The 57,671-nt window shown below is 40.3% G+C and carries 42 protein-coding genes (2 of these 42 only partly in view); 23 read left to right on the forward strand and 19 right to left on the reverse strand.

Going from position 1 to position 57,671, the window contains the following annotated elements:
- The 3 genes in view from U735_RS0111155 to U735_RS0111165 are tightly spaced (at most 45 nt apart) and all read right to left on the reverse strand, a layout consistent with a single transcriptional unit that may run on beyond the window.
- Nucleotides 1-1,352, reverse strand: the 5' portion of a protein-coding gene (locus U735_RS0111155; protein ID WP_031443894.1) for a phospho-sugar mutase. It extends 358 nt beyond the left edge of the window; the window shows 1,352 of its 1,710 coding nt (coding positions 1-1,352); it begins with the start codon at nt 1,350-1,352; the stop codon falls past the left edge of the window.
- A 45-nt stretch (nt 1,353-1,397) separates the two neighbouring features.
- The gene (locus tag U735_RS0111160; protein ID WP_031443895.1) at nt 1,398-2,354 is read right to left on the reverse strand and encodes a glycosyltransferase family 2 protein; all 957 of its coding nucleotides are present in this window, start codon (nt 2,352-2,354) and stop codon (nt 1,398-1,400) included.
- 35 nt (nt 2,355-2,389) lie between these two features.
- Entirely contained in the window at nt 2,390-2,914 is a 525-nt protein-coding gene (locus U735_RS0111165) for a DUF4199 domain-containing protein (protein ID WP_031443896.1), read from the reverse strand.
- A gap of 167 nt (nt 2,915-3,081) precedes the next feature.
- On the opposite strand from U735_RS0111165, the gene U735_RS0111170 reads away from it, so the two are divergent.
- From U735_RS0111170 to mtaB, 3 genes are all read left to right on the forward strand, one after another.
- Nucleotides 3,082-3,333 carry a type B 50S ribosomal protein L31 gene (locus tag U735_RS0111170; protein ID WP_031443897.1) on the forward strand — a complete coding sequence of 84 codons (252 nt, stop codon included), beginning with the start codon at nt 3,082-3,084 and terminating at the stop codon, nt 3,331-3,333.
- A gap of 67 nt (nt 3,334-3,400) precedes the next feature.
- Entirely contained in the window at nt 3,401-4,576 is a 1,176-nt protein-coding gene (locus tag U735_RS0111175) for a GlmU family protein (RefSeq protein ID WP_031443898.1), read from the forward strand.
- Nucleotides 4,577-4,702: 126 nt separating this feature from the next.
- The gene (gene mtaB, locus U735_RS0111180; protein ID WP_031443899.1) at nt 4,703-6,031 is read left to right on the forward strand and encodes a tRNA (N(6)-L-threonylcarbamoyladenosine(37)-C(2))-methylthiotransferase MtaB; all 1,329 of its coding nucleotides are present in this window, start codon (nt 4,703-4,705) and stop codon (nt 6,029-6,031) included.
- Between the two features lie 84 nt (nt 6,032-6,115).
- On the opposite strand, the gene U735_RS0111185 is transcribed toward mtaB, so the two are convergent.
- Nucleotides 6,116-6,409: a GNAT family N-acetyltransferase gene (locus tag U735_RS0111185; protein ID WP_031443900.1), complete on the reverse strand. Its 294-nt coding sequence runs from the start codon at nt 6,407-6,409 to the stop codon at nt 6,116-6,118.
- 156 nt (nt 6,410-6,565) lie between these two features.
- On the opposite strand from U735_RS0111185, the gene U735_RS0111190 reads away from it, so the two are divergent.
- From U735_RS0111190 to cls, 3 genes are all read left to right on the forward strand, one after another.
- Nucleotides 6,566-7,243, forward strand: coding sequence for an alpha/beta fold hydrolase (locus U735_RS0111190; RefSeq protein WP_232233248.1), 678 nt, complete (start codon nt 6,566-6,568; stop codon nt 7,241-7,243).
- Nucleotides 7,244-7,368: 125 nt separating this feature from the next.
- Nucleotides 7,369-8,325, forward strand: a complete 957-nt coding sequence (locus U735_RS0111195; RefSeq protein WP_031443902.1) for a lytic transglycosylase domain-containing protein — start codon at nt 7,369-7,371, stop codon at nt 8,323-8,325.
- Complete coding sequence (gene cls, locus U735_RS0111200; RefSeq protein WP_031443903.1) at nt 8,325-9,788, forward strand: cardiolipin synthase; 1,464 nt, start codon at nt 8,325-8,327, stop codon at nt 9,786-9,788. Before U735_RS0111195 ends, cls begins: the two co-directional genes overlap by 1 nt.
- Before the next feature lie 46 nt (nt 9,789-9,834).
- Here cls and U735_RS0111205 read toward each other — a convergent pair whose 3' ends face one another.
- Together U735_RS0111205 and U735_RS0111210 are read right to left on the reverse strand one after the other, a co-directional pair.
- Entirely contained in the window at nt 9,835-10,350 is a 516-nt protein-coding gene (locus U735_RS0111205; protein WP_031443904.1) for a hypothetical protein, read from the reverse strand.
- Between the two features lies 1 nt (nt 10,351).
- On the reverse strand, nt 10,352-11,236 hold the full coding sequence (locus U735_RS0111210; RefSeq protein ID WP_031443905.1) for a DUF6263 family protein: 885 nt from the start codon (nt 11,234-11,236) through the stop codon (nt 10,352-10,354).
- Nucleotides 11,237-11,441: 205 nt separating this feature from the next.
- Between U735_RS0111210 and rpmH the strand changes: the two genes are divergently transcribed.
- Together rpmH and carB are read left to right on the forward strand one after the other, a co-directional pair.
- Complete coding sequence (gene rpmH, locus U735_RS25290) at nt 11,442-11,603, forward strand: 50S ribosomal protein L34 (protein WP_026809253.1); 162 nt, start codon at nt 11,442-11,444, stop codon at nt 11,601-11,603.
- 101 nt (nt 11,604-11,704) lie between these two features.
- The gene (gene carB / locus U735_RS0111220) at nt 11,705-14,557 is read left to right on the forward strand and encodes a carbamoyl-phosphate synthase large subunit (RefSeq protein WP_031443906.1); all 2,853 of its coding nucleotides are present in this window, start codon (nt 11,705-11,707) and stop codon (nt 14,555-14,557) included.
- 420 nt (nt 14,558-14,977) lie between these two features.
- Here the strand turns inward: carB and U735_RS0111225 are convergent, their stop codons facing one another.
- On the reverse strand, nt 14,978-16,828 hold the full coding sequence (locus tag U735_RS0111225; RefSeq protein WP_031443907.1) for a Xaa-Pro dipeptidyl-peptidase: 1,851 nt from the start codon (nt 16,826-16,828) through the stop codon (nt 14,978-14,980).
- A gap of 402 nt (nt 16,829-17,230) precedes the next feature.
- Complete coding sequence (locus U735_RS0111235; protein ID WP_232233249.1) at nt 17,231-17,947, reverse strand: arylesterase; 717 nt, start codon at nt 17,945-17,947, stop codon at nt 17,231-17,233.
- 44 nt (nt 17,948-17,991) lie between these two features.
- Between U735_RS0111235 and U735_RS0111240 the strand changes: the two genes are divergently transcribed.
- Together U735_RS0111240 and U735_RS0111245 are read left to right on the forward strand one after the other, a co-directional pair.
- Nucleotides 17,992-18,681, forward strand: coding sequence for an ABC transporter ATP-binding protein (locus U735_RS0111240; RefSeq protein ID WP_031443909.1), 690 nt, complete (start codon nt 17,992-17,994; stop codon nt 18,679-18,681).
- A 47-nt stretch (nt 18,682-18,728) separates the two neighbouring features.
- Complete coding sequence (locus U735_RS0111245; RefSeq protein WP_051892331.1) at nt 18,729-21,227, forward strand: ABC transporter permease; 2,499 nt, start codon at nt 18,729-18,731, stop codon at nt 21,225-21,227.
- A gap of 22 nt (nt 21,228-21,249) precedes the next feature.
- Here U735_RS0111245 and U735_RS0111250 read toward each other — a convergent pair whose 3' ends face one another.
- From U735_RS0111250 to U735_RS0111270, 5 genes are read right to left on the reverse strand one after another with little or no spacing between them, the layout of a single operon-like run.
- Nucleotides 21,250-21,756 carry a MepB family protein gene (locus U735_RS0111250; protein ID WP_198036648.1) on the reverse strand — a complete coding sequence of 169 codons (507 nt, stop codon included), beginning with the start codon at nt 21,754-21,756 and terminating at the stop codon, nt 21,250-21,252.
- Nucleotides 21,757-21,812: 56 nt separating this feature from the next.
- The gene (locus U735_RS0111255; protein ID WP_031443912.1) at nt 21,813-22,775 is read right to left on the reverse strand and encodes a metallophosphoesterase family protein; all 963 of its coding nucleotides are present in this window, start codon (nt 22,773-22,775) and stop codon (nt 21,813-21,815) included.
- 3 nt (nt 22,776-22,778) lie between these two features.
- A complete protein-coding gene (locus U735_RS0111260) occupies nt 22,779-25,223 on the reverse strand; it encodes an alpha-glucuronidase family glycosyl hydrolase (protein WP_031443913.1) in 2,445 nt (814 codons plus the stop codon).
- A gap of 54 nt (nt 25,224-25,277) precedes the next feature.
- The gene (locus tag U735_RS0111265) at nt 25,278-26,090 is read right to left on the reverse strand and encodes an HpcH/HpaI aldolase family protein (RefSeq protein WP_034248440.1); all 813 of its coding nucleotides are present in this window, start codon (nt 26,088-26,090) and stop codon (nt 25,278-25,280) included.
- Nucleotides 26,091-26,128: 38 nt separating this feature from the next.
- Nucleotides 26,129-27,094 carry a D-2-hydroxyacid dehydrogenase gene (locus tag U735_RS0111270; protein ID WP_031443915.1) on the reverse strand — a complete coding sequence of 322 codons (966 nt, stop codon included), beginning with the start codon at nt 27,092-27,094 and terminating at the stop codon, nt 26,129-26,131.
- Between the two features lie 673 nt (nt 27,095-27,767).
- Here U735_RS0111270 and U735_RS0111280 point away from each other — a divergent pair.
- From U735_RS0111280 to U735_RS0111305, 6 genes are all read left to right on the forward strand, one after another.
- Nucleotides 27,768-28,586, forward strand: a complete 819-nt coding sequence (locus U735_RS0111280) for an alpha/beta hydrolase (protein WP_031443916.1) — start codon at nt 27,768-27,770, stop codon at nt 28,584-28,586.
- 109 nt (nt 28,587-28,695) lie between these two features.
- On the forward strand, nt 28,696-29,838 hold the full coding sequence (locus U735_RS0111285; protein ID WP_031443917.1) for a glycerate kinase: 1,143 nt from the start codon (nt 28,696-28,698) through the stop codon (nt 29,836-29,838).
- A 53-nt stretch (nt 29,839-29,891) separates the two neighbouring features.
- A complete protein-coding gene (locus U735_RS0111290; RefSeq protein WP_031443918.1) occupies nt 29,892-30,752 on the forward strand; it encodes a phosphoenolpyruvate hydrolase family protein in 861 nt (286 codons plus the stop codon).
- 7 nt (nt 30,753-30,759) lie between these two features.
- Nucleotides 30,760-31,173 (forward strand): cupin domain-containing protein, encoded by a 414-nt coding sequence (locus U735_RS24585; protein ID WP_051892089.1) that lies wholly within the window; start codon nt 30,760-30,762, stop codon nt 31,171-31,173.
- A 75-nt stretch (nt 31,174-31,248) separates the two neighbouring features.
- Nucleotides 31,249-34,590 (forward strand): PVC-type heme-binding CxxCH protein, encoded by a 3,342-nt coding sequence (locus U735_RS25010; protein ID WP_051892092.1) that lies wholly within the window; start codon nt 31,249-31,251, stop codon nt 34,588-34,590.
- 175 nt (nt 34,591-34,765) lie between these two features.
- The gene (locus U735_RS0111305) at nt 34,766-36,229 is read left to right on the forward strand and encodes a potassium/proton antiporter (protein WP_031443921.1); all 1,464 of its coding nucleotides are present in this window, start codon (nt 34,766-34,768) and stop codon (nt 36,227-36,229) included.
- Between the two features lie 132 nt (nt 36,230-36,361).
- Here U735_RS0111305 and U735_RS0111310 read toward each other — a convergent pair whose 3' ends face one another.
- The 5 genes from U735_RS0111310 to nirB form a co-directional block, all read right to left on the reverse strand.
- Nucleotides 36,362-36,736 (reverse strand): DUF7009 family protein, encoded by a 375-nt coding sequence (locus U735_RS0111310; protein WP_031443922.1) that lies wholly within the window; start codon nt 36,734-36,736, stop codon nt 36,362-36,364.
- A 104-nt stretch (nt 36,737-36,840) separates the two neighbouring features.
- Nucleotides 36,841-38,688 (reverse strand): sensor histidine kinase, encoded by a 1,848-nt coding sequence (locus tag U735_RS0111315; RefSeq protein WP_031443923.1) that lies wholly within the window; start codon nt 38,686-38,688, stop codon nt 36,841-36,843.
- 29 nt (nt 38,689-38,717) lie between these two features.
- Nucleotides 38,718-39,305 carry a DUF4202 domain-containing protein gene (locus U735_RS0111320; RefSeq protein ID WP_031443924.1) on the reverse strand — a complete coding sequence of 196 codons (588 nt, stop codon included), beginning with the start codon at nt 39,303-39,305 and terminating at the stop codon, nt 38,718-38,720.
- Between the two features lie 24 nt (nt 39,306-39,329).
- Complete coding sequence (gene nirD / locus U735_RS0111325; protein WP_031443925.1) at nt 39,330-39,707, reverse strand: nitrite reductase small subunit NirD; 378 nt, start codon at nt 39,705-39,707, stop codon at nt 39,330-39,332.
- An 89-nt stretch (nt 39,708-39,796) separates the two neighbouring features.
- On the reverse strand, nt 39,797-42,313 hold the full coding sequence (nirB, locus tag U735_RS0111330; protein ID WP_031443926.1) for a nitrite reductase large subunit NirB: 2,517 nt from the start codon (nt 42,311-42,313) through the stop codon (nt 39,797-39,799).
- 126 nt (nt 42,314-42,439) lie between these two features.
- On the opposite strand from nirB, the gene cobA reads away from it, so the two are divergent.
- The 6 genes from cobA to U735_RS0111360 all read left to right on the forward strand — a co-directional run bounded on the left by cobA (nt 42,440) and on the right by U735_RS0111360 (nt 52,423).
- Nucleotides 42,440-43,207: a uroporphyrinogen-III C-methyltransferase gene (gene cobA, locus U735_RS0111335; protein WP_031443927.1), complete on the forward strand. Its 768-nt coding sequence runs from the start codon at nt 42,440-42,442 to the stop codon at nt 43,205-43,207.
- 206 nt (nt 43,208-43,413) lie between these two features.
- Entirely contained in the window at nt 43,414-44,832 is a 1,419-nt protein-coding gene (locus U735_RS0111340; protein ID WP_031443928.1) for an MFS transporter, read from the forward strand.
- Nucleotides 44,833-45,055: 223 nt separating this feature from the next.
- Nucleotides 45,056-46,339, forward strand: coding sequence for an alginate export family protein (locus U735_RS0111345; RefSeq protein WP_031443929.1), 1,284 nt, complete (start codon nt 45,056-45,058; stop codon nt 46,337-46,339).
- 223 nt (nt 46,340-46,562) lie between these two features.
- Nucleotides 46,563-47,234, forward strand: coding sequence for a response regulator transcription factor (locus tag U735_RS0111350; protein ID WP_031443930.1), 672 nt, complete (start codon nt 46,563-46,565; stop codon nt 47,232-47,234).
- Nucleotides 47,235-47,441: 207 nt separating this feature from the next.
- A complete protein-coding gene (locus U735_RS0111355) occupies nt 47,442-50,975 on the forward strand; it encodes a nitrate reductase (RefSeq protein WP_031443931.1) in 3,534 nt (1,177 codons plus the stop codon).
- An 11-nt stretch (nt 50,976-50,986) separates the two neighbouring features.
- Nucleotides 50,987-52,423, forward strand: a complete 1,437-nt coding sequence (locus U735_RS0111360; protein WP_031443932.1) for a rubredoxin — start codon at nt 50,987-50,989, stop codon at nt 52,421-52,423.
- Nucleotides 52,424-52,558: 135 nt separating this feature from the next.
- Here the strand turns inward: U735_RS0111360 and U735_RS0111365 are convergent, their stop codons facing one another.
- Nucleotides 52,559-54,220 carry an ArnT family glycosyltransferase gene (locus U735_RS0111365; RefSeq protein ID WP_232233250.1) on the reverse strand — a complete coding sequence of 554 codons (1,662 nt, stop codon included), beginning with the start codon at nt 54,218-54,220 and terminating at the stop codon, nt 52,559-52,561.
- A gap of 484 nt (nt 54,221-54,704) precedes the next feature.
- On the opposite strand from U735_RS0111365, the gene U735_RS0111370 reads away from it, so the two are divergent.
- On the forward strand, nt 54,705-57,671 hold the 5' end (the start) of the coding sequence (locus U735_RS0111370) for a T9SS type B sorting domain-containing protein (RefSeq protein ID WP_031443934.1). 4,560 nt of this gene lie beyond the right edge of the window; 2,967 of the gene's 7,527 nt are visible here — the first part of the coding sequence; its start codon is at nt 54,705-54,707; its stop codon lies off the right edge, out of view.

Raw genomic sequence — 57,671 nt, forward strand, 5'->3', positions numbered from 1 at the left:
GTAAGGGAAATTAGTTTTTCTTTAAAAAATCCATAGTCCACATAACAGTCTATTAAATCCTTGTAGAACGAACTGCCATTTGCTTTGGCATTGGCACCAATTTCACAGGCCAATAGGGTAGAGGTTACCGCATCCTTATCGCGTACAAAATCCCCGACCATAAAACCAAAACTCTCCTCGCCACCACCAATGAAAGGCTGGTCCGGAAAATCTTTGATCATTTTGGCAATCCATTTAAAACCTGTCAACGCTGTCTTGCATTCCACCCCATAGCCCTTGGCCAGTGAGTCCATCATAGGTGTAGAAACAATGGTGGAAGCTATAAATTCTTTTCCTGTAATTCCTTTTTTCTTCCTTTGGTCCAACAAAAACTTGGTCATCATGATCATGGTCTGGTTACCGTTCAGGATTTCCATTTCTCCCTCAAGGTTACGAACGGCTACCCCAAGACGGTCGCTATCCGGATCGGTACCAATTACCATATCAGCACCAATTTCCTCTGCCTTTTTAATGGCCATGGATAGGGCTTCGGGCTCTTCAGGGTTTGGCGATACCACCGTTGGGAAATTGCCGTCCGGTTTGGCCTGTTCCTCAATAATGGTCACATTTTTATATCCGGCCCTTTTAAGTACTTCAGGGATTGCCGTAATTGAAGTTCCATGAAGGGAGGTAAAGACAATTTTAAAATCGTCCTTGCCCTTGGCATTGAAGTTCCCATTTTTCACGGAAGCTTCAATAAAGGCTTCATCTACCTTTTTGTCTATTAATTCTATTAAACTTTCATCTGCATTGAATTTGATATCTTCAAAGGAAAGGCTATTTATTTCACTAACTATGGCACCGTCCTGTGGTGGTACTATTTGTCCGCCATCGGTCCAGTACACTTTGTAGCCATTGTATTCCGGTGGATTATGCGAAGCCGTTAAAACAATACCGGCGTGACAGTTCAGATATTTTACGGCAAAGGATAGTTCAGGGGTAGTGCGTAATTCCGAAAAAAGGAAGACTTTAATACCATTGGCAGCAAAAACTTCGGCAACGGTCCTGGCCAAAGTATCACTGTTATGTCTACAGTCGTAAGCAATAACTACTTTAACCTGTTCCTTATTATATACCTGCTTTAGGTAGTTACTAAGACCTTGGGTACTTTTGCCCAAGGTATATTTATTTATTCTATTGGTACCGGCACCCATAATTCCGCGCATTCCCCCAGTACCAAATTCAAGGTTCTTGTAAAAGCGGTCTTTTAACTCTTCGGTATTACTATCTATCAACTTTTGAATCTCGTTCTTGGTCTTGTCGTCGAAAAAATCGGTCAACCAATTTTTGGCATTTTTCAGTATGGCTTCCATAGTCATTTGGTGTTATATGTTCTTAAAAATACAAAGAATATTCATTTATTTTTCGGAGAGATTTATTTCTTCTGTGATATTGTAACGGGTTTCGTTCTTGCGAGATCTTACCATTATTTCCCCTAAAAAGCCAGCAAGGAAAAGTTGGGTCCCTATAACCATGGCTATCAGTGCAATATAGAATTGTGGTCGCTCGGTAATTAGGCGCCCAAAAGGGTTGATGAATACTTTATCGATACCTAAATAAAGGGCAAATCCAAAACCAATTGTAAACATTAGGACTCCCAAGGCACCAAAAAGGTGCATAGGCCGTTTTCCAAACTTGGAAACGAACCAGATGGTAATCAGGTCCAAAAAACCATTGATAAAGCGGTCCATGCCAAATTTGGTCTTCCCATATTTTCTGGCCTGGTGCTGTACTACTTTTTCATCTATTTTATGGAATCCGGCACTCTTCGCCAATACTGGAATATATCGATGCATTTCTCCGGAAACTTCAATTGTTTTTACAACTTCCTTTTTATAGGCCTTTAAGCCGCAATTAAAATCATGCAATCTTACCCCAGAGGTTTTACGGGCAGCCCAATTAAACAACTTGGAGGGAAGGTTTTTACTGAGTATGGAGTCGTATCTCTTTTTCTTCCATCCGGAAATAAGATCGAACCCCCCTTTTTGGATCATTTCGTATAATTCAGGAATTTCCTCTGGATTATCCTGTAGGTCTGCATCCATAGTAATTACCACCTCGCCTTGTGCCGCCTTAAATCCTGCATGAAGGGCCTGTGATTTCCCAAAATTCTTCAAGAAGCGTATACCCTTTACGTTGGGATTGGATTTTCCCAATTTGCTGATAATGTCCCAAGAACCATCGGTACTTCCATCATCAATAAAAAGTATTTCATATAAAAAATGATTGGATTGCATTACGCGTACAATACAATCATGCAGTTCTGTCAACGATTCTTCTTCGTTAAGTAAGGGAATTATTATAGATATATTCATTCGGTACTAATGGAAAATCTTTTCAAAAGTACAAATTACTGAATAGTTTCTTTCTTTTTTAATATTAATGCTGGAATAAGTGATAATATAAGGCTTGCCACTATACTATATATGAGTCCAAATATAATTTGCCAAGAGGGTGTCGTGAATTTTTTGCCCATTTCTATTTGGGCGTCAATTTGCTCAGGGGTCATTTTAGTGGTTTCCATAAGCATACCTTTTTGGTATTCCATGGCTTTGTTCATCATTTCAGGGTCAATAACGCCTGCTAGGATCTGATTGAAAATAATTCCAATTATACCAGCGATCAGGCCAATACCGACACCAATTTTTAAACCTTCCCCAAAGGACATAAAACCATTATTGTCCTTTTTAAACTGCATCATGCCAATAACAATCATTGCTATGGTAATAATTAGGCTAATACCCATTACCATAGGACCTCCTTGATAATGCATATCCAAAGAATATAACATAAATATAAATACTACACTGATTGCCCCAAGGATAAGACCATAGGTCAAAGCGTATTTTCCTGTTTTTGGTTTGGTTTCTTCCATGTTGATTATATATTTAATAGTTTTTATGGTTAGTGTTAACAGTCTTAAATTTGTTACAATTAAAGGTAGGTAATTTTTATTTTTCTTTTTTAAGGTTTTAAGTTGTTCTTTTCAGAAAAATATTTAAATTTGCACCTCGAAATTAAGCAGGAACAAACGTTTTTACAATGAAAAAAGATATACATCCAGGGAATTATAGATTGGTAGCCTTTAAGGACATGTCCAATGAAGAGGTTTTTATCACTAAATCCACAGCCGATACCAAAGAAACTTTAGATGTTGATGGAGTTGAATATCCATTGGTTAAATTGGAAATTTCAAGAACTTCACATCCATTCTATACAGGTAAGGCCAAATTTTTGGATACTGCAGGACGTATCGATAAATTTAAGAGCAAATACGAGAAGTTCAAAAAATAATATTTTCTTTACAAAAGAGTTATTAAGTCACGCTGTTGCGTGACTTTTTTTGTTTTAATTTAGTTGTATGAACTATATTCTTTTTGACGGTACGGTAAGAAGGGCCTTGTTGCCTTTTACCTTTACCAGGCCGGTTGCAGATATTAGAATCGGAATCCTCACCATCAGGGAAAAGTGGGAAAATTATTTAGGGAACACCATAACCACTATAACCGAGGACTATCTGTCCGAAAGATTCCCTATGGTTGAAATGGACGAGAATGTACTTATAAATGCGTCCTTTTTGCCCAATACCGAATTGGTAAACCTGGTAGCCAATTTAAATGAAAAAGAGGCTGTGTTTTATGGGGAGGAGGTTATAGCCTTTTATACAAAGGAGACTCAGGAAGAGGTCGATTTTTCAACCTATACCCATATTGAATATGAAGGCCCCTTACTACGCATTGAAAATACCTGGGATATCTTTTCAAAAAACGGGGAGGCTATGCAGGCAGATTTTGAGCTGTTGACCAAAGGAAGAAAAAGTGCTCCCATCTCCAAGACCAATAGTTTGGTAAACCCTGAAAATATATTTTTGGAAGAAGGTGCAAGTGTTGAATACAGTATATTAAATGCTTCCGAAGGACCCATTTATCTTGGTAAAAATTCTGAAGTATGGGAAGGCAACCTTATTAGAGGTGGTTTTGCCCTGTGCGAAAAGGCAGTGGTAAAAATGGGTGCCAGAATCTACGGCCCCACTACCGTTGGCCCCTACAGTAAAGTATGTGGCGAAATTTCCAATTCTGTACTTATAGGATATTCCAGTAAGGGCCATGAGGGTTATCTCGGTAATTCGGTACTCGGGGAATGGTGCAACATAGGTGCCGATTCCAATAATTCCAATTTAAAGAACAATTACGCAAAGGTGCGATTATGGAATTATGATACAGAGAAATTTGAACAGACCGGACTGCAATTCTGTGGACTAATGATGGGCGACCATAGTAAAACTGCCATTAATACCATGTTTAATACCGGAACGGTAATAGGGGTAAACTGTAATATTTACGTCCCCGGATTCCCTAGGAATTTTGTTCCCAGTTTTAGTTGGGGAGGGGCTTCCGGTTTCACCACATACCAACCCCAAAAGGCTTTTGAAGCAGCAAAGGTAATGATGGCACGTAGGGGGGTGGAATTCAATGAAATGGATGCCAAGATATTGAACCACGTTTTTGAGGAAACCAAACGATGGCGTAAGGAGTAACTACTACTTAATAAATTAAGCAAACCCTTGGCAATACCCTATGGGTTCCCAATAATTGGTATATTTGCAAACGTTTTGGATTAATGTATAAGAAACCGAATTCTATTCGGTCTAAGAAGAACAATGATGAAGAAAAAGGTCGCTTTCTATACCTTGGGCTGCAAGCTCAATTTTTCGGAAACTTCAACCATAGCTAGGGATTTGGTAGAGGAGGGCTTTGAGCGCGTGGAATTTTCTGAAAATGCGGATATGTATGTCATCAATACCTGTTCCGTAACTGAAAATGCCGATAAGCGATTTAAATCGATAGTTAAGCAAGCGCAAAAAAGCAATCCAAATGCCTTTGTTGCGGCTATAGGGTGTTATGCACAGCTTAAACCGGAAGAATTGGCCGCGGTAGACGGTGTTGATCTTGTTCTGGGAGCCACTGAAAAATTTAAGATTGCAGATTATGTCAATGATCTTTCCAAAAACGATTTTGGTCAGGTACATTCCTGCGAAATAGAAGAGGCCGATTTTTATGTGGGCAGTTATGCCATTGGCGATCGCACTAGGGCATTTCTAAAGGTACAGGATGGCTGTGACTATAAATGCACCTATTGTACCATTCCATTGGCCAGGGGGATATCCAGAAGTGACACCCTTCAGAATGTTCTAAATAATGCAGCCGAAATATCATCAAAAGGCATCAAGGAAATTGTGCTTACTGGGGTTAACATCGGCGATTATGGAAAGGGAGAATTTGGAAACAAAAAGCATGAGCATACTTTTTTGGATCTGGTAAAGGCACTAGATAGGGTAGAAGGTATACACCGCTTGCGGATTTCATCCATAGAACCCAATTTATTAAAGAATGAAACCATAGATTTTGTGGCGCAAAGCAATTCCTTTGTACCCCACTTCCATATTCCACTACAGAGCGGTAGTGATGCCATTTTAAAATTGATGAGCAGAAGATACCTGACCAATTTATATGTGGATAGGGTTAAAAGAATAAGGGAAGTTATGCCGGACGCCTGTATTGGGGTAGATGTCATAGTAGGATTTCCCGGGGAAACCGAAGAACATTTTTTGGAAACCTATAACTTCCTTAATGAACTCGATATTTCCTATCTGCACGTATTTACTTATTCCGAAAGGGATAATACCAAGGCAACGGAATTAACCGGAGTAGTTCCTAAAAAAGTCAGGAACAAGAGAAGCAAAATGTTGAGGGGGCTCTCTGTTAAAAAAAGAAGGGCATTTTACGAGGGACAGTTGGGTTCTACAAGAACGGTATTGTATGAGGCCGAAAACAAGGAAGGCTATATCCATGGATTTACGGAGAATTATGTAAAAGTTAAAACTCCATGGAACCCCAGCTTGGTGAATACCTTGCACGAAATAAAACTTACGGAAATTGACGATGATGGCATGGTAAGAGGTGTAGAAGTTAGCAGTATGGTATCTGCCTAGCCATACCCTTAATTACGGATTTACCATTTTCTTTAGGATTCAAAAACAAAAAAAACCTCTCGAAATCGAGAGGTTTTTTTATCATTATATTCTTATCCCAACGGGAAGCATTTCTTTGTATTGTCGATTCTTTCTCAAGAAGCCGGCAATTTGAGGGCTAGTAGGCACCACTCTTAAATTTTGTTCTTGGATATGGCTCAAAACACTTTTAATGAAATCTTCTTTAAAACCTTCCTTCGTTATTTCTTCAGGAATTACAAGTTTTGTTAAAAAAACTTTGCGCTCTTGGGAAGAATACTCAATTTTTGCCAAGTGGCCGTCTACCCTGGCTTCAAATTGTCTCAAGAAACCATTGTCCTTAATTTCTACTTCATTCATATAGTTTGATTTTAAATAATGACTAATTTTGAATTGTGATTATAACGTTCTCAAATTACAATCTAGGCTCATAAACTAAATAAACACATAAGCAGGGACGAAAAAGCCAAGAAAACAAAGTTAGTAAAAAAATAGTTATTATCCTATTAAAATAGTATGCTAGAAAACCAAACGGTCCAAAATAAAAAACATGTTTATTTCATGCCCGGCATGGCAGCCAATCCTTCCATTTTTGACAATATAGACTTGCCCGGAGAAACTTTCGAAAAACATTTCTTGGATTGGTCAGTTCCCGATAAGGATATTAGCCTTGAGGATTATGCCCTAAAAATGTCCGAGCGCATAAAACATAAGGATGCAGTCCTAATTGGGGTCTCTTTCGGGGGCATTTTGGTACAGGAGATGGCAAAACATATTAAAGTAGGTAAGGTTATTATTATTTCGAGCGTCAAGAGTAATACAGAACTTCCCAAGAGAATGATTTTCGCCAAATATACCAAAGCCCACAAGCTATTGCCCACTGGTCTAGTAAACAATATGGAACTTTTGGCTAAATATGCCTTTGGCGAAACAATCCCTAAACGTCTGGCTCTTTATGAACAGTATCTGTCCATCCGTGACAAATATTACCTGGACTGGTCCATAGATGCTATAGTAAACTGGAAACAAACCCAATTCACGGAAAATATTATTCATATCCATGGTGAAAAAGACCCGGTCTTTCCCATAGGTCATATAAAAAATTGCATTACGGTTAAAAATGGGACCCATACGATGATAATTCACCGATCAAAATGGTTTAATGAACACTTACCTACAATTATTTTGCAATAAGGCAGTTCTATTTAATATCTTTGAGTTAGAAATAGGTACATGGCAGGTGCTATCTAGGTAGCAGATCTGCCAACCCAATGTAGTAGGACACTAAGAAAATTTAGAAATTTAAAAAAATAGATGAGATGAAGGTTATAAAGAATGTTTTAATGATTTTGGGAGTTTTTTTCGTAGGAAGCACCTTAATATTTGCTGTGCAAAATCAGTATAGTGAAACTGCTATGTTGGTCGAGGAGTCGCAGCCCAAAGCAAATGATGGAGAGGAAACGGGATATCGTATAACGGCAATTGAGATACCCGAAGATTTAAATTTCGCCGGGGAACCCGTCCCTTTTGAGGATCCTGAGATTATGGAGCGTGTAGACCGTGAGTTTCTAGTAAACACCTACTGGCAGTCCAACGCCCTTTTACTTATGAAAAGAGCCAATAAATTCTTCCCAATTATAGAGCCTATCCTGGCGAAAAATGGAATTCCGGACGACTTTAAATATTTGGCCTTGGCAGAAAGTGGGCTTCAAAACGTGGTTTCTCCTGCTGGGGCCACAGGTTTTTGGCAGATAATGAGTGCCACAGGAAAAGAATACGGCCTGGAAATTAACGGCAATGTAGACGAAAGGTATCACGTTGAAAAATCTACCGAAGTAGCCTGTAGATACCTAAAGAGATCCAAAGATAAATTTGGCAGTTGGACCTTGGCTGCAGCGGCATACAATGCCGGGGCAGGAGGTATCCAAAAGTATATGGGAATACAGAAAGCGGATGGCTACTATGATCTTCTCTTAGGCGAAGAAACAGGTCGCTATGTATTTAGAATATTGGCCATTAAGGAAATATTATCCAATCCTGAGAAATACGGATTTCATATTGAAAAAGAGGATATGTATACCGCCGTTCCAACTTTTAATGTTGAAATAAATGAACCGGTGAGCAATTTTGCCGATTTTGCGAACCAGTATGAGATCAACTACAAAATATTAAAGAGACATAACCCTTGGTTAAGAGAGCCACATTTAAATAATTCTTCCAGAAAGACATATACTATAGAAATCCCAAATAAGGGATACTACAAGATTTCCAAATAATGGTTTCTTTCCTAAAAGATAATATTTGGCCAGTACTTTTAGGAATTAATTATTTATTGGTAATCATATTTTCGGTCTTGATCGTTCTTAAAAATAGGAATCCGATCAAGACCTTGTCTTATATCTTTGTTTTGGCAACATTGCCCTTTATTGGGTTGTTGGTCTATTATCTTTTTGGCCAGGATTATAGAAAGGACAAGATTTTTGAAAAAAAATATGTCGATGATAATGAACGGTTAAAAAAATGGCGCAATAGCTTCAGTCTTGACCGCTCTGAAAGGGAAGACTTAAAGGAGTTTCTAGGGGAAGGTATTTTTAAGATATACCGATTAATGCGCAATAACGAAAGAGCTGTGCTCACCTTCGACAATGAGGTTGATATTTTGATAAATGGAGAGGAAAAGTTTAAATATCTTAGGGAAGATCTAGAAAGTGCCAAACACCACATCCATCTGGAGTATTTTGTTTTGTTCGATAAGGGTTTGGGAAGTGAAATTATTGAAATTCTGTGTAAAAAGGCTCAGGAAGGAATTAGTGTAAGGCTTATTTATGATGACGTAGGAAGTGATATTTCCAATACCTACAAAAGGAAACTTTCAGATAGCGGAGTGAAGCATTTTCCATTCATGCCTGTTTTATTCTCCAACTCTACCAGTAAACTTAATTACAGGGACCATAGGAAAATAGTGGTCATAGACGGCAATATTGGATACGTAGGGGGTATTAATTTGGATCAGAAATACGACAACAGCTTTGATAATGAAAGATACTGGAGAGATACGCATTTGCGTATAAGGGGAGGAGCCGTAGGTGCCCTTCAATCCTCTTTTGTTTTAAGTTGGAATTTTGCGGCCAAGGACACGATGGAAATCGATAAAATTCTTCTCCCTGAACAGAAGCCTGCTCCCCAAAAGCCCGTAGCGGTACAAATTGCGGCAAGTGGTCCGGATAGTGATTGGGCCAATATAATGGAAGCCATGTTCTGCGCCATCAATTCGGCACATGAAAGTATATTGATCACCACGCCATATTTTATGCCCAATACCGCAATTCTAACGGCCTTGACCACGGCGGCGAGAAGTGGGGTAGAGGTGAAAATTATAGTACCTTACGAATCGGATTCAACAGTGGCGCAATATGCCACCGATTCCTACATTGAGGAATGTCTACATTCCGGAATTTCCATACATCGCTACAAAAAAGGATTTATACATGCCAAGACCCTGGTAATAGACGATATGTTCTCCAGTATCGGAACAGCCAATATGGACTACCGGAGTTTCTCCATGAATTTTGAAATAAACGCCTTGTTATATAATAAGGATATAAACCAACAAATGCGAAAGCAATTTCATTTAGACCTTCAGGACTGCGAAGAAGTTACCCTGGAACGCTGGGAAAACAGAAATATAGTTAGAAGGCTAAAGGAGTCCTTTAGCCGACTTTTTGCTCCCTTGCTCTAGTTGTCCTTAATTAGGGAAGGACCAAAACAAGAAAATGGGACGTTAGCTAGATTTTTTTCAATTGTTGCTGCATCATCTTGATCTGTTCCGCAAGCATATTTTGTTTGTCCAGCTTTTTAGCTTCATTCAATAGGGTAGTAGCTTCCCTTTTTCTGCGTTTTTGCATAGCAATACCTGCAAGGCTCAATTTGGCCATTGCCACATCATAATCCATATTTAGGCCAAATTTTAATGCTTTTTTAAAATATTTTTCGGCCTGGGTAAGGTTGGTCTGTGAAAAAATAATGCCATTTAGGTAATTATAGTAGCCATTTTGCTTTTTGGTGAGGGCAGCCTCCGGATTTTTAATTTTATCGAGCCATTTTTTTGTGCCGGCCAAATCTTGCTTCCTCATTCTTAAAAATGCCAATAAAATAATTTCATTCCTAAAATATAGAAATACAAAAATAGAGGAAAGAAGAAGCAACGAAATGCCATTACCAATATTACCTTCTACAAATTGAAATACCGCATAAGCTATTATTAGCGCAGCTATAACTAGTTTTAAATTTTTATTGAACATATTACTTATTGATTAATTGGTACGTTATTTTAGATTTAATAGTGGTCGGTATTTCTTGCCCGCCCATTTGTTTCATTGTGGATACCCCAGTACTTAAGCCCTCTACCAGCATATGTTTAATAAAACCGGTATTGGTATCTGCTGTCAATGTTGTGGTTTGTGTACCACTAAGTTTCATTACTGTATTGGCATCCGTAACATCCATCAACACCTTAGCTTTGCCACTAATCTTGGCCTTATTTTCTTCAATACTCTTAAGAGTCCACACATTGGTCGTCTTTAATTTTCCATTATAGACATTCTCCCATTTATCGTTTTCATTAACTTTCTTGTCTGGATAAATGAAGGTCATTTGCTTATAACTATTGGACAAGGCTTCAGAGCCAAACTCATTTTCCAAGGATTTTTTCATCATATTGATAGAGAATTCATCTTCCAGTCCTGAAGCCCTAGCCATTTTGGAAACTAGACTATCGCCCCCTTGAACTTTTAGAATATTCCCATTCTTTGCCAAAACCATTTTCACCGGATTGTTCAATATAGTATTGAATACTTTGGATTGCATATCCTCATCATTAACCTCCTTGGCCTTGACATTCATTAATTCCCCTTGGATACTCGAGGTCATTTTCAGGTTCAAGTCCTTAAATGTCAATGCAACCTCATAACCATTACTCAGCTCCCCGAGCACTTTAAATTCCAATATTCCATCAATATGGTTCGTTATTTCATGGGTAGCACCGTCCAATTCCTGGGTTATAATCTGCTCGGCATCCTGCTTTACCTTAAAAACATCTCCCTTTTTTAATTGATATTGCAATGTGGTTTGTCCGTAAACACCCATATTGCATAGGATGCAAACCATTAAAAAAATAAAGCGCTTCATGTTAAATTATCATACTGGTTAAGCCGTTGCAAAAGTAGTAAAATCCAGTGGGCCTTATAGGGGGCAATAACAAAAAAAATATTTTTTTAATTAGATTTGCCAATGCAAAAACTCTTTGTATATTTGCAGCCGGATTTTGCTGTCGATGAAGCAAAATTAAAGATTGTCAAAAAGAAATTTAAGCATACTATAAAAATACGCTACGATGAGCAAAAGAACATTTCAACCATCAAAAAGAAAGAGAAAAAACAAACATGGTTTTAGGGAACGTATGGCTACTGCCAATGGTAGGAAAGTTCTTGCTAGAAGAAGAGCTAAAGGAAGGAAAAAATTATCTGTATCCTCGGAGCTGAAGCACAAAAAATAATGATAGAATTGTTTTTTTAAAATAACAAGGTGTTACTTTTTCCGAAGTAGCACCTTTTTTTTGTCCAATTCCCTTTTTCATATATATAAATAACTAGTAAAATGCCCAAAAGAAAAGATTTAAACACTATTTTAATTATTGGTTCTGGACCCATCGTTATTGGTCAAGCGTGTGAATTTGATTATTCAGGTACACAGGCATTGAGATCTTTAAGAGAAGATGGTATAGAAACAATCCTCATTAACAGTAACCCAGCAACTATCATGACGGACCCAACCATGGCCGATCATGTATACTTGAAACCATTGACCACAAAATCCATTAGGGAGATTTTGGAAAAACATCCCAATATAGATGCGGTCTTACCTACTATGGGTGGTCAAACAGCATTGAATCTTTGTATAGAAGCGGACACTAAAGGAATTTGGGAAGATTACGGAGTAAAGATCATAGGTGTAGATATAGACGCCATCAATATTACGGAAGACAGGGAGAAATTCCGTGAGCTAATGCTCAAAATTGGTATTGGCATGGCACCCCAGGCAACCGCTACTTCCTTTCTAAAAGGAAAGGAAATTGCCCAAGAATTTGGATTTCCATTGGTAATCAGGGCTTCCTATACCCTTGGGGGTGCAGGAGCTTCCATAGTCTACAAACCAGAGGATTTCGACGAACTTCTTAGTCTTGGATTGGAAGTTTCCCCAATTCACGAGGTAATGATCGACAAAGCCTTAATGGGGTGGAAAGAATATGAACTGGAGTTACTTAGGGATAAAAATGATAATGTAGTTATTATCTGTACCATTGAAAATATGGATCCCATGGGTATCCATACCGGAGATTCCATTACGGTAGCCCCGGCTATGACACTGTCTGACACAACCTTCCAGAGAATGCGTGATATGGCAATTCATATGATGCGCAGTATCGGGGATTTCGCAGGTGGATGTAATGTTCAGTTTGCCGTTAGCCCTGATGAAAAGGAAGACATTATTGCCATCGAGATCAATCCTAGGGTTTCCAGATCCTCAGCATTGGCATCAAAAGCTACTGGGTATCCTATTGCCAAGATAGCCGCGAAACTGGCTATAGGGTATAATTTAAATGAGTTGAGCAATCAGATTACAAAATCTACCTCCGCCTTATTTGAACCTACCTTGGATTATGTAATCGTAAAGATACCACGATGGAATTTTGATAAATTTGAGGGCTCGGATAGAACTTTGGGACTCCAGATGAAATCGGTAGGAGAGGTTATGGGTATTGGCCGTTCTTTTCAAGAGGCCCTGCACAAGGCCACCCAGTCTTTGGAAATTAAGAGGAACGGACTTGGAGCTGACGGTAAGGGATATACCAATTATGATGAAATTATAAGCAAACTCACCATCCCTAGTTGGGACCGTGTTTTTGTGATTTATGATGCTATTCAATTAGGGATTCCGTTGAGTAGGATCCATGAAATCACTAAAATAGACATGTGGTTTTTAAAGCAATACGAAGAGCTGTACCAACTGGAAAAAGAAATTTCCAACTTCAACGTGGAAACACTTTCCAAGGACCTACTTTTGGAAGCCAAGCAAAAAGGATTTGCCGACAGGCAGATTGCCCATATGCTGGATTGTTATGAGAGTGAAGTTTATAATAAACGTGTTGCCCTCAACATTAATAGGATTTACAAACTGGTCGATACCTGTGCCGCCGAGTTCAAGGCTATGACCCCTTACTATTATTCTACTTTTGAGGCGGAAATAGAAACTCCGGACGGGAAGAAATATGTAGAGAACGACAGTATTGTAACCGACAAGAAAAAAATTGTAGTCCTAGGTTCAGGACCCAACCGAATTGGACAGGGTATAGAGTTTGATTACTGCTGTGTACATGGCGTATTGGCCGCATCGGAATGTGGTTACGAGACCATCATGATAAACTGTAATCCCGAAACGGTTTCCACGGATTTCGATATTTCAGATAAACTTTATTTTGAGCCTGTATTCTGGGAACATATCTACGATATAATTAGACATGAAAAACCAGAGGGCGTTATTGTTCAACTTGGAGGCCAAACAGCCCTTAAGTTGGCAGAGAAACTGGATAAATACGGTATCAAAATAATTGGGACCAGTTTCAAAGCATTGGATCTGGCGGAGGATAGAGGAAGTTTTTCCAATTTATTGGCCGAGAACAATATTCCATTCCCTCAGTTTGGTGTGGCCGAAACGGCCGATGAAGCCTTGGCTCTTTCAGACGAATTGGACTTTCCACTACTGGTTAGACCATCTTACGTTTTGGGTGGACAGGGAATGAAGATTGTCATCAACAAGGAAGAACTGGAGGAACATGTGGTAGATCTTCTGAGAAAAATACCTAATAACAAATTGTTATTGGACCATTATTTGGATGGCGCCATTGAGGCAGAGGCAGATGCCATTTGTGATGGGGAAGATGTTTACATCATCGGAATTATGGAGCATATAGAGCCATGTGGAATTCACTCCGGGGATTCCAACGCTACCTTACCCCCCTTTAATTTGGGCGAATTTGTCATGCAGCAAATAAAGGACCATACCAAGAAAATTGCCTTGGCCCTTAATACTGTGGGACTTATAAATATTCAGTTCGCCATAAAGGATGATATTGTATACATCATAGAGGCCAACCCTAGGGCGTCCAGAACGGTACCCTTTATTGCAAAGGCTTACAAGGAGCCATATGTAAACTATGCAACCAAGGTAATGTTGGGAGAGAAAAAGGTAAAGGACTTTAATTTTAATCCGCAATTGGAGGGCTATGCCATAAAGCAACCGGTATTTTCCTTTAATAAATTCCCTAACGTAAATAAGAATTTAGGACCTGAAATGAAGAGTACCGGGGAGAGCATTTTGTTTATAGACAGTCTTAAGGACGACGAATTCTACAACCTGTATTCTAGGCGTAAGATGTACTTGAGCAAGTAGTTCCATGATATATGGAAATTGGAAGATATTCACTTTCAAATAAATAAAGAACTCCTTTTTCTATTAGGTTAGAAAAAGGAGTTCTTTTATGATAGACAAAGGTCCTGTTAAACATTCTGTTATGCCCCCCAAAACCAAATTGGGCAAACGCCCTGCGTCCAGATAACCTATCCTACGGAACGTGAGTTCGACATAAAAATACGAGCAAGACATTGATTACGTGTAAATTAAAAAAATGTTACAGGCTCCTTGAGCCTGCCTTGTCGTCAGACAGGCCTGCCCGGCTGCAGACAGGCGGAAGCGAGAGGTTATTGAACTGTAACGCTTTTAAAATGAGGTCTCGACTCCGCTCGACCGGACCAGTATTATATAAACAACTGATTTTAATATAAATATATCGAATTCACGTTACATCATTATTTATTCAGTAGCTCTTTTAAAGGATTCCACACCTCCAACAACGGGTAAGGTTAAAGTAGTTACATCCAGATCAACCGATAATTCTGTTCCAGGATCGGGCAAAAGCGTGAATTCCCGATCACTTGAGAAAATCATAAGTGCAATTTGTTGGCCTTTGGGTATAATCTGATCGTCCGGCATCAAATCGAAAGTTAGATTGTAGAACTTTCCAGGAACCAAAGGCTCACTGTGGGTAATGGAACTATAGTTTTGAGGGTCTGCCCAACCACGGGTTATAATATTATCTGTTATTTTTACATTCTTACCATCATTCCAAGGCAATGAAACCAACCAAACCGATAAATTGGCTGCAGCCTTGTTGCTCGCTACAGCAATACTGATTTTGGAGGTACCTGATAGGTGAATATCCTTGGTAAGGGTCGGTGTAACATAAAGCAGGCGATGATTGGTGTTCTCTGCCTTGGCCAAAGTTTCTCCTGAAAAGGAAAAATTATCGACAAGGGTTTCCACCCCTTGAGCGGGCATCTTTTCAGTACTTAATCCACCTTTCTCCGGTGCGCCTCCTTCCAGATATAAAGTTACATCTGCTGCTTCGGGATTTGGATAATCTTTATAAGGTGTTGGATTTAGTTTGTCATCATTCTCTCGAACAATCCAGGCCTTGGCATCTTCTTCCACACCCTTTTCAATACCATGTAGATATCGGGTGAACCACCTGTTCATCATTGCTAGCGGAGGTTCTCCTCCATGTCCGTTCTGGTGATAATATATTTGGGTAGGCAAGCCTTTGTCCTTGGCAGCCTTATAAATCCTATAGCTATGCTCTGGCATTACGTTCCAATCATTAAATCCGTGTGCCATCAATAAAGCAGCCTTCATGGGGGCCATTTCGTTTAAATAATCACGGCCGGCCCAGAAATCGTTGTAATCACCAGTAATCCTATCCATACCGTTTTTCATTTCGGTATCTCTAACAACCTTATTATTATGAGCTCGTTTAGTCTCGTCCCCGCTATGTATAAAGTCGTAAAGTACATCTATATCTTCCCCTAAATACCCTCCTGGAGAGCGTACAAGGCCATTGGACCTATAGTAGTGATAATAGGAAGTATTGGGAGCGATGGGGATTATAGCCTCCAATCCCTTAACTCCCGTGGTGGCGGCCGCCAAAGGTATTGTACCATTATAGGAAGTCCCGGTCATACCCACTTTGCCTGTAGACCAATAGGCCTTTACTTTTTCTTTACCATATGGCTCCGAATACCCCTTTGTCCTACCACATAACCAATCTATAACCGCTTTTGGGGCCAAGGACTCATTGTCCCCACCTACGGTAGGAGAACCTTGGGATAGGCCTGTGCCAGGGGAGGAGGAGTGTACCACAATATAACCACGGGGTACCCAGGTCTGAATATGTGAGTTGGAAATATAGGGTCTTTCACCAGTCCTGACTACCTCGGGGTGCAAACGCTCTTTAGGACTTTCCCCTAATTCATGGCGTACATCCCAAAACATCTCATTCAAATTGGAGGCCACACCGGCAAAATAAGGACTACTAATGTAAATAACCGGTAATTTAAGTCCTTCTGTTTCAGTTTGGCCAGGTCTAGTGACCGAGACGTGCATTCTGTCTTTCTTGCCATCCCCGTCGGTATCAAACTCTGTTTCAACCCAAAGGTCATGCGTTATCCATGTAGATTCGTCACTAAACCCAGGTACGACCTGGGCTTCACCGTTCTCAAAAATTGGAACGGATTTCTTTTCCAATAAGGTTTCACTTTTCTGGGCGCTAACTATGGTAAGTACTCCAAATACAAATGTGATTAAAAGTGCAATTTTGTTTTTTATCATAATGGACTTTAAATTAATATATAGGATTTAGGTTTATATTATCAAGAAGGTCAGGATGTTGATTCAAGACCAATTCAAGGTTAAACACAAAATTGGTTCCAATACATGTTTTTGGGAAGGTAATTGATTGTACGCATCAATCCCTATATCATATAAGGGGCTGGATAGATAAGTGCCTAGATTCAAAGAAACTGGTAATTTGATTGGAATGGAATTTCTAAAATTCATATAGACGGGAAATAAATAGCAATTATATGTGGCGAAAATATTCAAAAATTGTGCCACAAGGTTTCCAATAAGTTAGCAAATCTATATGGTTTTTCATTTCCTATAGATTCAATAAGTAGTCTAAAATTTTAATGAAAGGTCAGGTAGAATGTATTTCAATCCGCTATAACAAGATCACTCTGTAATGGTTTTGGCAATTATAGGCCATATATTATTGGCTATAATCTTCTGTCCTTCGGCTGTGGGATGTATTCCATCGGGTTGATTTAGTTCTGGATTTCCTGCCACGTCCTCCAAAAGGAATGGAATTAGGCCAATCTTATTCTTTTTGGCAAGATCTGGAAATATATCCCTGAATTCGCTCGTATAATCCTGACCCATATTGGGGGGAATTTGCATTCCGGCCAGAATAATGGTCGTATTGGGATTTTTTTGTTTCACTACATCTATAATTTCCTGTAAGTTCCTACGGGTTTCTTCCAATGATATGCCACGTAAACCGTCATTGGCCCCAAGTTCCAATACAAAAACGTCTATGTCTGAATTAAGCACCCAGCCAAGTCTGTTTTTGCCACTGGCCGTAGTTTCGCCACTTAAACCGGCGTTCACTACTTTATAGGCCAACTGAAGGGAATCTACCTTCTCTTGGATCAAAGCGGGAAACGCTTCATTGGGGTCCAAACCCATACCCGCAGTAAGACTATTCCCAAAAAACAAAATTACCTTGCTTTCACTCTTGGTTTCAAGCTTGCTTTCAACGGCATTTTCCTTTTTTCCTTCAGCATCGGCCTTCTTGGTGGCCATATTTCCGCAAGAAGTGAAAAAAATGATTAATAAATAAGAAAATCTTAACAAGGTTCGCATGGGATATAGGATTAAAATCAAAATCATTTCAGTATTTTGCCTACTTGGGAAAATCATGAAATAAAAATTATATGGCAAAGATATTAAACGTAGACAATTTAGGGAAAATCTATACTAGTGGCTCTAAAAAACTTACGGTATTGCAAGATATTACCTTTAACGTGGAGGAAGGGGATACTTTTTCCATTGTAGGCCCTTCCGGAAGCGGTAAAACCACGTTGCTCGGTATATGTGCGGGTCTGGACCAGCCAGATTCGGGTACGGTAACCTTATGCGGAACGGAATTAGGGAGTTTAAACGAAGATGAAAGGGCCATACTGCGCAATAGGAATATAGGATTTGTTTTTCAGGATTTTCAGTTACTGCCAACACTTACCGCTTTGGAGAATGTGGCCATTCCGTTGGAATTAAGAGGAGATAAAAACGCCATGAACAATGGGATGGAACTACTGGAGAAGGTAGGCCTTCAAAATCGATTCCATCATTACCCATCCCAACTCTCGGGTGGGGAACAACAGCGCGTTGCCTTGGCCAGGGCATTTTCCAATAAACCTTCCATATTATTTGCCGATGAGCCTACCGGTAACTTGGATGCGGAAACAGGGGAAAAGGTGATTCAACTACTCTTTCAGTTAAATGCGGATGCCGGTACTACCTTGGTTATAGTTACCCACGATTTGGAATTGGCGGCCAAAACAAAACATATATTAAGATTAAAAGGTGGTAGGATTATTGCCAACCAAGAAACAACAGCATTGTGAACGGATATAACAGCACTTCAAAGTCCGGGTTCCTATGGCTTCTAAAAATGGCATGGCGAGATGGAAAGGCGAGTAGAAGGAAACTTTTTCTTTTTATGGCTTCGATTATTATGGGGATTGCCGCAGTAGTCTCTATCCAGTCTTTTGGCGATAATCTTAAAAAAAATATTTCCTTACAGTCCAAATCCCTAATGGGTGCCGATTTTATAATCGATAGTAGAAACCCACCAAATGAAAGGGTAGAAAAAATATTGGATTCCCTTGGGGGGGCCAATGCCAAAGAAATAAATTTTCCTTCCATGGCGGCTTTCATAAAAACAGGAGCTTCCAAATTGGTACAAGTTCGTGGGATTGAAGGAGGATTTCCTTTTTACGGTATACTAGAAACAGTACCAATATCAGCAGCGGATAACTACCAACAAAATGGTGGAGCCTTGGTAGATGCTACGGTTATGCTGCAATATAACCTACAAGCAGGGGACAGTATTAAAATAGGGGAAGTTACCTTTCCAATTTCCGGGTCATTGAAATCGATACCCGGTAGCTCAGGCCTGTTCAGTTCTGTAGCTCCTCCCGTGGTGATTCCCTACAGATTTATCAAAGAAACTGGACTGATACAGAAGGGTAGTAGGCTGGATTACGAATATTATTTCTTTCAACCAGATACAGATCTGGAAGCCCTGGATAAAAAATTGGATCCCATATTGGATGCCGAGGGCGCCGATTTGGATACCCACACCTCTACGAGTGCCAATTTGGGCCGCAGATATGGGAATTTTGGAAAATTTCTTAATCTGGTCGCTTTTATTGCCCTCCTTCTGGGCTGTATTGGCATTGCAAGCGCCATTAATATTTATATAAAGGAAAAATTGAGATCGGTAGCGGTTCTAAAATGCTTAGGAGCAACCAAAAAACAAACTTTCTTAATTTATTTACTACAAATTGCAGTGCTTGGATTGATTGGGGGAGCTATAGGTACCGTATTCGGTATAATTCTACAGCAAATATTCCCTTTGCTTCTGGGAGACCTACTACCCGTGGATGTGCAATTGTCCTTGGCGCCGAAGGCAATAGCCATGGGACTTCTATTGGGTCTCTTTATGTCCATTCTTTTCGCCCTTTACCCTTTAATGGGCACCTTGTACGTTTCGCCACTTCAAGCATTAAGAGTACAGGAAGTGGATAGTTCAAGGTCTAGAAAGGGACTTATTTTGGTCTCCCTGGCTATTCTGACCTTCTTATTTCTTTTTTCATATTGGTTATTAAAGGATTGGAAATATTCCTTGTCATTTGTTGCAGGCATTGTGGTAACCTTTGCCATAATGGCCGGTTTGTCCGCATTTGCCATGAAGGCTATAAAAAAATACTTTCCAACTTCTTGGGGCTTTACAGCCCGTCACAGTTTATCCAACCTTTTTAGGCCGCAGAACCAAACCCTGACCTTGGTCTTGGCAATTGGCATAGGCACCTTTTTGATCAGTACCCTATATTTTACCAAAGACTTCTTACTGGCCAAATCTTCCATGGGAACAGATGCCAATAGTCCCAATATAATTCTTCTGGATATTCAGACAGAACAGAAGGAAGCGGTTGCCAATACCATAAGGCGCGACGGTCATCCCGTATTGACGGATATCCCAATTGTTACCATGAGGGTAAATAGCATAGAGGGGAAGTCTGTGAACGAAATTAGAAAGGATACTACTTCCACAATTAATCAGTGGATATTGAACCATGAGTTCAGGGTAACCTATAGGGATAGCCTTATTTCCTCGGAAAAATTGGAATTTGGGGAATGGGTCAACAAAGTAACTTCCATGGAGAAAATACCTATTTCCGTGAGTGATAATTTTGCAAGGGATGCGAAGGTGGAAGTGGGGGACAAGCTAAGCTTTAATGTACAGGGGGTAATCATGAATACTGTGGTAGCCAGCATTAGAACCGTGGATTGGGGCAGGATGCAGTTAAACTTTTCCGTTGTATTTCCCTTGGGTATTTTGGAAGAGGCCCCACAATTTACAGTGCTCACAACTAATGTACCTGATGAAAGTGCATCGGCAAAGCTACAAAAGGAACTTGTAAAGGTATTTCCCAATGTATCCATACTGGATATACGACAGATCTTGGTGGTAATTGAGGGCTTGCTGGACAAAATTTCATGGATTATTAATTTTATGGCATTTTTCAGCATACTTACGGGAATAATTGTGCTAATGGGTGCGGTAAGGACCAGTAAATATCAGCGCATACGTGAAAGTGTGCTACTAAGGACTATTGGAGCCAAGAGTAATCAAATTCTTAAAATAGTGGCCTTGGAGTACCTTTATTTGGGTGTTTTGGGAGGTTCATCCGGAATTTTGCTGTCCTTGGTAAGTAGTCAATTACTAGCTTTCTTCGTATTTGAATCGGCTTTTACACCTTCGTTATTTCCATTTTTAGTGCTGTTCCCAGGAATTACTTTACTGGTCTTACTGATAGGGTTAACGAATAGTAGAAGTGTTATAAAAAGTCCACCATTGGAAGTATTGCGTAAGGAAGCTAGATAGCCGTTTTACCCCTTAATTATTATTAGTTAGGTAGATAAAGGGCTTTTGCTTTGGCAAGGTCCGTTTTTGAGTGATGTCCAATCTCCAAAAAATATTCCAATTGCCATTTTTGAGTAGATTGAGCTGTTTTGTTGGTAGGTAGGGACCAAGGGGGATAAACCCTAAAACCTCGTTTCCCTTCGTTTTTCCTATGGGAAACTATTCCTTTATCCATTAGTGTGGCTTTAGGAAATACGAATTGTCCTAAATGTGGTCCCTCTTGGACATTTATCACGAATAAATCTGCCTTATCGGACTCTTCATATGGCGTTGTTTCACCATCCGTATTTCTTTTCCATAAGGTTACGAATTGTCCAATTTTTTTTGGAGTGATTTTAGCCTTTCTTGATACAACATATAAGGCATTCAATTGAAATGAAGAAGCTTCATATTCTTTACTTTCCTTTTCCCGTACATGGTTTGATACCTTTAGGCCACAGAGCGAATAGACTTCTTCCAGTATAGTAGTAAAATAGGTATTTGATGTCATATTCATTTTGATAATTCACTTCAAATTGCAGCTAAATTAGTAAGCATTTTAATATACTAAATATTGTTTTCGGCTAATTTAAGTCTTTCGGCTTCCCAACCATAATCCACATATTCCCAAGAAAAATCATTTCCACTTATTTTAATTTTTACAAAGCCTTCCTTGGTATTGTGCCTTCTTCCTTTCCAACCATTGCCTGCAATGGAGCCTCCCGTTAAAAAATGAAATCGATCGTTGATGAATCCGTATTCCTTCCAATGTATATGTCCCTGTAGAACCAGCTTTAAATTATGCCCTTCAAGGATCTTAAATACATCCGAAGCATTGTTCACTGTTCTACTACCTTCGCTACCGTTTAATTGGGAATAGGTGCAGATCATGGGAATATGGGTGGTAATGATAATTGGAGTGCTTTTATCCAGCTTTGCAATATCTTCCTTTAACCATTCCAACTGTTTTTCATGAAAGATACCCTGATATCTTTTGTTTTCGGTTACGTCCAAGGAGTTGAGAGTTATAAAATGCCACCCTTTATGATCAAAAGAATAGTAAGTGTCCCCAAAATGTCTTTCCCACATACCGTATTTATAATCTGGATGATCTTCAGATTCGGGACTTTCTTCATAGATGGCAAATAAATCGTGATTGCCGATGCAGTTATAAACGGGCATATTAAAGCCCTTGCTCATATCTTTATAAAGAGTAAACAGGGATTCACTTTGGTCAAAATTCCCGCGCATGGTGTCATATACGAGATCCCCTCCGGTAATTACAAAATCGGGATTCAATTTATTTACCTTGTCTATGGCCATCTGAAACCCCTTGGGCGCATTCATTTCCGGTTTTATGTGTATATCCGTTAGAAATGCGAATTCGAAAGAATCTCCATTTTCTTCTGTTGCTTCCTTTTCACTTGAACCTTGACAGGAAATCTGGGTAAATGGTATGGCTACAGCTGCCAAGCCCGATTGAAGCAAAAACTTTCTTCTGCCGCCTAAATCTTTTTTTTTGTCCTCCATGACCTACTTTTTATTTAATTCATCTTGGTTTATAATCCATATCTCGGAAACTTGGGACCCCCTTTCTCCCTGACCACAGCTCCATTCCAGTTCCAGTATACCGTCCTCTAAGGTTTTGTTAGGAACCTTAAACTCGTAGATAGGTTGGTCACCTGTAGTAATGAAGTCATGTATCATAATGTTCTCTGCCATTAATCTAATTTTTGAACGAAAGCGCCCTGTATAACCCACCCTAATTAAATAGGAGCCTTTGGGATCCAAATCAGGATACACCATTTTTAAAGGTTCATCATATAAGGCCGTAACTTGGTTCATCCAAGATAGTGGCGTTGTATGGCCGTCAAAGCCTACAGCCGTTATCTCATGTACCCATTCTTCACCTCTTAGACCTACCCCAAAACCGACCCTTGGCGATTTTAATCCACCTGGATCTTCTTCATAACTATAATTGGAAACTACCCTGTTCCAACTTGCTGGTGTCCCAAAATTATCATAATATCCACCGGGACCCGGGTTGTTCCGCTCCAATAAATTGGCTATTGCCTTCAATTTATCAGCTTCATCTCCATTTTTTTCGATTAAGGAAAGTTGGTCTATCAGCCACATACCGTCATTCAAAGGCACATCAATATTATCTATAAAATTTCCTCGCCCAGCAGCCGCAAAGTGTTTTCCCACGGTTAATTGGGCACCTATACTTTCAAACAGATCATTGGCCAAGGCATAACATCTGTTTTTCCATTCGGACATAATTGGTTGCTGTTTGGCCTTATATAAGGTTTTCATAGCTTTTTCTATAGCATCAATTGTACCTATAACTTTGGCTGTCGACAATATTTCCCTTGCCTGCTGCTCCAATTCCGTCTCATAAATCAATCGTCTATATTGATAAGCGTCGAAATAGGCTCTTATGAGTCCCATTTGAAAACGGTAATTACCTAAAACTTCCTTTGTCGCATTCTTTTCCAGATTCTGCCACTGCTGCAAGGTTCTAATTACCCCATCGTTGGTAAGTAATGGACCTTGAAGGTTTTTTTCCAAGGCCATTAATCCATGGGAAACTGTCTCTTTATAATTGGGGCCAATAAAATAGCGAGCATAATCCCGCAAGGTTTCCATAACGGGTGTTTTTGGATCCCAATCCTGATCGCTCCATATCATTTTATTAACATCGTCATTGGTGCCTTCGGAATAACTTATACTTCCCTGGGCATATTGGTCAAAGGCGTTATGAATTATTTTCTGGTCATTGGGCCTAGGATTTATACACTCCCTCCCCAAGGTAATGGCATAGGCCAGATCCCAATGTGGAATGGGATATTGGCTGCTAAGACTATGGGTTATATCCGGGTACCTTCGTATCGGAATTCCTGGATTAAGGCGTTCCCTAATTTCTTTAATCGGCGTTTTTATCCAAGGTCCAAATACAATGCCACCAAACCACGGGTACTCTTTGTTTACATGTTCATAAAAAGTTTCGAACCAGGCATTTGTGGGCCTAAAAACCTGAGGGGAAACCCATATTTTGGCGTTAGGATGGTATTCATGCAGCACTTTGGCTTCCTTTTCCAACCAGCTGAACAATTCATCCGGCTCCAAATCCCCTGGATCTCCACCTGGGACAAATAGTGCATCCAATCTGGGCACGGCTTTGAATACCTTACGGCGCTCCTCAATTTCCAACTTCAATGAGTCGGGACTTGTATAGTCCGACCCCAAATTGGGATACCACATCCAAACATCCATGCCATATTTATCACATATTTTGGATTGTTCCACAATCATTTCGATAGCTGGAATCTTCATATGAACACTGGTGAAATCATCATCGGTACGGGGAGGCATTATTTCAATACTATTGGCTCCAAAAATTGCCAGATCCCGAATATAATCATCAAATTGCTCCACAGAAAATGCGTCATAGGAATTGGTCTTTGGCCGGTAACCCAATTGGTGACCACGTATGGGATATGTCGGACTGGAAGCAATATTCAGATCAGATGGTAACAATATTTGGCCCTGGGACAATTCCAATTTCCTTAAAAGTTTTCCAATCCCATATAGTACCCCTCTGGAATCGTACCCCACCACGAGGACTACATTTTTTTCTGAAACTACGGCCAATTTATAACCTTCCGCTTTTATGTCTGGCATAGTGGCCAATAGCTGCTTGTATTCCAATGGAAATTTATCAAGGCCCGTTTGGAGTCCAATAACCACAGCACTTTGGGTTTTATTCGAAAATTTGTTGCCTTTTGTTAGGGTAATACTGCTCCTTTTACTTATTTCCTCCTGTAAAACGGTGATGGCATTTAACACTAATGGATCCTTTTTTTCCAAGCTGATTATTTTAGCCTGACCCAAATCGATCATTTGTCCGAAAAGGGAAGATGGATAAATCAAAATAAACAGAATTAAGAATAAGATTGATTTAAAAATTCTGTTCATATAAATTAATTTAATTATCTAATAATCAGTTATTTAATATACATTTCCTTATTCCTAAATTGCCAAATCGCTGCCAGTGGACAAATTGTGGCTATCGCCTACAGCCTTTTTAATATTACTTAGATCCTCTGAAAGTTTCTGACTAAATAGGCGCATATCCGAACTGTGCAAGACAATATTGGCTCCTTCCTTTACCCATTTAATTTGATACTCCGGATGGGCGGGAAAATGTATTCCTGCAGCAAGCCCTTTTGCCCTTGCCTTGTGTATTATTTCTTTAACAGTCTTTTCAAAATCATGGTGATCATATTGTTCCGGTAGTCCCATATTTATGGAAAGATCATGTGGGCCTATAACGATGCCGTCCAAGCCAGGAACACTAAGCAGCGCGTCCAATCTCTGTACCGCTATGGTACTCTCTATATTTATCAAACATAGGCTGTCCTGATTGAAGTTGTCCAAATAAGATTTCAGTACTGGCGATAATTCCTCTTTTCCGGTTAGTATATTCTCAAGTCGTTCTCCCTTCAAGGGCCTATATTTAGTGGCACCCACCATCTGCTGTACTTGACCAATATTTTCAATATAAGGCGCAAGAACCCCCACAGCCCCCGCATCTTTGGCCATACATGCCGCATAGGGGTCGGGACTTGGTAGACGAACAATCGGAGACATCCCATGAGCACTATATACCTGACATAAAAAGGTAAGTTCCGTTCTATCCAAGGGTACATGTTCCGTATCCAGAAAAACAAAATCCAAGCCAGTGCCCTTTACTACCTTGGACCAAATGGGAGAGGTGGATAAAATACAGGTCCCGTAGATATTTTGGCCGCTGTTTAGTTTCTGTTTGAGGTCAAGTGCCATTGGTTAGTATTTAGTGTTCCTTATATAGGGATATAAGATTAATTGTTCACCACATTAATGGGACTACCCTTTAAAAAAGCTTCTAAATTTTCAAGGGCCGTATTCAACAACCTGTCCCTAGACTCTTTTGAAGCCCAGGCAATATGTGGCGTTATGATACAGTTATTGGCGTCTAATAATGGATTGTCCTTATCAATAGGTTCTTTGGATACTACATCCAGTGCAGCACCGGCTAATTTTCCATTGTCCAAAGCTTCCTTCAAATCTTGCTCTACGATCAATTGACCACGCGAGGTATTTATAATCATGGCGCCGTGCTTCATTTTGGAAATATTGGAAGCATTTACAATACCTTCGGTTTCTGGAGTAAGTGGACAATGTAAACTTATCACATCCGATTTGGCCAGTAGTTCCTCCAAATCAACCTGCTTACAAGTGCTGCTCTCCAGTTCAGGTTTCTTTCTACTCCCGGAAGTCAATATATTCATTCCAAATGCCTGGGCCAATTTGGCAGTAGCTTGCCCTATTCTCCCGAAACCAATAATGCCCATAGTTTTGCCGTCCAATTCTATAAGCGGATAGTTCCAAAAACAAAAATCCTTGCTTTTGGACCATTCCCCCTCCTTAACGGCACGATTGTGTTCCCCGACGTGATGGCACATTTCCAAAAGGAGTGCCATAGTCATTTGCGCCACGGCAGTGGTTCCATAGCCGGGCACATTGGTTACCACTATGCCTAAGTCTTTTGCGGCATCCACATCCACTACATTGTAGCCTGTGGCCAACACCCCGATATATTTTAATGAAGGTACCTTATCCAAAACCTCTTTGGGCAGAGGTGTCTTATTTGTAAAAATTATCCCTGCATCCCCTATGGCATTTATAATTTTATCGTTGTCATATTCAGTTCGATCATAGATGGTAAGTTCTCCAAATTTTTTAAGTTTCTCCCAGCTAAGATCTCCTGGGTTTAAGGTGTATCCGTCTAGAATAACAATTTTCATATTTTATGCTCTTATTAATATTTGCATGCGAATATTACTTCACAAAAATGGTCCTATGCCTTATAAATTGGACCTTAAATTACTACAGAATTTAATTTTTATTTCCGTAAAACAACCAACTTTTATATAAACTATACATTTAAGTAAATTACACCAAACAACTGGTAATTAATTATTTTATTAAATAATCTATATTTTGAAAGACAGAAGCGTTTTTACCACAACGCCCAACACTTGTCCAATAAAAAATACAATCAAAGACCGAGGGTGATTGAAAAGTTGTCAGCGCCAACTCTTCAATATGTTTAGCTTTTTTTAAGCCTAATCAATCCCACCAACCTACCAAAGAACACTTAAGGTTTCCTACAAATATAAAATATATCGCAAGGGTTTACTAGCCTATATATTATCGAATTCAGATTAAATATTGACTTTCCCGCATTATAATCCCTATTGCCCTTGAAAGCTGTCCAGTTTTACAACTTCAGCTATTCCAATAGCAGAGAAAATTGCAAGACTTCTTTCCTGCAAAATGATTCCTTCTTGGTCCAAATGCATCAGTTTTTCAACTATTTATATCATTTACGCGGAAAAGGATAATTTTTTTAATCTCTTTTTAAGATATTAGAGGAATATTCATAGCCATATAATCAACCTAAACTTGAATTAAACCATGAAAAAGCTAGCCATTTACATGTTTTTGGCAGTATTGCCCCTCTATGCCAATGGTCAGGCCATTAGTTATAAGACCATAGAAAATGTTTATTACTATGATTCACAAACAGTAGGACAGACTACTTATATGAAAGAAAAAAATCTTTTGGATATCTATCATCCGGAAGGGGATCAGAAAGTACCTGTGGTTATATGGTTTCATGGAGGAGGATTAACGGCTGGTCAAAAAGAAATTCCATCTGCTTTAAAGGAAAAAGGATTTTGTGTAATTGGAGTAGGATATAGGCTTTCTCCAAATATAAAGGCCGAAACCTGTATAGCCGATGCTACTGCAGCCATAGCTTGGGTATTTAGGAATATTGAACGATATAATGGTGATCCCAACCAAATATTTGTCTCCGGACATTCAGCAGGAGGTTATTTGGCCCTAATGTCCGTTATGGACAAAAGCTGGCTCCAAAAGTACAATTTGGATTCCGATCTGGTCGCTGGACTAATTCCTTTTAGTGGCCATACCATTACCCATTTTACGATAAGAAAGGAACAGGGCATTCCGGGGGAACAACCTATTGTTGATAAGTTAGCGCCCTTGTACCATGTAAGAAAGAATGCACCGCCTACCTTATTGATTACTGGGGACAGGGAAAAAGAGATGCTGGGAAGGTATGAGGAGAATGCCTATTTCTATAGAATGATGAAAGTTACCGGACATCAGGACATAACCTTATACGAAATGGACGGCTACGGACATAATATGACCCAACCGGCATTTCCTTTATTGGTTGATTTTGTAAAGTCCAAATCTAATGTGGACTAGAAAGACTTCACATTTTGTAAATTGATTTAATTTTTCACGCGCCAATATTTTGTACATTATTCACTTTTATTATGAGTCAAAATAATAACCCGGAGCCAATCAACATATAATGAAAATTGTAATAGCCCCCGATTCTTTTAAGGAATGTTTATCAGCCCGGCAGGTGGCCAGCAATATAGCATTAGGCATACGAAAGATAGCGCCCAATGCGGAAATCTACGAAATCCCCATATCGGATGGAGGGGAAGGCGTACTCGAAGCTCTTATAAATGGCGTTGGTGGCCGTAGAATATCTGTTTCCGTTATGGATCCCCTTATGCGCCTAATCCAAGCTGAATACGGTATTTTAAAGGATGGGAAAACAGCCGTTATAGAGATGGCCAAGGCCTCCGGATTGGAATTGCTCAAGGAGCCCGAAAAGAACCCTCTGATAACTACAACCTTTGGTACGGGGCAATTGATCAAGGATGCATTGGATAAGGGTTGCAATAAGATTATTATTGGCATAGGCGGAAGCGCCACCAATGATGGGGGAGTCGGAATGGTAAGAGCATTGGGAGCTAAATTCTTGGATGACCAGGGAGAAGAGATTCCCGAGGGAGGTGGAAGCTTGGGCGGCTTGACGACCATAGATTTGTCCAATTTTGATGATAGAATTCAAAATTGCGAGCTAATCGTTGCATGTGATGTATCCAATCCCCTTAGCGGTGCCAATGGAGCCTCCATGGTTTATGGCGGCCAAAAAGGAGGTAGTATGGAAGATTTGGAGTTCTTAGACAGTAATCTAGCCCATTATGCCACTAAAATTAAGGCCACCATTGGTATAGATGTCGCCCAGATTCCCGGTGCAGGAGCAGCTGGCGGTACTGGTGCTGGATTATTGGCTTTTTTGAAGGGCCAACTGGTAAATGGAATAGAATTAATTCTACAGACCATTAAAATAGAAGAATTTATAAAACAAGCCGATCTGGTATTTACCGGCGAAGGAAAAATAGATGGTCAAACCCTACATGGTAAAACTATTTCCGGAATTGCGGCCATGGCAAAAAAACATGAAGTTCCGGTAATCGTGCTTACTGGAAAAATAGGGGAGGGAATTGATGAAATATACAACATAGGTGTCAGTGCGGTGTTTTCCATAGTTAATCAACCTATGGAGTTAAAGGTGGCTATAGATCAGGCTCCCGTGTTAATTCAGGATTGCACCAAAAATATAATGGCCGCCATTATGAGTTGTAAGACGGATTTATAGAAGAGCAAAAAAGATCAAAAAAAAAATCAAATAAACTAAACAATAAAACAATTATGCCAAATCCATGGACGGGGAAAGGAAACCCTTACACAAAACAAGAAGTTAGAGATAGGTTACAAGCAGTAGTAAATCAAAAAAAAGCCATTATTGCGGCCGGTGCCGGTACCGGGATCAGTGCTAAATTCATAGAAAAAGGTGGTGCGGATCTGATTATCATATACAACTCGGGCAGGTTTAGAATGTCCGGGCACGGTTCAACTGCGGGGATGATGGCCTATGGGGATGCCAATGCGGTAGCCATGGAAATAGGGGAATATGAGGTTTTGCCCGTAGTGGAGGAAATTCCTGTAATATGTGGGGTTCACGGAAGTGACCCAAGAAGAAGAATGTGGCACTTTTTGGGAAAAGTAAAGGATATGGGCTTCTCAGGGGTCAATAATTTCCCGACACATTCCATCATCGATGGCCATTTTAGAAATGTACTTGAAGAAACCGGAATGAGTTTTCAAAAAGAAGTGGATATGGTAGAACTGGCCACCAAAATGGACCTGTTTTCTATCGTATATGTAGGCAAACCGGAGGAGGCCGTACAAATGGCAGATGTGGGTGCCGATGCCATAATTGCCCATGTAGGGACAACTGTTGGTGGTTCTATCGGGGTTACCAGCGCCACCGCCTCCATGGACGATGCCCTGGAGCGTACCCAAAAAATAGTCGATGCCGTTAAGAAAGCAAATCCCGACACTTTTTTATTGGCCCACGGTGGACCGATCAATACCCCTGCCGATGTAAAATACGTACTGGAACACTGCAAGGGCCTGCACGGCTTTGTAGGGGCATCCTCCTTGGAAAGAATGGGCATAGAACAGTCATTGACCAACCTGACCAAGGAATTCAAAGCATTGACCCTATAGTTTGTCTATGGAAAGGAATTGGAAATTCGTCAAGGAAAAAGACCAAATGTTCGAAAGGGCCTTCGGGCGGGACCATCATTGGCATTATCATCCCGAAATTATAAAACAGGCCGACTCCTATATGGTGAAGGTGGTAATGCCTGAGGGCGGGGGACATAATTTTCACGTACATCCGGAAATGCATGAAATTCTTTACGTCCTTAAAGGCACGGCCGAACAATGGATAGAAGATGAAATGCAGCTTTTGGAGGCGGGCGACTCCGTTTACATAGGGGCCAATGTGGCACACGGTACTTTTAATGCCGGACAGGGGGAACTGGAGTTTCTGGCCATCCTGTCCCCTCCTGAAGGATGGGGAGCGGGTACTGTGGATGTTAGTGAAAATGCTCCTTATTCGGAATATCGTCCAAGAATCCAATAATCCAATATATTGCCTTTTCTAGAATCTATTTCATTTGCGCTTGGCTATAGTAATTTATAACATAAAATTTTAAAAATGAAAAATGCAACCGCTTACCTCTCAATACTATTTTGTGGAATGGTAATTTTATCAAGCTGCTCCGGGGAAAAGGAGCCGCCCCCGCCATTGACCTATACGGGAGAGAACCCAAGGGTCCAGGATCCGTTAAGTCCTGAGGATTCCCAAAAGCATATCCAGCTTCCGGAGGGGTTCAAAGCGGAGCTATATGCCGCCGAGCCCAATATTATTAACCCCATAGCCTTTACCTGGGACGAAAGGGGAAGGCTATGGGTGGTACAGTCCAAGGATTACCCACATGGACTTGCCAATGATGTTGGAGGGGATAGGATTACCATCTGTGAGGATACCAATGGGGACGGCAGTGCCGATAAATTTACCGATTATGCCACGGATCAAAATCTAACAACCGGAATTACCTTGGTAAAAGGTGGTGCCATTGTGTCGCAGGCTCCAAATATGGTTTTTCTGGAAGATACCGATGGGGACGACAAAATGGACAAGCGTACCGTTATGTTCGAAGGTTTTGGAACCTGGGACACCCATGCTGGGCCATCGAATCTACGCTATGGGGTCGATAACATGATATGGGGCTCCGTAGGTTATTCGGGCTTTGAAAATCAGTTCCGGGGCAAGCCTGTAGAATTCAAGATGGGCGTTTACAAATTTGCCAAGGACGGTTCCTATTTTGAACCGGTGGGGCAATTCAACAACAATACCTGGGGACTCGGTTTTAACGAGAATTTTGAAATATTTGGATCTACTGCCAACAATAACCACTGCTGTTATGTTGGGATACCTTTAAAACATTATGATTATTTGAACAAAATGCCCTCTTGGGCTGTCAATGCGGACTTTATCCAGGGGCACTATGAAATTACCCCTGTAGATACCATTCCGCTGCAACAGGTAGATGTACGGGGAGGGTATACGGCTGCCTCCGGCGCCAATTTCTATACTGCGCGAAACTATCCGGAGGCCTACCAAAATCAAATGTATGTTTGCGAACCAACCGGACACTTGGTACATATTGCAAAAATAGTCAAGGATGGGGCAGGGTATAAGGAGGTAGACGGTGGCAATATTTTTGCCAGTACCGATGCCTGGACCGCACCGGTTTTTGCCGAGACCGGCCCGGACGGTAATCTATGGGTAGCGGACTGGTACAATCCCGTGATCCAGCACAACCCGGACAAAAGAGGGATGGACAACCAGATCTGGAACGCGGATAAGGGTGAGGGCAACGCCCATTTAAATAAACTGCGCGATTATGGCCATGGGAGGATATACGTAATTACCCATGAGGACGGTGATGATCCGGATATCACCTCCCTGGATCCCGAGGATGATGAAGCACTACTGGAAGGGCTTGAAAGCGATAATATGTTCTGGAGAACTACGGCCCAGCGTTTAATAGTGGAGAACAAGAAGGTCTCCTTGATCCCGGACCTGATCAAATTGGCGGGTGACAATAACAATATTGATAAAAGCGGCCTCAATGCCGGCGCCTTGCACGCCCTATGGACCTTAAAAGGCCTGGGCGCTCTCAATGGTTCCAATACAGAAGCCAACGAGGTGGTCCAGAAAGCATTGACCAGTAGCTCATATGGGGTAAAACGGGCCGCACTGGCTTTGTTGCCCGCAACAAAAGAAAGTAGTGAAATCTTGGCACAATCCGGCCTATTAAGCAGTACAGACCCACAGATCAAGCTTGCTGCGGTACTGCGTGCAGGGGAATTACCGGAATCCAACGCATTATATACTGAAATAGAAAAATTGTCCAAGGACGAAGCCAGCACTTCTGACAAATGGATCAATGCCGCCATAAAAATTTATTTCAGGGAATTGAACTTTCAAGAGGTAAACCCTTCAAGCGTAGTTATGTTGGTTCCCTCGGCAGAAGAAAAAAAATCCACTTGGAACTACACTACCGATCAACCTGCCGATAACTGGACGAAATTGGAATTCGATGATTCCGATTGGAAAAAGGGTACAGCCAAGTTTGGAGGTGATAATATGAAACAGGTAAACACCCCATGGAGCAGTTCGGATATCTGGATGCGTCAAGAAGTGCTTGTTTCTGATGAAATTACGGAACCTGTTATCAAAATAGCCCATGATGACGACTATGAAATATATGTAAATGGCCAACTTTTGATATCGGAAACCGGATCCAGTGAAGCTTATAAATACATAAAGCTCGATAGCGAAAAAGGCGGATTATTCAGGAAAGGCAAGAATTTAATTGCCATTCACTGTGTTAATACTGGAGGGAATCAACACATTGATATGGGTATAGGCAAGGTCGGAAAAATAAAGGCCGATGTAACCTTTGTCCTCAATACCGTAAATCAGGAAATGGCTTTTGATAAAAAGACACTTCACGCCACGGCAGGACAGACAGTGGAAATAGTATTGAACAATAAGGATCAGATGTCCCATAATTTAGTGGTCATCCAACCTGGTAGTGTGGAAACTTTCGGGGCCATGGTAGATGGGTTCCTGAAGAATCCTGAAGCAGAAAAGATGGGATATGTTCCAAAATCAAGATATGTGCTTGGGGCAACGGATATGTTGACACCAGGAGTTACCGGATCTGTAATTTTTAAACTTCCGGACACACCGGGAATTTATCCCTATGTCTGTACTTTTCCCGGCCATTGGCGAATGATGCAAGGGGTAATTGTAGTAACAGCCCCTGGGTCCTACATCTCCGAGGATAAGGAAGCTCTGAAAATCTCGGCCATGGGCGGTGGTGGTTCCCATGACTTCCTTAAATTTTTTGGAGTTGCCGATGGTGAAATCCTTAGTGAAGGCGGGAAGAACACGTTCATATACACGGAAAATTCAATGGAATTGGGAACCTTGCTTCCAACGACCGATGTGCTTTTATTAAGCAACAACAAACCTTTGGATAAAAATACCAGGAATACCATTATCAACCGTGTAAACGCAGGGGACATGAATTTGCTTATCTACCACCCCAGTACCTGGTACAATTGGGAAGACTGGCCGGAATACAACAAAACCCTGGTTGGGGGAGGATCCAGATCCCACGAAGATCTGCAGGAATTTGAAGTAAGGGTAGTTAAGCCAGATCATCCCCTAATGAAAGGCGTGCCTTCCAAATTCAGGATCGTGGACGAATTGTACCGATGGGAAAAGGACCCCGGAGCGGAAATAGAGGTTCTAGCAGTAAGTAGAGGCTTAAAATCTGGGGAAGAATATCCAACGGTCTGGATAGTAAAACATCCCAAGGCCAAGATTGTTGGTAACACCTTGGGCCACGATGAAAGGGCGCATGGGCACAAGGCCTACCAAACCATTTTAAGAAACAGTGTAAATTGGGTGGAAAAATAGTATAGGACCATGTGGGCATTCAGACAACATTAGTGACTAAAGTAGGGGCATGGAGGATGGCAGAATATTTTAGCTAAAATCCTTTATACTGAGGAATGAAATCAATATTCAATTTTAAATACAATCTTGAATAAGAACCCTTATTTTTACGGAAATACAATTTAATTCCACCTAAATGAATATAACCACTGAAAATATACTTCTAGTCGGTTCTATACTACTTTTTATAAGTATAGTCGTCGGTAAGACTTCATATAAATTTGGAGTCCCTACCTTATTATTGTTTTTGGGGATTGGAATGTTGGCCGGTTCTGATGGCATTGGGGGAATCCGATTCGATGACCCTAAAATTGCACAATTCATTGGCATCGTATCCCTTAACTTTATATTATTCTCAGGAGGACTGGATACCAATTGGGGCTCTGTTAGGCCTATTTTGAAGGAAGGGCTTGTATTGTCGACATTGGGAGTATTATTCACCGCCCTTACCTTAGGTACATTTGTATGGTTTATTACCGACTTCACCATATATGAAAGTATGCTGCTGGGTTCCATTGTCTCCTCTACGGATGCTGCTGCCGTTTTTTCCATTTTGCGATCCAAAAGCATGGCCTTAAAAACCAATCTAAGACCTACCCTGGAATTGGAAAGCGGTAGTAACGACCCGATGGCTTATGTTTTAACCCTTGCATTCTTGACTTTGGTGATTCATCAAGATCAAAGTGTTTTTTCTATGATACCATTGTTTTTACAGCAGATGATCTTGGGTGGAGCAGCAGGTTTCGGTTTTGGGAAACTGAGTAAATACATAATCAACGGCCTTAAGCTCGACTTTGAAGGTCTCTACCCGGTTTTAGTAATAGCCCTGATGTTCGTTACATTTTCTGCAACCAACTTTGTTGGCGGAAATGGTTTTCTCGCCATATACATATGTGCCGTATATCTTGGAAATCAGGATTTGATACATAAGAAAACCATTCTAAAAATGTTCGATGGTCTGGCCTGGTTAATGCAAATAGTGCTGTTCCTTACCCTGGGCCTTTTGGTATTCCCGTCTCAAATTATTCCGTACATCGGAATAGGTCTACTTATTTCGTTATTTCTCATTTTGATTGCACGTCCTATCAGTGTTTTTCTTAGTCTGATTTTTTTCAAGATGCGGATGAAAAGACGATTTTATATTTCTTGGGTGGGTTTACGTGGAGCGGTGCCCATCGTATTTGCCACCTATCCACTCTTGGCCGGAATAGACAAAGCCCACATGATATTCAATATAGTTTTCTTCATATCGGTGACTTCTATTTTAATTCAAGGAACTACACTCTCTATCGTAGCTAAATGGTTGGACGTTGCAATACCTGAAAAAGCAAAGAAGCTAACACCTACAGATCTATTGTTTTCTGAAGATCCAAAGACTATTATGAGGGAAATAGCCGTAGGTTCGGACTGTTATGCCGCCAACAAAAAGATTGTTGAATTGGGCTTTCCAAAAAATGCGATAATTGCCATGATCAAAAGGGGGGATAAATTTATCACCCCTAGTGGATCTACTAAAATTGAGAGTGAGGATACACTAATTGTTTTAGCGGATCAACAAAAAATAATAGAAGAAGTATATAAAACACTGAGGATAGAATAGCCTAAAAACATTTTCTTTCATGCTACCGTGATGATCCGTTTTGTTACAAAATACAGCATAACAAGATAAGCTGAATAAAGCTATTCGATTTCAAAATATTTTTAGTTTTCACCCTGTTCTATATGGCTAGTACTATTCCTTTTTGTCCATCAAAGGATTGGGGTAATTATCGGATTGATCTTCTATGGTTTCATCCAAACAGACAAAATCCTTTTCCAAAAGTAGAAATAGTTCCTTGCCATTTTCCATGACAATGGTGTGTTGAAATCCTACACGATCGCTATTTGCCCAGACCAATTTATCCTTTTCAGGAAGGTACATTATAATGGTATCGTTTTTAAAATCAGCTTCCAAATGGGAAATATTATTCTTGCTCCGCAATACATATTTAAAGATGTGGTCCTTAAACTCTGTCTGCTCCTCATACAGTCCCTCTTTACAAAAGGTTTCCACCTCTGTCTTGGTTAGTCTATAGCGTATTGAGTTTCCTTTAATCCTTATTTTCATTTTAAATCTAACTTTAATAATAAACGTCCTGTCAAAGAAACCATTGCCCTTACTTTACTGTGAAGTCATTTCTAAACACAGTAAAATCACGCTTTGGACAAGAATTACTCCTCCGCAACAATTAGTTCCCTGCTATCCGTTTTATAGTTAATGGTTACCCTGGTACCCTTGCCGGGAATGGAATTAATAAAAAGACGCCCGTTGATATAGTTCATTCTCTCTTTCATAAAGAAAAGTCCCATACCACCTTCGCTTGTATTTTTGGGTACCTTTCCCAATATGGTATCGTCAAAGCCCTTGCCATCATCATCGATGACTACACTTAAAATATTGTCATTAAAGTTAATGGTAACCAAAATATAATTGGCCTCGGCGTACTTTATGGCATTATTTACCGCTTCCTGTACTACGCGATAAATATTTGTTTCTGCCAAGGAATTAAAACGTATGTTCTCTTCAGTCTTATTTTCGAAGAGTATATTTTTACCGGTAAGCTTGGAGAGTTCATGGGTCATTTTGTGCAATGCGGGAAAAATCCCATGATCACTAAGTTCCGGAGGGGTCAGGTTAAAAGTGGCAGTGCGCACTCCTTTGATCAAATCGCTCGCAAGGCTTTTAATGTATTCTATTTTCTCGGCCGTTTTTTCCTTATTGCTTAAATTGATCGATTCTATATTAAACTTCAAAGCAGTCAACATTTGTCCAATGCCATCATGGATATCTTTGGCAATTCTTTTGCGCTCCTCCTCCTGACCTTCAACAATCTGGCTAGCCTGTAACTGCTTTTGCCTCATGGTCTCTTCGTAATTGGCCTGCGTTAACTGGGCTACTTTTAGTTCGTTCTGCTTGCGTTCCGTTATATCTGAACATAATATTAGAATGGACTGTTGGGCACTGGATTGGTGCATTGGGATAATGGACATATCCAGCCAGAGCGACTCCCCTTTAGTAGTTTTGATCTTTATTTCTTCGGTCCTGATATTTTTCCTATTACTTTTTAATACTTCCGCCAGATATTGCTGTTGCCCTTCATCTGTTGTCAATATTTCATATAACGGCCTATTTAACTCCTGAGCGTTACGCCCTAAAAGTTCATTGAACTTCTTACTGATAAAAACAACATTTCCATCTTGTTTGGCACTTGCAAAAAGGGCGGCATTATCTATAACAAAATTAAGCTCCTGTAGTTCCTGTAAAGATTTTTCCTTTTCTTGGAAAAGTTTTTTAATCTCCTTGGCATTTTCATCCGATTTTTTGTGCGCGACAATTAAATTCTTGATAGTATTTCTAATTTGAAGGGAAAGAGGCTTAAATATGAAAAATATCTCCAAAATCAATATAAGGAGCGATATGGCCAATAATAGATATTCCTTAAACTTTAAATTCTGTAAATGTGTTTTACTAAGGACGTCATATTTATTGACGATGGCATCCATCATCGTTAAAAAAGTACGCTCATTTTCCAAAAGGATATCAACATACAATTGGTCCGGAATTGATTTTCCCGATTCCCTAAAATCGGCCAAGATATTTTCTACGGCACTTACCATGGCATCGTAATGAGGATTTATTTTATGAAAAAGCTCTTGGACTTCCTCATTCTCATCCTTTGAAATACCCATGGCCACATCACTGTGTTGAAGCGCTTGATGGGATTCTTTCCAAACCGTTAAGGTTTCCCTTAATTCTGCAAATATTTGATTTCTCTGTTCAGGATCGGACAATTCCTTTAATAGAAGTACTTCCTTGGTCAATTTTTGACTATAGGCCCTTTGCCTGCCAGCAACGTTGATCACTTTTGAATCGTCCAGTTGGGAATTTAAATGATGCTGAATCAAGATCTGGGCAACAACTATACTTAAGGCAATAGCGGCCAAGGCCAATAAATACCACTTCCGGATCCTTAGAAAGGTGGTAGTATCCAGGGGTGCATGGTAATTATCCTCGTTCATTTCCCAAAAGTGTTGTTCAAATTTAGACTTTATCCCTTAAGTGCTTTACCTACCAACTCTAGCGATTCCTTTGACAAGGGTAGCTTCAAGGCCGTGTCATGACCTTTTTCAGACATTTTTCGCCATGTTTTTTGAAGAATATCGATTAGTTTTTCCTCCGGATATTTATGTGAAAATGGCTCAAAATAGAATTCAAGAAATACCAGACAAATTACATCTTCCAAAGTCTGTGTCTCTGCATTTTTTTTGAGTTGCTTCTTTTCCAATAAAAAAGCTACCTTATCTATCATTTCTTGATCATAGCCCACTTCCCGGAGAATGGCACTAGCTTTCTCTGCATGAAATTTTTTCAGGTCCTGCCTCCATTTTAAATAGCCCGTCCTGTTCATTTCATAGGATTCCCTTGGTATCTCCCATCTGCGGATATGCTGACACCTAGCCGTAAGCTGTAAAGATTCCGGAGCCTCGGGATCAAATGTTTTTAACTTCTCTGTCATTCTCATGGCATATAGCAACTCCTTGGGATACTCCTTGCCCTGCCATACTTCTACATTAGGATCATTGGCATTTGCTTCGTCAAACAGGCGAAAGGCACTTTTCAATTTTTCTGTGGCCATAACTCACTTTGGTTTTTTCCAAAGCTATTCAGAAAAACCAATATAAACAAAGTCGTTCTCTATTTTAACCGGATATGTTGCTATGCTGTTCAAATCCCCATTTAGATGCTTGCCCGTTTTTAAGGAAAAGGAATTTTTATGCAGGGGACAGGCTACTTTGGGTTCGCCTTGATCTTCTCCTATCATTCCCCGAGAAAGGACCATTTCCATTTTATGGGGGCATAGATTCTGGCAGGCATACCATGTTCCTTCCCTTGTAAAATTAAAAACTGCAATTTGCATTCCCTTATATTTTACACAGGCACCACCGTTTTCTGGAAATTTTTCCACGGGGGCCGCCTTAAACCAAAGACTCACTTTTTCTGGTTCCACTGCTTCGTAAGTGTTTAAAATTGAAATCATCTGTCTATATTTTTAAAGGTCGTAATGCTAGTTGACCCCTTATTGAACATATTTTAATTAGTTATAAAAATTTGGATCCAACCTTAGAACTAGACCCAGGCCTTAGGCATTTTCTGTTCCCTTAAGGAAACAAATTCAATGTTGTCGTCAGTGTCTTCGGCGTTCACAAAATGGGTATATCTTGCCCTTATTTCTGGATTTTCTACAGCCTCTTTCCATTCGCATTTGTAGGTGTCCACCAAATACTGCATTTCGCTGTCTAACTGATCGGCAATGCCAAGGCTATCATTTATAACCACGTCTTTAACATAGTCTATACCACCTTCCAGTTTATCCAACCAAGCAGCGGTACGGGTTAGGGGAGGAGCGGTTTGTATATAGTACATTAAAAATCGATCTACATATTTGGTAGCCGTAATCTTGTCCACCTTTTCGGCAAGTAATTGTGCATGCTGTGGATTGGCTCCTCCATTTCCACAAATATATACGTTCCATCCACCTTCAACAGCGATAAAACCGAAATCCTTATTTCTGGCCTCTGCACATTCCCTTATACATCCGGAAACACCTCCCTTAATTTTGTGCGGGGAACGTATGCCCTTATAGCGATTCTCTATATCAATGGCAAAAGTCACACTTTCATCCATCCCATATCTACACCACGTAGAACCTACACAACTTTTCACGGTGCGCAGCGATTTTCCGTAGGCCTGGCCCGTTTCAAAGCCTTCCGCAATCAGTTCCTCCCATATAAATGGTAGTTCGTGCAATTGAGCCCCAAACATGTCTATACGTTGCCCGCCCGTAATTTTGGTGTACAGATCGTATTTTTGTGCTATTCTTCCGATGGCCAAAAGCTGTTTTGGGGTAATTTCTCCAGCTGCTACCCTTGGAACTACGGAATAGGTCCCGTTCCTTTGAATATTGGCCAAATATCGATCATTCGTGTCCTGTATGGTTGCTTGCCTATTGGCAGTTTCGTTATATATACTAGCGAATATAGAGGCTACTGCAGGCTTACAAACTTCACATCCATGTCCTTTTCCAACCTCGTCCAAAAGCGAATCATAATCCTCAATTTTTCTAAGTTTTACAATATCATATAGTTCCTGTCTGGAATATTCAAAATGCTCGCAAATGGACTCCTTAACTACTTTTCCCAGGGATTTGAGAGTTTCCTTCACCAAATCGTCTACCATTGGTTTGCACCCGCCGCAACCAGTAGTTGCCTTGGTAGCTTTGGAAATTGCTTTTACGCTTTCGTTGCCATCATCTTTTACGGAGCAACATATTTGTCCTTTGGTAACCGCTTCACAGGAGCACACCACTGCCGTATCCGGTAGGTCCATGGCACTGCCAAATGAAACATCCTCACCACCGCGACTTCCTAAAATTAGATTTTCAGGATTTTTGGGCAAGGGCATTTCATTGAGATACATCTGCAAGAGCATGTTATAATCTTTGGCATCACCTACCAAGATTCCGCCCAGAAGCCTTTTGCCGTCATGACTTACGTTAATTCTTTTATATAGACTCTCCGTTTTGTTTTCAAAAATGATGGAATGACCTTTTTCTGCCGGCATAAAGGGAGTTCCAAAACTGGCTACGTCCACACCTATCAGTTTAAGTTTGGTAGACATATCTATCTCTGCTGCCATGACCGTCTCCTCAATACCTAGAATTTGATCTACTGCAACACCTGCCATCTCGTATCCGGGAGCAACCAGACCATAGATCATTTGGTTATAAAGGGCTATTTCACCAATAGCAAAAATACTGGGGTCTGAAGTTCTCATTTTATTATCCACCACTATACCACCTCTGGTACCCATTTTAAGGCCGCAACTTTTTCCCAATTCGTCCCTAGGTCTTATTCCTGCGGAAATTACCAACATATCTACATTAAGGACATCATCTTCCCCAAATTCCATCCCTATGACATGGCCATTGCCCAAAATCTGATTGGTAGCTTTGCTCAAATGAATATTGATTCCCATAGATTCCAACTTCACCTGTAATACCTTACTACTCCTGGTATCCAACTGTCTGGGCATTAATTTAGGGGCAAACTCTACCACATGGGGCTCCATACCCATATCCATAACGGCCTTGGCCGCTTCAAGACCTAATAGTCCACCCCCCAAAATGGCCGCCTTTGGCCTTTCTACTGTTTTCTTTATTTTTTCCGCATAGGCCAAGGTATCTTCCAAATCTTCTATAGTCCTATAAACGAACACACCATCCTTATCAACTCCATTTATTTGTGGTACAAACGGACTAGAGCCGGTTGCCAACACCAAATAATCATAATTAAAGGTCTTTTCGCTGAGGGTGGTAATTGTTTTTGAATTTCTGTGAATATCCGTTACCCTCTCATTGGTATAAAGTTCAATGTTATTTTTCTGGTACCATTCTCTGGGAGCCATGGATAAACGCTCCGCATCACCATTTTCAAAATACTCACTTAAATGTACCCTATCATAGGCAACTCTTGGTTCTTCTCCGAAAACAATTAGTTTAAAGGAGTCTTGGTCAACTTTGGAAACAAATTTCTCACAGAATTTGTATCCAACCATTCCATTTCCAACTACAATTACGGTCTTCATACGTATACTATTAAATGTTACGTAGCAATATTACGTATAATTACGTAATATTTATATGTTTTTATGAAAATAAATACGTAGGTTTGTTGCGAAATTCTTAATTGCACATCTAAAAAAGTAGAAATCATGAGTATATCCAAAGACCCAAAAGTTAGCTTAGTAGGTGCTGGTCCGGGAAGTAGCGACCTTATTACCATTAGAGGATATAGAACATTGGAAGATGCAGATGTAATCTTATATGATGCTCTTATAAGTACGGATTTACTTCAGGAACTAAATCCGGATATTCCCAAAATCTATGTAGGGAAAAGATGTGGAGAGCATTCCCTAACCCAAGAGGAGATTAATAAACTAATAGTGGAAAAAGCCTTTATCCACGGACATGTTGTGCGATTAAAGGGAGGTGATCCTTTTGTTTTCGGTAGAGCCAGTGAAGAATTGGAATACGTGGAATCATTCGGTATACCTGTAACAGTGGTGCCAGGGGTAACCAGTGCCATAGCCGTTCCTGCCAGCCAGGGAATTCCGGTAACCAGACGGGGAATAAGCAGCAGCTTTTGGGTGATGACAGCCACAAAACGCGATGGCTCCTTTTCCGAAGATCTGGAGCTTGCTGCCAAGTCATCTGCTACCATGATCATATTAATGGGAGTACGTAGATTTTTGGAAATAGCTGATAAAATTGCTGAGAATAGAAATGGACTAACCCCTTTTGCCGTTATTCAAAATGGAACTGTTGAGAACGAAACCTGTGTAACTGGACTTCTAAAAGATGCAGGCTCCCTTGTTGACCAAATAGATATTACACAACCTGGAATAATAGTAGTTGGGGAAGTAGTAGCCGAACATCCGTCCTTTTTTGAAGAGGAAATCCAACGTGCACTCTACTATTAGGTATCAAACTAAAACCTCACATTTACAATATGGCAACAGGACTAACTAATTAATTACAATTTCACAATCGCAAGCTTAATATTTTCCCACCTTCATAAAAACACTACTTATTTACAGTATTACGTAAAAATAATAAGTAATAATACGTAGAAATACGTATTTTTGAATTGTTAAACGAAATAACTAATCCTATAAACAATTCAGTTATGAAAGAATTTGTCTCTGCTAAAGCTACGAAATTAGAACTTTTAAACTTGAGGAGTATCCCAATACGTACTTTTTGGATTACCTCCATAGCCTTTTTCATTTGTTTCTTTGCATGGTTCGGTATCGTTCCTTTTATGCCCGATGTTGTCAAAGACTTGGGATTGACCCCAACGCAAAAGTGGAATTCCATTATTTTGGCTGTTTCAGGAACCGTATTTGCCCGTTTGTTAATTGGAAAATTATGTGATAAATATGGTCCTAGATTATGCTATACCTATTTATTGATTCTGGGTTCCATCCCTGTTATACTTCTAGGTTTTGTACAAACCCCGCTACAATTTCTAATTTGTAGGTTATTTATTGGTTTTATTGGCGCTTCTTTCGTAATAACCCAATTCCATACTTCCATAATGTTCGCTCCCAATATAGTAGGTACGGCAAATGCTACGTCCGCAGGCTGGGGAAATCTAGGTGGAGGGGCCAACCGATTGGGAATGCCCTTGATCGCAGCAGGAGTTGTTAGTTTTGGAATTGCAGATGAAGTTGCCTGGAGATACTCTATGGTAATTGCCGGGGTTATTTGCTTCTCAATGGGACTTATATATTACTTCTTTACCAGGGATACGCCTGAAGGCAATTTTAAAGAATTGAAGCTGGCAGGTAAAATGCCTAATTTAAAGAAAGATGAAGTATCCTTCTTGAGCACATTAAAGGATTACAGGGTCTGGATCTTGTTTCTAGTTTACGCCACTTGTTTTGGAATAGAATTAACAGTATATGGTACCATGGACGATTATCTTCAGAATAGATTTGGCCTGGATCGTTCTACGGCAGGAAATTTAGTATTGTCGTTTGCCCTTATGAATATTTTTGCCCGGACGTTAGGCGGCTATTTTGGAGACCTGTTCGGTAAGTTCCGTGGCTTGCGCGGCAGGGTTGTTTTTCTTGCACTTATCCTGGCTACGGAGGGCCTAATGCTTTCCATCTTTTCAGTGACCACCAGTCTGGTATTTGGCATGATATTTTTGATAGCTTTTAGTCTTACCGTTCAAATGGCAGAAGGCGCCACTTTCTCAGTTGTGCCGTTTATTAACAAGAAGGCAATAGGATCTATTTCCGGAATTGTTGGGGCGGGAGGAAACGTAGGGGCCTTTCTGGCCGCCATGTTATTAAAATCCAAATCGGCCGTGGCCGAAAGTGCTGCCATAGCTGCCAACAGCGAGTTGGGCGAGCAGGCTGTAAAGGCTGCCCAGACTACCGCTGCCGCTTCTGCAGTATCCAGCGGATTTTTTGTAATAGGAGGATTTATAGTATTAGCAGCCCTTCTATCCCTGGCTATTAAGTTTGCTACGGCCGATGAAATGGCTGTTATTGAAGAAACTGAGGCAGAGCTTATATTATCAGGAGTCGATAAATAAATGGGGAATTGTCTGCCGTGCCCCTTGTGGCACTTTTACCCAAAAAACCACTGAAATTTAAAACAGAAAACGGAATGGATAATTGCGATTATTTCATTCCGTAATTCTGATCAAAATACGACACAGGAAACAATAATTCTTTACAGGAACCTGGACGATTAATGGCAATTTTATTCTTATGTTTACTGGTTCTACTCCTAAAAAAATAAATACCTATCTACAGATGAAACGAATATATCTTTTATTTACCCTAATAGCCCTTTATGGATCAATTGCCAAAGCACAGTTTACCTTGGATGGGGAATTTAGACCTCGAACCGAATTACGTCACGGTTTTGGCAGTATAATTGCCGAAGATGCAGACGCCGGTTTTGGGGTTTCAACCCGTATCCGATTAAATGCGGGCTATACTATTGATGCCTATACATTTTATCTAAGCCTTCAAGACGTTATGGTATGGGGCGAAAACAGACAGCTGCTACCAGATGATGAGAATAATTCCTTCGCTGTTTTCGAGGCTTGGGCAGATATAAATTTGGGAAGTAATTTTTCCGCCAAATTGGGAAGACAGACCTTGGACTATGATGACCAGCGAATAATGGGTAGTGTTGGCTGGACACAACAGGCACGTAACCATGATGCCGCTATATTAAAATACGCCAAAGAGAGTTTTCAGTTGGATCTAGGATTGGCCTATAGCCAGGATTATGATAATCCAAGTGGTTTTCAATCGGTTGGGAATGCCTATAACACTACTGGGTTCTTCTCCTATAAAACCATGCAATACCTTTATTTAAAGGAGAATTGGAAAAACTTAAGCGGGAGCCTATTACTGTTGAACAATGGCTTCCAGAATTTTGAAGTTGATGGTACAACACCCGACGGTATAAGCAATTTACAGACCCTAGGCACACATTTAGATTATAAAAAGGGAAGTTTCGGGGCTGCTTTGAACGCTTTTCTTCAAACTGGGGAAAGACAAGGTGCAGTTGATGTAGGAGGAGCTTATTTGTTGGGACTTGATTTCAACTATAATGCTTCTGCCAAAGTAAGTCTTGGCGCCGGTATGGAAATCATTAGTGGTAATGATGCCGGTACCACCGATAAAACAGAGGCCTTTTTCCCCCTGTATGGTACCAATCATAAATTCAATGGATTTATGGATTATTTCTACGTAGGAAATCATGCCAATTCTGTTGGTTTGTTCGATGTTCATATAAGTGCCAATTTCAAGCTTGGGGAGAAATCTAGCTTAATGGTCAAGGCACTTAACTTTAGTGGAGAACAAGAATTGCCCAGTGGGGAAAAATCATTGGGGACAGAATTGGATCTTGTTTTTTCACAGGCATTCAACGGTTATTCCCTACAACTCGGTTATTCCCAAATGTTTGCCAATGATGGCATGTATGAATTAAAGGGTATCACTGAGGATGCTGCCGCCAGTAGCCAAAACTGGGCATGGGCCATGTTGGTCATCAAACCCAAATTTTTGAATACTTCCAAATAGACCAATAATCATCAAAGCCCCGAAATTATCGGGGTTTTTGATTTAATACCCACAGCAGTACATCTTCATTAAAGGGCTCGTGACCAAAATGGGGTACCACAATAAACCATAGATAAAATGCCTTTGTGATTGAGGTTATAATCAAAATTGCAACATCTATTTTCCCCGTATGAATACTTAGTTTTAATTTTATCCTATATTTGTTGGGAAAGAATAGACTATTGTGGATAAAACAACGCGTATTGTATTGGCCGATGACCATTCCCTGGTAAGGGATGGTATTAGGGCATTGTTGGAAGAAGATGCCAATTATGAGGTGATCGGTGAGGTATCCAATGGCAAGGAGGCCGTTCAAATGGTATTGGATAAAAAACCCGATCTCTTGATTATTGATATCCGAATGCCCGAAATGAATGGTATAGAAGCCGTAGAGGAACTCAAAAAACATTCTTCAACCACCAAATCCATTATACTTTCCATGCACGATTCCGAGGAGTACATCCTGAAATCGGTAAATGCCGGAGCAAGTGGCTATCTCCTGAAGGATACCGGAAAAACCGAATTTCTTAAGGCCATTTCCACAGTTGAACAAGGTGGTAAATATTTCAGTGGTGATATTTCCAATGTTTTGGTAAACAATCTGTTGAGTCAGGGACAGACAAAACAGGAAAGTAAGCTTCCGCCAAAAAACGGAAATAACTCCTTTGGGATTACAAGTAAGGAATTACAAATACTGGAACTTGTCCTTTCAGGGCTTACCAATAAACAAATTTCCGAAAAACTTCAAAAAAGCAAACGCACCATTGAAACACATCGCTTTAATCTAATGAGAAAAATGGGCGTAAATAACCTAATGGACCTGGCCAGAAAGGCACAGGAATATAAGCTGATCTAAATCTGTCAAAACTGATTTTTTATTGATTTACAGGGGTTTATCATGTAATTGATAAATGGTGTATTCTGTAATATCCAATGAAAAAGCAATATTATTGTCTTTTCGTCAATATTCTGCCCAACTATTATCAATAAATTACTACGTATTTATACTTAATTTGGTAATTTTAGATCATATTTAATTGGTTTCTTTTAATACAAGGATTTTATGCAGAAAAAGAACGAACATAAAACTATTTGCTCCTACTGTGGGGTTGGGTGCGGCATTGTGGTGGAACAGGACTCCAAGGGCAATATTAGTGTTGAAGGAGATCAAGATTATCCCGTTAACAAAGGTATGTTATGTTCCAAAGGGAAGAATCTTAATTACGTGGCCCAGGATGTTAGTGACCGGATCTTATATCCAGAAATGAGATGGAGCAGAAATCACCCTTTACAAAGAGTTTCGTGGGATACTGCCTTTGACAGGGCCGCTGCCGTATTTAAGAGCATTATTGAAAAACATGGTCCTGATAGTGTAGGCTTCTATGTTTCTGGCCAATGTCTTACTGAAGAATATTATTTAGTTAATAAATTGACCAAGGGTTTTATAGGTACCAATAATATTGATACCAATTCCAGACTCTGCATGAGTTCTGCCGTAGTGGGTTATAAAAAAATGTTGGGAGAGGATTCCGTACCTATTTCATATGAAGACATAGAGCTATCGGATTGTTTCCTTATTGCAGGGGCCAATCCTGCCTGGTGCCATCCTATCCTTTTTAGAAGAATAGAAAATCACAAGGAGAACAATCCGGACGTAAAAATTATTGTGGTAGACCCTAGGAAAACACAGACCTGTGCCGCGGCGGATCTTCATTTACAAATTTTACCTGGAACGGATGTAATTCTTTTCAATGCCATAGCCCGCTGGTTGATTGAAAAGAAAAAAATAGACAGGAACTTCATTAAAAAGCATACCGTAAATTTCGATGCGGTTAAGGATAGCGCCTTTCAACTTTCAATGAAAAAGGCTGCTGAACTTTGTGGAATTCCTGTAGAGGACATCAAGAAGGCGGCCATGTATATAGGCAACGCCAATGCTTTTATAAGTATGTGGACTATGGGGCTAAACCAAAGTGTCATTGGTGTTTCCAAAAACGTGGCATTAATGAATCTGTCACTGCTTACCGGACAAATCGGAAAACCTGGGGCCGGACCATTTTCACTTACCGGGCAACCCAACGCCATGGGAGGTAGGGAAGTAGGGGGTATGGCCAGCTTACTCGCAGCCCATAGGGAATTGGGCAATCCCAAACACCGCAAGGAAGTGTCGGATTTTTGGGGTGGAAAAGAAATAAAATCCGAGCCTGGCTATACCGCCACAGAGATGTTCGACGCTTTGGAAAATGGAAAGATGAAGGCGGTATGGATTATCTGTACCAATCCAATTGTGAGCTTGCCCAATGTACATAAGGCCGAAAAGGCATTAAAAAATGCCAATTTCGTTGTAGTACAGGATATTTCCCATAATTCGGAGACGACCAAATTTGCTGACCTGCTCTTACCTGCCGCAGGCTGGTTGGAAAAGGAAGGGACTATGACCAATTCCGAGAGACGGATAAGTTATCTTCCCAAAGTAATTGATGCGCCAGGAGAGGCTTTACCGGACGCAGAAATTTTATGGAAGTTTGCACAAAAAATGGGATATCATGGATTTGACTATAAAAATGCCAGCGAAGTATATGACGAACACTGCCTTTTAACAAAAGGTACCGAAATAGATATATCGGGTTTATCCTATGATCGATTAAAGAACGAAGGTAGCTTTCAATGGCCGGTACCCCACGACAAACATATGGGTACCCCCAGACTCTTTACGGATTACCAATTCTTTACCAACGATAGGAAGTCGCACTTCAATGCTCCCTATTCACTTTACAATAAGTCGGAATTAACAACCCCCGAATACCCCTTAATTCTCAATACAGGCAGGATAAGGGACCAATGGCATACCCGCACAAAAACCGGAAAGGTGAAGCGTCTGCTTACCCATATTCCGGATCCATATTTGGAAATGAACAAAGTGGATGCCTATTTGCGAAAATTAAAGGATGGGGATATAGCCGTGATAAAAAGCAGGAGAGGAACGGTCCGGGTTAAAGTGAAGGTGAATTTTGATATACGCGAGAAAGTAGTCTTCCTTCCAATGCATTGGGGCAAAGTCCTGAATAATGATTTTGGAAGGGCAAATAACTTGACCAATGACCTAGTTGATCCGGTATCCAAGGAACCGGATTTTAAGTATTGTGCCGTAGAGGTGGCCAAGTATGTAAAGCCGAAACAGAAAATTCTGATTATCGGGGCCGGAGCAGCGGCTTATAGATTTATCCAGACCTATAGGGAAAAAAATGAAACCGATGAGCTTCATGTCTTCTCCAAGGAAAAAGACCCTTTTTACAATAGGGTATTACTCCCAGAATATGTGAGTGAGGAACTCTCATGGGAAGCTCTGGAAAAACTAAAAAAAGGCGAGCTCGAAAAATTGGATATTACCCTACATTCAGGTTTAGGGGTAACCCAAATAGATAGGAAAAATAAAACCGTCATGGACGATGATGGTTTTGAGCACGCCTATGATATACTTGTAATGGCTACAGGAAGTAGGGCCTTTGTACCAAGTGAAGTGCAAATAAACATGCCAGGTCGTTTTACGATGAGAGAGCGTGGGGATGCCGATAAATTACGAAAATATTTAGAGGATACCGGCCTTCCATCAGAAGAGCAACATGTGGTAATTGTGGGAGGTGGACTTTTGGGATTGGAGTTGGCGGCAGCGCTTAAGAACAGAAATGTTAATATAAGTATCATTCAACGTGCCCCTAGATTAATGGAAAGACAGTTGGATAGAATTGCAAGTCGACTATTGGCCGAGGATGTAAGCGACCGCGGGATTAAAGTTTATTTTGATAATGAAGTAAGTACCGTATTCGAGGAAAGGGATGACAAAAACTCCCTTTCAATTACCTTAAAAACAGGAAGGACCATAAAATGTAATGCCATTGTTTACGCTATTGGTACCCGTCCCAATATTGAGTTGGCAAAGCATTCCGATCTTAAAACAGGCAGGGGAGTGGTAGTCAATGAATATTTACAGACCAGTGATCCAAATATTTTTGCCCTTGGTGAAATTGCAGAATTTAGAAATGCCCTTTTTGGGATAACATCGGCTGCCGAGCAACAGGCCGATACTGCGGCAAAATATATTTTGGGCGACTTTAGCAGTATTTACAATGGATCTATCCTCATGAATATTTTAAAGTTCGAAAATCTGGACCTCTGTAGTCTGGGTATGGTGAATGCCCCTCTGGATGACAATAGCTATGAGGAAATTATCCTAATGGATGTCAGCAAGAAATACTACAAAAAATGTATAGTAAAGGATGATACCCTAAAAGGTGCTATCCTAATGGGAGATAAAAACGAGTTTGCCGAATTTAAAAGATTAATTGAGGAAGAAATTGAACTATCGGAAAAACGGAACGAGCTACTTAGAGGGCAAAAAAATTCTGTCCCTTTAAAAGGAAAATTGGTATGCTCCTGCAGTCAGGTCGGAGAGGGCAATCTAATTGAAACAATCAATACTGGATGTGAAGACTTCTCAAAACTGTGCTCAGAAACTGGAGCAGGGCTTGGCTGCGGAAGTTGTAAACCTGAAATACAGGATATTTTACGCAAACAATTACAAACAGTTACCTCATAAAATATATCGCTATGAATGATGATTTACACCGAATATTGATCAAGGGAGGAGTTACTTCTCCAGGGGAATTAAAGGATATCATTGCCATGTTGGAAGCAGGGGGGCTGAAAGAAGTATTTTTTGGATCGCGGCAAGATTTGCTGTTCCCTTTGCAAAATGCCAAGGAGGAACAATTGGAACAAATATCAAAATTCAACACCGATATTGTTAGCGATAGAAGTTACCAAAATATAGTAACGTCCTATGTGTCTGCAGATATTTTTGATATGACCAACTGGCTCAAGGGTTCTACTTATTTATACATTTTGGAGGGTTTTGATTATCTGCCCAAATTAAAAATAAACATCACCGACCCCAAGCAACGTTTGGTTCCAATTTTTAATGGCAACCTTAACTTTATTGCCTCGGATAGTGAGGATTATTGGTACCTGAACATTAAACTTCCGCACTGGACAAAATCTGTTTACTACCCTGTCTTAATTTATAGTTGGGACATCCATACCGTAGCCAAGGCTATTGAGGAAATATACCAGGATGTAGCGGATATAGACGAACTATTTTTTATTCTCAATAAAAAATTGGATACCAATAATAGAACCATTGAACGTGAGCTGGTGGTTCCTTACATTAAATTTCCTTATTATGAAGGAATGAACAGAATGGGCCTGGATCAATATTGGCTGGGACTTTATTGGCGAAACAATAGATACGATCTCGATTTTCTAAAAAAATTATGTGGCTTTTGTCTGGACAATAGCATTGGGAAAATATGCATTACGCCGTGGAAGTCATTTATTATAAAGGGAATAAAAAGCTCCAGCAGGCCCGAACTGGAACGTTTCCTAGGACAAAAAGGGATCAATATTCGCCACTCCCAATTGGAAATGAACTGGCACCTACCGGTGGATGATATGGAAGCACTGGAATTGAAAAAATTCTTGGTGCTAAGTTTTGATCAGAACGATATCAGCACCTACGGACTAACCTTTGGAATAAGCAATGAAACGGGGAAGCGCACTCATTTTTCTTCTGTTATTATTGAAAAGAACACCCCACCAACCATAGTAAAGGATTTTTCGGTAAGGCCTACCTACAACGTATTGCATTTTAAAAATTTTGATCCCAATACCCAAGAATATCAAGTATATGCCCAGGACGTGGATAAGATAGAGTTACCAGGTCTGTTAATGGAACTGAGCAAACATTATTTTGATCAATTGGGAAGGGCCGTGGCCAAAAAGGAATCCCCAAAGAATACAAATGTTGATATTTTGAAAGAAGTTTATCAATGTAGCTCTTGTTTCACCGTGTACGACCAAACCTACGGTGATGCCAAAGCGCAGGTCGTTGTTGGAACTCCATTTGAAGACCTTACAGAGGATTACTGCTGTCCTGTGTGTTCTGCTCCAAAATCCGATTTTAAGAAAATGAAACTGCAAATATTGTAATGGCTGCAAAGCCATCATATGTGAATAGGCACTATTAAAAAGTTGGTTAGTAGATTAAGGAAATATTAGGATGTCTAACCCCACTACAGTGGTTACTACCTAGTGCCGGGTAGTCACACTTGGATTTACAGCCTATTATTTATTGTATAATACCAACCATTTTACAAATTCTTGCCGATTTTTGAAGTGTGGTTCCAAGTATTTTAAGTCGTCCTTAAAACCCCTTTTTTTATTAATAATTAGATATGTGTTGGTACTATAGGAGAGCGAATCCAGACGTGTGACCATTACATCATCATTTATATCCCAAAGGTCATCTTTCCATTCTTCATCCTTTTGAAACTGTACTTCCCGATTTGTGGTGTTGTTCCTTAATTTTAAAGTGATCGGATTGTTCCCAGAATACATCGGTATGGAAGATAGAAGATAATCATAAACAGCAATAGTCTTGTTTTCTTTTGGGGTGACATTATTGATGAAACCGATCATTTCTTTGGTAGAGTTGAAAGTTGAACCGTTGTGGGCCATTATAGAAGTTGATAATAAAATTAAGGCAGCACCAAAACTTGCTCCCAATAAAGCCGGTTTTTCCGGCACATTGTTATCTAAGTAAAAAAATAAGGACACAAAGAGGATCACCAAAACAATACCAATTACTAATGTTACGTTAGAAATATGGATAAATTGGGGCTTCCAAAGCCAAAATCCAAGTATCCCCAAGAACAAACAACTCATCAAAACTGTATAGGCCAGGCTCAAGGTATTGAGAATAGATACACTAACCTTATACAATTGTACAGCAATTAATATGGCCAACATCCAAAACATGGGAAGAATATACAGCAGCATTTTAGTTCTGAAGACCGAAAAAATCAAGAAAAGAAAAACACTTGAAATCAACAATAACCGTTCTTCCCTTCCAAAATTCAGGAATATACTGGCCTTTCTTTTAAAATTTCGGAAAATAATCCACCACCACGGAAGTGTAAGACCAATAATTAAAGGAATATAAAACCAAAAAGGCTTGGAGCGATTAAAGGAATGCGATGTTATCCGTGATATAAGTTGATCCGTTACAAAATAATCCCATAAGCCAGTATTGTTTATAACTACCAAAATATACCAGCTTGAAGCAAGAAAAAGACATAACCCAAATCCCAGGATATGATGTATGCTGATTTTTGAATTTCGCTTGAATATTGCCTTATAAACTATAATATAGGTCAGAATAAACAAAAGTGCTACAGGTCCTTTGGTTAGCAAGGCCAATGCCGCCAATAGATAAAATATATAAACACCAACTATTTTGCCCTTGGTAGTATAGTACTGCCAGCAGTAAAGGGACCCAAGTATAAAAGTAGTGAGGTAGGCATCTGTTGTTAAGTTGCGACTAGAAATCAGTACTAAGGGCATAGCAAAATATACAAGACCGGAAGCAAAAGCTATTTTTCTTTCATTAAAAAGCAACCGAGCCATACCATAGACCAATGCCATTTGAAGCACAATGGCTATTTGAAGAAAGAACCTGGCACCAAACTCATTGATCCCAAAAATACGGTAGCCCAAAGTGGTGATATAATAAGTTATGGGTGGCTTATGAAAGTGAAAAATACCGAGAAGCTTTGGATTGAGATAGTCCTTGGAACTTAGCATTTCCTTACTGATTTCGGCGTATCTAGCTTCACTGGTCTCAGTAAATCCATAAGAACCAACACCTGCCAGCAGTATAGCCAATGCAACAACCAAGAAAAACAGATAATGTTTATTGGTGACCACTTTGGATAACATTATTTCCATTTTGAATAGTAAAAATACGAATCTTCAATAAGGAATTCTTTATACTATCATATTAATTGATTAAATCTATGTAATGAACTTGAAAAGAGTAATGTATATAGGTGCTCAGGAAAGTTTAAAGTTATTCTGGAAGTTACAATTAACCAAATTCAGGAATATATCCAATCTATTTTTTCACCCGATTATTATTTACTTTCCATCACAAAAAACACCTGTAAGGACATGGTTTTTTACACTCTCAACAGCGGTATTTAGAACCCATTTTTAAGTCCCTTTTTCCGGGCTGAATTTCTACACCATTCATTGTCCAAACCTGCCGTACACCACAGTTAAATGCAGTTTCACAACAAAACCATTATTATAGGTATTAATGGGTATAAATAACCGCAATATATCCAAGCAATCTCTCGTTATAGGGTCTTTCCTACAAAGTGGATTAATTGAGTATTATTTCACTTCGATTATAAAATAAAGGGGCAAAATCATGATACAATCGACCAAAAAACTACTGCTGCTAATCTTGTTCTTTAGTTTTAATGCTTGGTATAGTACCGCTCAGGTTACTACCAGTGTGCAGAATACCAATTTCAATTCCTGTGGCAGCAACCTACCACAGACCGAACTTAATCTTGGAAACCTGGTACTGTCCGAAACCCTGGCTACTGATTTCGGCACGGGTACCTTCACCTTTTACATTGAAGCCCCTTCCAATTTTGAAATAAGGGCAACTGCCTTTACCGAGACAGGTACCGATATTACCAGCGCATCCGTAGCCCAAGACTCTGGTAATGCCTCCAGATTGGAAGTTACCATGACCACTAACGCCCAAGGTTCTTTGGATGTATTTACTATAGAAAATGTAAGAATCCAACTTATCCCTGGTTCAACCACAACAAACGGTACTCTAAGATATGTATTGGCAGGTAATACCAATATGGTGAACGGACTTGCCGACAATCAGACCCTAGCCAATGTTTCTTTCACCGCTCTTACTGGAGGCACAGGGGTTAATCAACAGGTTTGTGCCATCAACGATGTACAGAACATAAGTATTACAGGTTCCAATATCACCCAAACCAGAACCTTTGAATGGGAAAAAGATGTTAACGGAACCTGGACGGCCATTACAAATTCCAACACCGAAATTTTGGTGGTAGATAAGCCATCCTTCCCAAATGGAGTAAGCAGGTACCGCCGTGCAACTACATTTACATTAAATGGGGAAACATGTACGCAAATGAGCACGGTAGCAACTATTACCGTAAATGAATTATATGCCGGTAGCATAACAGAAGGAACAGGCCAAAACGTTTGTGCCACCCAAATTCCGGAGCAATTAAGCACCGCAGGGGATGTGGCAGTCACCCCTGCTGGAACTACAACCTATCAATGGTACAAAAACGATTCAGGTCCATGGGATATAATTCCAGGAGCAACGGATAATTTTTATCAACCCAGCGCTTTAGCCAAAACCACTTCTTTCAAAAGAAGGGTTACCAATGTTTTGAACGGATTTAGTTGTTTTAAGGAAACCCCGGCAGTTTCCATAATTGTAAATTCCGCCGTATTGGGAGGTACAGCCACCAATCAAAATATATGTTCATTAAGCGAATTACAATTGTTGACGATAAACAATGGCGAAAACAATGGAACCTATCAATGGCAGAAATACGATGGCAGTAACTGGGTAAACATAAGTGGCGCCACGCAGAGCAATTACAATGCCAGTGCCAACCTAAATCCTGGAGTAGAGCAATTTAGAAGAGTTACAACTGTTTCTGGCGCAAGTTGCCAAGGTATTAGTACAGTGGCCACCATTACTTATACCAATTTTGCGGTAGGAAGTATTACGGGCGCTGAAACTGTTTGTTACAATGAAGCTCCAAGTGCCATAACATCGGATACCAATGCTTCGGGTACAGGTACAATTTCATACCAATGGGAGCGATTTGATGGAAGTTCATGGGCCGCAATTTCTGGAGCCAATAATGCAGACTACCAGCCAAGTGCACTAACCCAGACCACGACCTTTAGAAGACAGGACAACATACTTTTAAACGGTTACACATGTTCGGACTATACCAATGAAATAGAAATCACTGTTCTTGGTCAAATTAACGGAGGAACGGCAAGTGCCGACCAGACTATTTGTGCAGGGGAAACACCCAATGCAATAACCATTAACAATGCCACAGCAGCAGGTCCCAACATTAGCTACCAATGGCAATCGGCAACCACAGGTAGTTTTACTAATATTAGCGGGGAAACCAATGCAGTATATAATTTTGCCGGGGCACCATCTGTTACTACAAGATATAGAAGACAAACCATAGTTTCCAATAATGCCAAAGTATGTTTCCAAAATTCTACTGTAAGCACTGTTTTTGTAAACAGCCTAAATGTAGGCACAATTGGCAATGATCAGAATGTTTGTGCAGGACAAGCCCCCAGCACCATTATTAATATAGTAAATACGACCGCCGCCGGCAATCTAACCTATGCATGGGAATCCTCCACCGACAATGGGGTAAGCTGGAGTCCGATAACTTCCGCTACAGGGTCTACTTATACCCCTGGCGTACTGGCAACGTCTACCAAATATAGACGATTGAACACCACCACCTTAAACGGTAAGGTGTGTACTGGATACACCAATGAAGTTACTATCACTGTAGCCGGAGCCATTTCTGGAGGGGAAGGGTCTGCAGACCAAGCCATTTGTGAAGGTGATACCCCATCAACCATTACAGTTTCCAACGGTACGCCTGCAGGTACAGGGATTAATTTTCAATGGTATTCGTCCACAGATAATGTCAATTACACCGTGATGAGCGGGGAAACTGGTGAAAGCCTAAGTTTTTCCACAGGATTGGCAACATCGACCTATTTTAGGAGAAACGTTACCAACACCAATAACGGTAATACTTGTGAGGCCTCAAGTCTTCCAACCTTGGTTACCCTAATCACCTTAAACGAAGGGTCTATTTCACAAACCCAAACCGTTTGCGGATCCAGCAACGTGGCACCGATTACCAGTTCCGCCGATGCAAGTTCCAACGGTGCTATAAGCTATACCTGGCAGAGTTCTCCAGATGGGAGTACTTGGGCCGATATTGCCAATACCAATCAAGCTACCTATACCCCAGTAAATAACGGGGATCTACAAACTTACTATAGAAGAAAGGCTATTTCAACATTGCAAAGCGTCACTTGCGAAGCCATAACCACTCCGGTGATAATCTACGTTAATAAATTTGACAATGCACCCAGCCATAGAGTCACTTTTTCTTCCGGGGCAACCGGAAGTACGGAAGTATGTAATGGTGGAGATCCACAACCATTTAGTACTAATTTTCAATTGATTGCCTCAGGAACTGTAAGCTACCAATGGCAGATTTCCAGTGATAATGTTTCATATTCAGACATTGCAGGAGCTACCGCAGCTACCTAT

The sequence above is a fragment of the Arenibacter algicola genome (assembly GCF_000733925.1).
GTDB classification, from domain to species: Bacteria; Bacteroidota; Bacteroidia; order Flavobacteriales; family Flavobacteriaceae; genus Arenibacter; species Arenibacter algicola.

What these genes read in the sequence shown, in the direction of transcription:
- U735_RS0111160 (WP_031443895.1), bottom strand. Translation starts at nt 2,354, where the DNA reads ATGAATATATCTATAATAATTCCCTTACTTAACGAAGAAGAATCGTTG.
- U735_RS0111165 (WP_031443896.1), bottom strand. Translation starts at nt 2,914, where the DNA reads ATGGAAGAAACCAAACCAAAAACAGGAAAATACGCTTTGACCTATGGT.
- U735_RS0111170 (WP_031443897.1), top strand. Translation starts at nt 3,082, where the DNA reads ATGAAAAAAGATATACATCCAGGGAATTATAGATTGGTAGCCTTTAAG.
- U735_RS0111175 (WP_031443898.1), top strand. Translation starts at nt 3,401, where the DNA reads ATGAACTATATTCTTTTTGACGGTACGGTAAGAAGGGCCTTGTTGCCT.
- mtaB (WP_031443899.1), top strand. Translation starts at nt 4,703, where the DNA reads ATGAAGAAAAAGGTCGCTTTCTATACCTTGGGCTGCAAGCTCAATTTT.
- U735_RS0111185 (WP_031443900.1), bottom strand. Translation starts at nt 6,409, where the DNA reads ATGAATGAAGTAGAAATTAAGGACAATGGTTTCTTGAGACAATTTGAA.
- U735_RS0111190 (WP_232233248.1), top strand. Translation starts at nt 6,566, where the DNA reads ATGCTAGAAAACCAAACGGTCCAAAATAAAAAACATGTTTATTTCATG.
- U735_RS0111195 (WP_031443902.1), top strand. Translation starts at nt 7,369, where the DNA reads ATGAAGGTTATAAAGAATGTTTTAATGATTTTGGGAGTTTTTTTCGTA.
- cls (WP_031443903.1), top strand. Translation starts at nt 8,325, where the DNA reads ATGGTTTCTTTCCTAAAAGATAATATTTGGCCAGTACTTTTAGGAATT.
- U735_RS0111205 (WP_031443904.1), bottom strand. Translation starts at nt 10,350, where the DNA reads ATGTTCAATAAAAATTTAAAACTAGTTATAGCTGCGCTAATAATAGCT.
- U735_RS0111210 (WP_031443905.1), bottom strand. Translation starts at nt 11,236, where the DNA reads ATGAAGCGCTTTATTTTTTTAATGGTTTGCATCCTATGCAATATGGGT.
- rpmH (WP_026809253.1), top strand. Translation starts at nt 11,442, where the DNA reads ATGAGCAAAAGAACATTTCAACCATCAAAAAGAAAGAGAAAAAACAAA.
- carB (WP_031443906.1), top strand. Translation starts at nt 11,705, where the DNA reads ATGCCCAAAAGAAAAGATTTAAACACTATTTTAATTATTGGTTCTGGA.
- U735_RS0111225 (WP_031443907.1), bottom strand. Translation starts at nt 16,828, where the DNA reads ATGATAAAAAACAAAATTGCACTTTTAATCACATTTGTATTTGGAGTA.
- U735_RS0111235 (WP_232233249.1), bottom strand. Translation starts at nt 17,947, where the DNA reads ATGATTTTGATTTTAATCCTATATCCCATGCGAACCTTGTTAAGATTT.
- U735_RS0111240 (WP_031443909.1), top strand. Translation starts at nt 17,992, where the DNA reads ATGGCAAAGATATTAAACGTAGACAATTTAGGGAAAATCTATACTAGT.
- U735_RS0111245 (WP_051892331.1), top strand. Translation starts at nt 18,729, where the DNA reads ATGGCATGGCGAGATGGAAAGGCGAGTAGAAGGAAACTTTTTCTTTTT.
- U735_RS0111250 (WP_198036648.1), bottom strand. Translation starts at nt 21,756, where the DNA reads ATGACATCAAATACCTATTTTACTACTATACTGGAAGAAGTCTATTCG.
- U735_RS0111255 (WP_031443912.1), bottom strand. Translation starts at nt 22,775, where the DNA reads ATGGAGGACAAAAAAAAAGATTTAGGCGGCAGAAGAAAGTTTTTGCTT.
- U735_RS0111260 (WP_031443913.1), bottom strand. Translation starts at nt 25,223, where the DNA reads ATGAACAGAATTTTTAAATCAATCTTATTCTTAATTCTGTTTATTTTG.
- U735_RS0111265 (WP_034248440.1), bottom strand. Translation starts at nt 26,090, where the DNA reads ATGGCACTTGACCTCAAACAGAAACTAAACAGCGGCCAAAATATCTAC.
- U735_RS0111270 (WP_031443915.1), bottom strand. Translation starts at nt 27,094, where the DNA reads ATGAAAATTGTTATTCTAGACGGATACACCTTAAACCCAGGAGATCTT.
- U735_RS0111280 (WP_031443916.1), top strand. Translation starts at nt 27,768, where the DNA reads ATGAAAAAGCTAGCCATTTACATGTTTTTGGCAGTATTGCCCCTCTAT.
- U735_RS0111285 (WP_031443917.1), top strand. Translation starts at nt 28,696, where the DNA reads ATGAAAATTGTAATAGCCCCCGATTCTTTTAAGGAATGTTTATCAGCC.
- U735_RS0111290 (WP_031443918.1), top strand. Translation starts at nt 29,892, where the DNA reads ATGCCAAATCCATGGACGGGGAAAGGAAACCCTTACACAAAACAAGAA.
- U735_RS24585 (WP_051892089.1), top strand. Translation starts at nt 30,760, where the DNA reads ATGGAAAGGAATTGGAAATTCGTCAAGGAAAAAGACCAAATGTTCGAA.
- U735_RS25010 (WP_051892092.1), top strand. Translation starts at nt 31,249, where the DNA reads ATGAAAAATGCAACCGCTTACCTCTCAATACTATTTTGTGGAATGGTA.
- U735_RS0111305 (WP_031443921.1), top strand. Translation starts at nt 34,766, where the DNA reads ATGAATATAACCACTGAAAATATACTTCTAGTCGGTTCTATACTACTT.
- U735_RS0111310 (WP_031443922.1), bottom strand. Translation starts at nt 36,736, where the DNA reads ATGAAAATAAGGATTAAAGGAAACTCAATACGCTATAGACTAACCAAG.
- U735_RS0111315 (WP_031443923.1), bottom strand. Translation starts at nt 38,688, where the DNA reads ATGAACGAGGATAATTACCATGCACCCCTGGATACTACCACCTTTCTA.
- U735_RS0111320 (WP_031443924.1), bottom strand. Translation starts at nt 39,305, where the DNA reads ATGGCCACAGAAAAATTGAAAAGTGCCTTTCGCCTGTTTGACGAAGCA.
- nirD (WP_031443925.1), bottom strand. Translation starts at nt 39,707, where the DNA reads ATGATTTCAATTTTAAACACTTACGAAGCAGTGGAACCAGAAAAAGTG.
- nirB (WP_031443926.1), bottom strand. Translation starts at nt 42,313, where the DNA reads ATGAAGACCGTAATTGTAGTTGGAAATGGAATGGTTGGATACAAATTC.
- cobA (WP_031443927.1), top strand. Translation starts at nt 42,440, where the DNA reads ATGAGTATATCCAAAGACCCAAAAGTTAGCTTAGTAGGTGCTGGTCCG.
- U735_RS0111340 (WP_031443928.1), top strand. Translation starts at nt 43,414, where the DNA reads ATGAAAGAATTTGTCTCTGCTAAAGCTACGAAATTAGAACTTTTAAAC.
- U735_RS0111345 (WP_031443929.1), top strand. Translation starts at nt 45,056, where the DNA reads ATGAAACGAATATATCTTTTATTTACCCTAATAGCCCTTTATGGATCA.
- U735_RS0111355 (WP_031443931.1), top strand. Translation starts at nt 47,442, where the DNA reads ATGCAGAAAAAGAACGAACATAAAACTATTTGCTCCTACTGTGGGGTT.
- U735_RS0111360 (WP_031443932.1), top strand. Translation starts at nt 50,987, where the DNA reads ATGAATGATGATTTACACCGAATATTGATCAAGGGAGGAGTTACTTCT.
- U735_RS0111365 (WP_232233250.1), bottom strand. Translation starts at nt 54,220, where the DNA reads ATGGAAATAATGTTATCCAAAGTGGTCACCAATAAACATTATCTGTTT.